We start from the raw sequence: 54,590 nt of genomic DNA, 5'->3' as shown, positions 1-54,590 counted from the left end.
TTCGATATGTCGCCGATAACATTGACTCTCTACCCGTCGTATACGACTGGAGCTTCAACGAGGATACAGTTCCACTCGGAGTCAAGGCTCTAGGTAGGAATTGGTTCGAGAAGAACTTGGCTTTGAAGACAGCGTTGCACGAAGCCTGGCTTAACGGGTCAGATGATGACCGCAAAAGAATCTGCGATTGGTATATCCAGACGTGGGGAGGGATACGTCGAAACACCGAAGATAATCTCCGCCTCTATGGCACTGGCAGCGAAGAGAGCATCCTCGCACGCGGGGTGCAAGGCATGGCGTCTTGGTCCAAGGCACTCACCATTCGCAACCCGAATAGTTTCGCCATCGCCGACGCCAGGACATGCATCTCACTCAACGCGATTCAGCTGCTGGCGGGCGCTACTGCCCCCAGGATATTCCCGTCGCTGCCAAGTCGAAATTCTCGAGTCCCAAGAGCGCAGAGTGTAGTCAAGCTCCGCCAGAGGGAGAGAAATTTGAGAAAGATAGAATCGCAAAACTGCTATCCGTCGTACAACAAGCTTCTTATTGATATCGCCAATGCGGTAGGTCGAGGAGTTACGAATCAGATGGTCGAGATGTTGCTGTTCGCGCAAGCCGATAAACTAAGTGAGGACCTGATTAGTAGCCACCCGTGATGGCTGTTCCAGTCGGGGCCGGGCGTTGCTCGGGCGGGTAGTCAAGCGGAGGCCCGAGGCCTAGAAGCACTCTCAATCGCTCGACCTTCGCTGGCGAGTAGTTTGTACACATGAGGCCTCTCCTCGTACCCAAGGAAGCGATGGCGCATTGTAGGCATTCATCATGGCGGCATCTTTCCGCAGGTGTCTCGTTCTATCTCCCACTCTAGCAACCAGGACTCAGCCGCGAGCTCGCTGCGAAGGGCACTGACGATGATGCCCGTATCGGTGGTGCCCTCACTTGGCGGCATCGCCTGCTCGAGTTGACGCGCACGCATGACGACAACCTGCAGGCACCGGATTTCCCACAAGAGCCGACGTACAACGGGGTCGTGGCCGTACTGCTGCTGAATGTCGTGCAAGCGTTTTCGGGTGAGTGCCGGGAAGCGTTGCCGTAGAGGGAACGTCATTGTGTGACCCCAAACGTGGCCAAATTACCGGCGGCTGCGCGACAGGCGTTTCAGGGCCTGTTCCTCGTCCGTTGACCAAGCAAGGGGCCGCTCCCACAAACAGGGTTCGGCGAACAGCGCGGAATCGAGCGTGTCCAGCCGCGCCAGGAATGGCCTGTCGACGCCGAACATGCGCGCCAGCGTCACCACGCTCTGTGCCTGTCTGGCTATGTCTTGGAGACGATAGATTTCCCACAGCAGCTCATGCACCTCCGGCGTAGGGCTGCGCTGCCAGATTGCTCGCAAGGCCTCACGGGAGAGCTTGTTGCGCTGCGTCGGTGCGGAGGGGAAGTCACGGGCGGTCATGGTCGAATTACTGTATATTTATAAGGGCTATCCACTTAGCTCCAGCCATGCCAGAATCACTGGATGGATATACAGGTAAAGCAGATATTACCCCCAGAACCGGGGAAGGACTACCCCCGTAACTGGAACGAGTTTCTGGACCGGTTCGGGACGGAAGAGGCTTGCCTGTCCTACCTGGAGGGATTGCGGTGGCCGCAGGGGTTCGTTTGCCCTGATTGCGGCGTAGCGGCCGAGCCTTATCGGTCGAGCCGCACGCGCCTGATGTGTCGCAGTTGCGCTCACCAAACGACGGTGACCGCTGGCACGATATTCGACAAGACCCGTACCCCGCTACGTGTGTGGCTGGCTGGTGCGTGGTATCTGACCAATCAAAAGCAAGGCGTCAGCGCCCTTGGTTTGCAACGGGTGCTAGGCCTGGGAAGCTACCAGACCGCTTGGACGATGCTGCACCGGTTTCGCCGCGCTATGGTGCGACCGGACCGCGAACGCCTGAAGGGGTGTGTAGAGGTTGACGAGACCTACCTGGCCATCACGGACCGAGAGGCCCCTATCTCGGCCATCAACCGCAAGAACCGCACGAGCAAAGTGCTGGTCATCCTTGCGGTCGAAATGCTTCAGCCCAAGGGCTTCGGCCGGATACGCTTGCAGCGCATCCAGAACGATGGCGCCGAATGCGTCATCCCGTTCATACAGGCGTCGATTGAGCCTGGCGCCCAAGTCAGAACTGACGGGTCAGCAGCCTACCGGACATTGAGCAAGCTGGGTTACGAACACCAGCGCAATGTGATGCTGGGTGCCGAGGTGCCAGCTCACGTTTCGATGGCTGGCGTTCATCGGGTTGCTTCACTGGTCAAACGCTGGATTCTCGGCACGCATCACGGCTCGGTTCAGCCCGAACATCTGGACGCCTACCTGGATGAGTTCGTGTTCCGCTTCAATCGCCGCACCTCGGGCTCGCGCGGTCTCTTGTTCTATCGGCTGCTTCAGCAAGCGGTCGTTACCGGCCCTGTGACGTATGCGGATGTAGTGAACCGGGTCGAGACGGTGTAGCATACGAATACTGTATATCCATCCAGTTATCCTGTGCTGGTGGAGCTAAGTGGATACCCCACATATTTATACAGTATCTGCAGCCGATGGCACCTGTCAATGAGAGCAGCAATGGTGTGACGACTGCGCCGCTAGCAGCGGAGCGGCAAGCGTTTGCCCGCACTCCATTAGCCGTGCCTATCAGCCATGGTCCAGTCAACTACGTTTACCAGAGAGCGAGTCCGAACAGACTTGCCTTGACCCAGATGATGCAAACAGCACAGGTGGCGCGCATGCCTTCCCGAATCGACATGGACAGCAATTCGAAGGTGCCTGCATCAGCACGCGCCGGCACGCGGGACGAGGCACTGAGACTGCTGGATACGCACGGTATCTCGATTGTCGAGCTGGACTACGAATCAGGCTGGCAAGACGCCGTTGAGCTCGGACGGCAGGGCCAGAAGGTTGGCATCCGTGTCGAGTTCCGTGGCCACGAAAGCATCACAGTCAAGTCACCGGCTGCGCTGGTTGCAGGTCTCGCGCGGCCGAAAGCCACGTTCCGGCAGCGAAACCTTTACTGTCAGTTCGACTTGGGACGTTTGCCTGCAGGCGAGTTGGAAAGACTGGAGGCAAAAGCGGAAAAGCTGGGCGACTATGTTCTCGCTGGTCACCTGCTGCGGGAGGTCGACGTGGTCTGGTCCGAATAGCCCGAAGCTCGCGCGGCTTAGGAGGGACTTTCCGACCAGCTCAGAATTCGCTATGAAACGGGCCACTGGCGCCGGCGGTGCTCCTCAGTTTCGATAGCGTTTTTTTGGCAGCGAGAAGGACCACATACGTCTCCACCGTTGCCCCTGCAGCCAAGGCTCGCAGAGTCTCGCGAAAAACAGGTGCAACGACATCGGGTGGAAGCCCTAGCCTATCGGCGATATCGAGCACGTAAGCATAGTGCTCCTCTCGAAGTTCTGAGTCGCTCACTCGAGTGTAGGCGTCAGCCACAGTTCCGTTGCGTTGGATTGTGAGCGATTTCCCAGTTCATGCAAATGCTCTTCTGAGGCGAAGGCTCCGACGCTCGGGAATACCCGCCGTTGGCCAATTGCAGAAAGTCATTCGCTTATGGCAATGTGATTGGTCGTTTCACATTGGCTGAACCAGCCTTCATCGATTTCTAGGCGCTCCGGTATGGTGCTCTCAACCACCTCAATCGATAAGCTACGTCATCTCGGATTGCAGTTGTCCGATGAGCCGTCTTTCTCGGCCGACCATCTCGCGTACCTCCAGCGGAAAATTGAGGTTCTGCTTGGGGCACAACTCTGCATCTCCTCGGAAGACATGGATATCGACCAACATGTTCTCACCGCTCTTCTCATCAACGTACCGAAAATACTTGTCGCCATGCTTTTCTTCAGCATCTTCGGCGTCGACATGAGCTGAAATTCGAACGTCAAAATGTCGCTCATACTGGACCAATGCATCGCCGAGTGTCTCCGCATCGACCTGCAGCGCCAAGTCCGTATGGGGGCACGCACTGCCAGTGTAGGTATAGCGAGAATTCTTAGGGCCGCACAACAAAGGCATCCAGCCTCCTTTCTCTGCTCAGAATTTTGAGTACGCGGTCGCCAGTTTGGCCGCGCGTTCGATTGTCTGTGTTTCCGACACGAAGTCACCTCGCTGCTGCCGAGCGGAAAGCGGACGGCGGCCTACTCACTTCCACTCATACGATGCTGCGCGGACGAATTGGGCTCGTGCGTGTTCCGTGAGCCAAGGAAAGCGCTCCTGTAGTGCTAGGTCTGAAGCCGCCGCGTTTTGCGCGCTGTCCGCGTGGTGCCAATGACGTACATCACAGGCCTCCATCCAGATTTGCTGAATCGTTGTGCGGTCTGCAGCGGTGAGCGTGGGCCACGCCGTCACGTCGGCTAGGAACCTCCAAGGCAGGTCCCAAGCTTCGAATGCCTCAATGGCGGCGATTATTTCGAGTTGCACAGGTGAACTGGAACCAATCCTTGCTGCCAATTCTAACGGCTGGTTCTGGCCGGAAGCGGGCGACGGCATGCCGGCGCAAAAGGCATCTTTCTGACACGGCGAGCGCTCGACAGTGAAACGGTCACTCGTATGGCGCTGAGTAGTCGACTTCGACCTCACCAAAGTAGTGACGGACCATCCTGGGACGACGCTCGGGAGTTCCCTCATCAGGGTCAATTTGGTCTGGGTAGGCGAGGTCAATCTGGAATTTTCCACCCTGCACCAGATAGCTCAAACAGAACCACGCCTCGTTACCTGGGACCTCTTGCCAGCGCTCCCAAATCTCATACAGGGCGCTCAGTAACTCATCGTTGCAATGCCGGAATGTCACCACTCGGGCATCACCGCGCTCGTAGAACAACGCCGACTCAATCACGCCGGTTTGGACTTCCGCATACACCAGCAACCTACCGTTGAGGTCGGTGGCACTTCGGAGCGCGAGCTTTCCAATGGCTTGATACAGCTCTTCAATTTGCATGGTCTTTCTGGGTCTGGTCGACGGACATGGTCCAACTGTCTAACGGCCGCTTCTGGCCGAGAGCGGACTGCCAACGGCTGCGGGTCAGCACAACGTTGGCACGCCGCTGTATCTGAGCTTTGGCATCTCAGGCAGCTGCTGTAGATATATGCCAACGAGTTGATTGTCCCCCATCACGCCGGACGCAGGTTCGCTGCTAAGCAAGGTGACGTGATAGAAGCCGTCATCAAGCTCAATCGACTGGCCTGGCGGACATGTGGAACGCCAGTCCATCAAATCGTAGAGGTCTCTGATGCAAAGCATCCTGTCGCGCACCTCAATCCCCAACCGGAGTTTGAAGTCGTGCTTTTCGACGACGGCTTCTTCCGGGTAACCCCTGTACACGTTCATCAAGAACCGACCTGGAGTGCCCGTGCTCACACCAACTATTCGGCCTTCGACCGCTTGCGCCGCAACCAAATCGGGGTCAAAAAATTGCCTCTCGAGATAGTCATCACCCTCAGCAATGGAAGCCGTGGCGAACGGTGAGTAGAAGATTATTCCAAGGCCCTCAACATCCAAGCTAAAGCTCTTGATTGGGTTCATGTTCTTCGCAGGGGGATTGCCATTCCTCTATAACGCCAGTATGCCCGGTGAGAGGAACGACAGCATTTGGCCTGAAGGGGTCGCTGGTGGCCTAACTACCGGCCGCTCTTCTGGCTTTGATAGGAAATGAAGCGACTCGCTTGGTTTGCGAGGCTTGGATGAATATCAACGCGCTCGGCAACACCGCGTAGCGCTGAAAAATACTCTTCGCGCTCTTGCTCGGGCAAGTCCGAGTTCAGCATGCGGTTGACCATCAGTAAAGCGTTGAGCGACGGTGCCCGGGCCAGTGACTCGAGAAGAATATCTTTGTAGCTGGGGTAGAAATGCTCCGTTAGATGGACCAAAGTCCCGGGCGCTCCACAGTCCTCCAGCGGATACTTTTCGAAAAATCGAAAGATAGAAGGGATTAGGTCTGCTTGGCACGAGAGTGGGACCGACTCAACTAGCTTGTCCACCCGTAGAACGAAGCTATCTTCCCGAGGGTCTAGCTCCAACAAATGAATCTCAAAATTACTGGCCGTAAGCGCGTCAGCCACTGTTTCACTCCATTTAGAGTCGGGTCGTTGATTGTCGGCCATTCTGCCCCGTTTCGAATGACGCTTCATGGCCGGTAGCGGTAAGCGATGAGGGTTAGTCACCGCGCTCGATTGTGGTTTCCCAGCCGTCGTAGTCTCCACCGAGCTCCCGCACTTTGCGATTGATAGCGATAGTGTGGTGCGTGATGTCCTCGAGCTCCATGGTGCCTTCGCGGGCGAAGCGCACGACTGTCTTGTTGTCATCGGTCGCTGCAATAGCGTTGACCTCGTATGCACTTTCCCTCGCCCAATCTGCGAACTGCTGGGCGCTTTCTCGCTCTGGGAAATACGCCCAGTGCGCGACCTGCCTACTCACCGAGTTGATGTCTCCTTTCTCCTTGAGCACATCCAGCACGCGCAAGTCCCGGATGACCTGCCAATCATCAGCCGTAGGGTAAAGGTACTTCCAATACCCTTCCTTTTCCGCGTCCTGCTGATAGGCGTATGCAAGCTCATATGCCGTCTGGGGACTCACGGCATCCGCGATTTCCTGAGCGCTCTCTTCCCCGAAAGCGACGTAGAAGTAGAAGTGTCGATGGCCTCTCACAGTGAGACGCCCCACCTGAATACCGCCGCCAGCAGCAATTGCTGTGGCCAGCAGGTCCTCAACCTTTTTCAACTCCTGAAATTCATCTTCCCCTGGCATCCCTTCAGGGGTGGGATGCTTGAATTCCACGCGCACTCGAAGCAGAAACGTTCTTGTGTCCTGCTCCGCTACCTCCGCAAAGGTCGAATTGAAGCTGATGAACGCGCGATGTTCACCCATCTGAGCAGGAAACACTTCCCAGATTTCAGCCATGCTTGCGCCTCCGGTTTAGCGAGCGCCTTACTCTCGCGGAGATTTTCGGAAAAGGACATACCTAGTCTAAAAGTTGGCGACCTTCTCCTGAAGCCACGCGAGGAAAAAGGCTCGGCGCGGCCCGACACCTTCTTGAGCTTCGCCATCACCCTCTTGGCAGCGAGCAGTAGGACAAACGTATCTATCGTGATTTCCTGAATCGCTCAGCCTCGGTCGCAGTGCTTTGGTCGAACACGGTCCGCCGCTCTACCGGGAGTAGAACCAATCGAGAAATTCGGGCGCAACATCGGGGCTAAGCTCTAGCGCTGCCTCAGCCACCGCACCATTGCCCTTCGCTGCCGCGATAGCCGCCAGCGCGCACGACAGGAATCCGCCATCCCACTCCTTGTCGGCAGCCGCCGCGACGAGTCGCGGCAGAGCAGCCAGAGCGGCGAAGTAGTTAGCGTGAAGGTCCTCTGGCACCTGTACGCCTTTCCGCTGGCGCCAAGCTTCCACCACTGCAGGAAATTGGAAGTAGGCGAAATCGGCCCTCAACGGCGCAATAGCCAGCGCGCGTACAACGTGGGGGACCGCCGCGAAGGATGCGGGATAGACGTCGCCCTGATGTGCCAGCGAACTCCACAGCGAGTACCAAGGCTCCGCATTGTCGAGAGAGGATGGGAATGCCTCCAGCTGCGCAAGGAGTGCAGGAGTGTCATGCGCTTTCCCGTATGCGTGGTCAAGCTCCGCCCATCGCGGGCTATCGAGCGGCAGGCAAGTTGTGGAAAGCGAGGCGGTCATAGGTAAACCGTGGTGGATTAGTGCATCAGCCATTGCCGAATTCTGTGCTACTCATCACGCCAATCTCGACCACCTTGGCAATGAAGTCCAGGGCTTCGCCTTCCGACATGCCGCCATCCAGCAGGGCACTTATCTCGACAACCTCGTGGGTACCTCGGCCACTGGGAGCCTTCACGAAGATAGATGCCCTCTCACCGTCGCCGCTGAGCGAGACCGCAATCTCATGGTTCTTTGCAACGCGTCGCCTGTTCAGGTCTGCCATAAGCCCTCCATTCGGGTCGAAGAATCCTAGCACGACGAATTGCTCTCAAAGGGCGCGCGATTGGCGACTAGGTGGGGCGGGTTGCACGCGTCGGCGTCGCGCCAGATACTGAAAACTGCTGAACACGTTCGCCGTCAACGCTACGTCGGTTTGCGACTAGCAGCTCGGGAAGTCCATGTCCAAGAAAGCAAGGTCAAACGCCGTTTTCCACACCCCGTTCGAGGGTAAGCCAGTCCCCCCCTCGCGAGTTGGCCTCTTCGCGTTCTCGCCAGATGTGCACCTGAAGCTGTACAGCGTAGGCACCCAGCGGGAAATAACGACTCTGGGTCTCGCGGCCGCCTGGAAGCGCCTGACTCGCTTCCTCCGGAAGGAGCACCAGGATGAGGTGAAAGGCATGCGATTGATGGCAGGCGTGCTCGACGAATTCTCTGCCAAGCTTGGTGGCCAACCGCAGTGGGAGGAATTCAACCGTGCGCTAGCGGGAGACGCTGCTGCCAAAGCCATGGTGGAGGAGCGGAGCCGCTTTGAGTGGCTCTTTCGCGGATTCGATACGGGCCCGGAAGACTGGAAAGAGCACCACTACTACCTCATAGCCCTCGAGCGCGCCGGCATCACAGCGCTGCACATGGGCCTGGGCGGCGACCTTCCCGGCACTGCTGACTACATCGCCGCGCATCCCCTGCTCAAGCATCTCCTGTGGCCGGAGGCGTACGAAGCATTCCTGCAGGCAAGTCAGCTCGATGATTTGCGCGCGTTGGTATTCGCCATGAGCGTGGAGGCTCACCTGGGCTATCTGGCTGCGTGGGACGTGCAGTTGGCTGCCGGCGGCGACTCCGTATTCAGTTGCGTGATGCCATCCAGCACGCGTCCTGGCCGCAATCCGACCAGCCTGCTCTACGACGAGCTGCAGCGTCGGCTGGGCAAGAACAGCATTGGGCAGATATTGTCGAGCTTCGAAGGCAGCCGGACTCGGTTGGACCAGAGCACACTCAATCGTTGGAGTGCCGGCACGCACAGTCCAGATTTGGCAACCCTTCACGTCCTGCTGGACGCCTACGGCCTCAAGCGGTCGGACGAGCTCCTCTACCCGCAGTTCTGGTGTGCCAAGAACCTGAACATGCTTGGCCACTATGCGCAACGCTTGGTCGATGCTGCCCACCTAGTGGCCGGCAGCCCCGAAGTCGCCAAGATATGGCCCTGGCCGGAATACCCGTGTGGCCACAAGAGTTTCGAGGCTTGGGTAGCCGACCGCTACCCATACTGGCTACGCTACCACCGTGAGCACAGCGAAGAAGTGAAGGCCTTGGCGCTACCACAGGTCAATGCCGCCGCCTAGCAGCGACATCGACCGCCTACCGCTTATTTGCCTTTCGGCACATTGTTACTGCGCCCACCGCCGGATGGCCCGCCCGTCTTGCTGGGAAGGTTTTCGGGATACACGGGTCGGTTGGATGCGTTCATTTCAATCTCCTAAGTGAGCCGCCAGGACCATCCCGACGACAAGCTCACTGTCGCGCATCGATTGCGCTGGAGCACTGGCAATGTTTGGACAAATTTGCCTCCCGACGCTCGGAGTCCCGACGCGAGCATCCTGCGTCGGCGTCTCAGTTGGGCGCTATCTGCGCTTCATGGTGGATGATGGAATCATCCACGCTCCAAAGACCGACGGCCGCCAAGAGGCAGCCGTCGTAGGCGAGGTTCTCTATCCGCATCCCTGCAGAATTCCCACTCCAGGTGAGACCTGGTTGCCCAGGCGGCATTACGTTTTTTCACTCGCTGCACGTAGCCTTCAGTTTTCGTCTCTCGTGACACTCAGTCGCGTTTGTTCAGCACTTAGATACACGCGGCACCTCGAAGCCGACGTCGGGCATTTCGTCCCACCCAGGGACCCGTGGCAGACCATCGGGCATTTCTGCCAGAAGGTCAGCCACCGTCCTCTTCTGAAAGTAGCGCTCGGGGTAGCCATACAGCCCTGCATTCACGCCCGCAGCCCGGGGAGATGCCGCATCGTTGGTCCGCTCACTGCGCGCAACCCGACACTCTTCGATAGCAGACGCACGAACGCGCCGGTGCCCATCACTGCCTGTCACGACGTCACCTAATTTGCCAATATCGGCAAGCAACGAAGCAGCCGGGCGACTCACGCCCAGCCTTTCAGCAACTTCTGCGATTGTCAGCAACACATCTGCGCGCACGGTCCCTGTATTGGGGGAATCAGAGTGGCTCATTTGCGAGGGCCCTGTTTCGATTCTTGCCGCTTGCGTAGTTCATCGCGTAGTGCCTTTTTGAACTCGCATCCGATGGCAGTCGACGGCATTGACAGAGCGGCGACAACACAGCGTCGATTCAGTGCATCCAATCGCTTCAACAAGGCCCGCTCAATCGCATCGATGAGAACTTGCTCTGATTTCATGCGCCGCCCCCCTTTGCGATGTCGATACGCGTTCCTGCTGGCGACTCCAGCTCAGCCGCAACGAGACTGGCACCGGGAATGGCGGCGGTCACGTCGGCTGTCGCCGCACGAATTGCTTCGGCGGCCGATGCCGCTTCGCGACAGAATTCGAGGGACACATATCCAGCCGCACCGATGCCAACCAGCGCGTCAGTGCAACCTACTGCCCCCAACAACTCCACAATAGCGTCATGGTCAGCGTCGGACGCGGACAGCTTGAACCTGAGCGTGAACTGGTGTTCCATGAGCGAGCCTCCAGGCACTACGCAGCCTCTACCGCTCGCCAGCTCTGCGGTTCGCATCACTCTGAGCGGTCTGCCATGCTGCCCATTCGCCGGACTGCTTCATCCGTCCATCCACATAGAATGCGACGCCAACCAGAACAAGCAACGGCCCCATGGCCGCAGTGACGAGCCAGACGTTCACCGTAGCGGGGGTGCCACAAACCTGCGCGGGTGCGACGGCAAAGTCCATAAAGACCGCCACACCGCTCATGACCTGTCCGGCTACTGCCATGATGATTCCAACGGTTGTGCGACGCACCCCCCCTCCGCGTTGTTCTTCGTTGCGAGCCAAGCCGTTAGTGTGCGATAACGGCGAATCCGGAAACATCCTCCCTTCGGGGACGGTTCGTGGCATGAGACTCACAGACAAGCTACTCCGCTTCGCTGCGTCGCAAGAAAACATCGACCGAGTCGCGATGCGGCTCGCGACTGGAGTCGCCGTGCTCGGCATGCCTGTCGCCATCGCAACCATCGCGGCCATGATTGCCAGGTAGCCGACCGCTTCTTGCGCGGTACGGCATCAACAGTCAACAGCCCAGCCTTCGTGCCATGTTGAGACCGAAATAACATCCGCGTGCGAGCCCCAACCCCCTGGGGTGTTCCGGGCTCACTTCACTTCGGAAGGCGCGGCCGCGCTTATCGCCTGGCGCAGATTGCCAGGAAGTTGGTACCTACCTTGCCATAGAGCGCGATGCTTGCGGACAGCGGCAATACGAAGTGACCGACATAGGCGGAACTCGACATCACAGCCGCGACGCCGTTGAAACCCAGAGCCGAATAGCCAGTGGTCGCCTGGACCGGTAGCTTGTTGTAATCGAGGACGTACTGCACGCCGCCGGCAGTGACCGCCGTCCCGCTGACCGTCGGCGTCAAGCCATCCGAGCAGACCCACGAACCATCGAATTCGTTACCGGCCAGCGTCGCCAGCTTCACACCGCCGAGGATACCCGTGCGAATCGGAGAACTCGTCGTGTTGAACCAGTCGATGAGCACGACAGGCCCACGGTCACCAGCGGCGACACGTACGACTCCGGCGCGCGTGCCGCTGGACTTCAACTCGAACCCTGGCAAGGTTGCGTTGTACGCCATGGTCAGGTTGCGAGTGGTAAGAACATTGTTGCCCACCGCAGTGCAGCCCGTTCCATTGAACGTACCGTTCTCGCAAACCGTCACGGTCGCGCCATCGCTTGCGATGTTGAACTCGCCGGCGGCGAGGTATGGAGAACTGCCGTCGGTGTTCGTTGTACGCCCGGCATAAGCGTATGTGCCAGCCAGCTTGGTACCGTCCGTCGCGCTGTAACCGGTGCCGGTCACGGTGGATGCTTTGCCACCCACCGTTGCGGTACCGGTGATGGTTTTCGTGCGTGTGTCGACGGTGACGTTGAGCCCCGAGCCCGTGTAGGAGACGAAATCGCCGTTCACTGTCTTGGTGACGGCCGCTGCGCTCGTGCCGCTCAGCCCATACTGCGTCGATTGAACCGTGATGGTGAAGGTCGGCGCATTGGGGTTGCTGGTGTCGACGGTCAGTCGCCAGCTATCACCGATGGCGGCGGTCAGGTCATAGATGTCCTGGGTGGAACCGGTGGACAGCGGGGTCGCGCCCAAGCTCGCTGCCGTCGCGGCGGATTGCGACGCAACGGTGCTCGTGCCGCCAGTGGTACCCGTGCTCGTCGTGCCACCGGTGCTCGATGACGTGCCGTTGTCGCCACCGCCGCATGCAGCCAGCGCGGCGGCCATTGCAATTGCGCATACGGATGCTGCAGTACGACTACCCCTCATGTGCTGTCCTTATTGTGAAATCAATCTAGCGCAAGCATCGCTGCGAGGACGGCAGGATGCTGCGACAACTCGTACCAAGTGCTCGTCTGTCGCGTCCTTACCCATCAATTTTTAGTGGGCAGAACCTTGAACGTGGTTGTATCGATATGTACACCGTCCTCTTTGGGTTTCATGCTGCGGTCGAGCTCAGCGCCCGACGACAGGTCGAAACGCCCTCTCTGATATTGAGCAGCGCAGTCACGGTAATCCGTCACCGAGTCCTTACACAGCACGCGGTCAATCAACACAAGGCCATCGAGATTTGACTTGGCAGCAACAAGGTCTCCCGTCGTTCCCAGCAACATCGACCCTGCCGTGGAGGCAAAGCCAATCGTGTCCAGGTCGGCATTGCGCACCACCACCGGCGCGCGCAGGTTAAAGAGCCCCGGCACGCTAAACGTCTCAATCGACGTCCAACCGCCGACTTCGGCAACGAAGTCTTTTTGAGAGACGATAGCCGGCTGTCCGGGATGCCACTTCTCAGCAATCTGCACATACTCGGCATAGGCCTTGTCACGCTCCTCTTCGTCAAGCTTGCGTAACGGCCCCACTGCACCCACCAGAATCAGCCCTGCCGTGGCTTGAGAATTCAACGCCCCGGCGACAACCTTTTTCGCCGCCGAAGACTCCGCATTCCGCTGAAGCTGGCTTCGAGCGTTATTCATATCGGATGTCGATGGCCCGACTCCCAGGCGGACGCCATCGCGGGTAACGGAGCAGCCTTGCAGCGCAAAGCCAATCACAATAGCAAGCAGAAATTTGTACATGGATGCAGCCCCTGCGTTGAGGGAATCACTCACTCAGCAACCGTCGGGTTTCCACACGAACTTCTGTTCGAGCGGGTCATAGCAGTAGGCGGCTTGAAAGTGGACAACGCAGCCATTCTCAAATCGCCTCGAGCAATCGCCGTTCTCGCAGTACGTTTCGGACCGCAAAACCTTGCCGGTAGGCGGTCGACAATTGCCAGAGGCCGCTGGCGCTGCGGCAACCTTTTTTGCTTGACCTTCGTCGAACCATACGTGGGCGGCCTCGTCTGGACACTCTCCACGTTGGCCACATTGGGCATGCGCTTCGTCGATGGCTTTCTGCCGGTCACGATTCCAAGCCAGCCCAACGGAACCGTTGCTCGCGTGGAACACGGCCCAGTATCTCGGTCCCTCGGTGGCTCCCGCGATGGAGCACGTTCCCTTTGCGCCGCTGCCGCTGCGGCACTCACGCAAAGCCAATTCGCGAGCTTTGGCAACAGTGGGCTGGCCACCAACGAAGTAGTAGGCAATCCCCTCCGGGGTGTCAGCGCCAGCCAGGGCTGCCGCCGCGAATGCGTTCGAGCAGAGGCTCGGCAAGCTCAATAGAAGAAGCCAGCGTTTCTTCATCTCCGTGCCCCGTCAGCGAACCACCTGGATACGCGAGCCCTGGATGGACTGCGGAATGCCGTTGTCGTGGTAAACGCAAGTCACGCGCAGCAGCGTTCCTTCCCACACGGGCGTCTGTGTGACCGGCTTGTTCGTGTCACAGAGGTACGGCACGAAGGCCGAGACGAAATAGGGGTCTGCTGCCGGAATCTGGAGAGTCGCGCCGGGGACGCACGAGTAGAACTGACCTTGGGTGTTGGCTCCGCCGTAGACCAGAATGCCCTCATAGCCCTTTAGTTCACCAACAAAGCACTGATTCTTGTTGGCTCCGACAGCCTTGGGAAGGGGCAGGTAGGCCGGCTTCTGGGGCTGCGCAGCCACCATGGTGGTAGGCCGCTTGGCGCTATTCGGCGCAACACAACCTGTGGCCATGGCTGCAACCACAGCAGCCAGCAGTAGATGCTTCATCTTTGTCTTGACCCCTCATGGTCCTGTTACCGGCCGGGTCGCAACGACGCTCAGGCATTGCTCGGTAGCTTTGCCCGCATCGTTTGGACTCCCCTACTGAGCGGGCATCGCGGCCCACTCAACATACACATAATGTTGTTTTGCCATATTCTATGTCGTTAACTTGTTTGCGCGCCAGCCAGACACTCCATGTCGTTACACGACAACAGATGTGGCAATGGCGACAGCGACTCGGATACAGGCAGTTGCGAACCGGCTGGGCAAAGCCATCGCGCGGGAGCGGATGGCCCGTGAGCTGACGCAGGAACAACTGGCAGAAATGCTCGGCGTCGAGCAGGAAACAATCAGCCGCTTCGAGCGCGGCTCAACTCTGCCGCCGCTGCCGCGCCTGATTCAACTGGCAGACGTATTCGAGGTTCCGTTGGAATCACTGCTGCGGACAACGACTGGCCGGCCCGCAGATGAGGCCGTCGACATCGCTAAGATGCTGGCAAAGCTGGACGGTGACGGGCGCGATTTTGTTCGGCGCTGGGTCACAGAGATGTGCGAGAAGCTCGGCCGGAAGAAGTAAAGGGCCCCGAAATCAGGACCCTGTAGGCTGGATATTGGCAGGCGGAACACCCCCTTAGCACCAGGTGGTCGGGGACTAGCGCACCACTTGGGCTTTTGCGCTACCACTGCCTCAGAATCCCGGGCGATTCCGCGCCCAACTGAGTGAGCCGAGCAATCCGGTGAGGCTCCCCAAAGATTCTTGCATCCGGCGAGGCGAGCATCGCGCCGCCGAGCTGTCGGGTCAAGCAACCTGCTCGCATGCCCCTCCCCATCGGCAAGACGCCGCTGCCTATTGCGCAGCGGCGCTGCCTATTGCACAGCGCCGCTTGTGGCGCCCCACTGGCATGAATCGCCGACACCCTCCGCACGGGGGGGCGTCCCAGCTCAACAGGTAATTCCATCAGCCACGTCCGATGCGGCGAAGAAGCCTGCAGCCGTTCGATGGCGTCATTACCAGCGTTCACCGGAGCGCTGTCATTCGAACGCCTCGATACAGTCAAGTGCCCGAGAATGGACCGCCTCAAGGTAGTCCGCGTAGGCCGTCAGGTTCTCCTTGACCTGTTTGATGACCTCGCTTGGCGGCGGCTCGCAGTATTCAGACGGTTCCAGAATATAGAAGCGCTTGCCCGTGTACTCCGAATACTCCGCAAGCGTGTCGAACATGGTGTGGCAGTCGACGAGTTGATAGAGTATCCATCGCACCATCTTCAGCGTCAGCGCGCTATCGGTGCGAAACACGAAGCCAGCGTCCGGAAGTGTCAAGGAGTCCTCGTCATCATCCTCTGGCAGCCACGGACGAACGTTCTCATAGGCGCTGGCGATACCTCGCAGCGCCCACTTGGCCAAGTCTACGTCAGCCGCGCTCTCCGCACGGCAGCGCCATTGTGTTGTCTTCATGGTCGTGGTCTTCATTCTTTTCTCTCGATGTAGATTCGGTTATGCCGCCCTGCCGGGTGACCGTAGAGGGCGGAGCGTCTTGGTTGTTGGTGTCTGTTCTGGGCTTATTGCCGGACTAGTGTTCGTAGCGGGTCGGAAATTTATCGCCACCCGAATAATAAATCAAGATATTTTCACGACTCACCGCAATAATAAAAACCACTATTTTCCAGAACATCCGCATTACTGGAAAAAAGTATTTCTCATTAGCTCCTCGCTCGGTTGGTCGCGCCTTGGGCACTCCGGAGTCACGGCCCTAGAGGACACGGCTTCGCTCATAGGACACCCCCCATAAGCGATTGATTTCTATGGAATATGGCGAGATACACATAAACCGTGAGGTAGCCCTGCGGCAGCGTGACCGCCTGCCAGAATGGAGTTAGCTCCCGGTTTGCGCACCCAACAAGCCTGGACGCGACCCAAAAAAGAAGCACTCCTATTTAGTCACCCGCCCCGGGTAATAAAAAGCACTGCTTCTACTTAGTGAAATAAATACGCGAAACCCGTTGAATTAATCAGCAAGCAGCAATAAATTGGCGCTCAACAAACCATTCCCCTTCCCCGCAGACGCGCAAGACCGACAACCCGCCCCTCGTACATAAGGTAGAAGCCAGGCCTCCCGGCGGCTTGCGCCTAGACCGAGGAAGGACAACACACGGCGCCGCCGCTACGGCGCTGACAAAACCAACAAAACGAGATACAGACACATGAACATCGCCAGCAACATCATCAACCTTGCCGACCATCGTAAATTTGTGATGCCCGTTGAGGACGAGGAAGTCTCCATCAAGGAACTGTTTCCTGAGCACCTCCAGGCGGGCATCGCTGCCATCGAACTTGAAATGGAGCAAGCCAAGCAGGACCACCAGCGGTTTCTCCGGATGGCCAGGACCTTCAAGCCCAGCGAAATCCCGGTGTTCATCAACCCGCTGCTTGCGCCGCTGTGGAATTTGCGGTTCGACAACGCCAAGCTGAAGGACTTGTTTGTCCCGCTCCGAAGCAAGGTGACCGCCTACCAGTACAACAAGCTGTACAAGCGGTTCGGCCTCTACTTTGAGGTGGGCTCCATGTTTGGGGACGAGCCCTATTTCAACCTCTGGGTGTGCTTCGGTGCGGATGCGCCGAGCGTGCAGCGCATCCGGGCGGCCTATCAGAAGAAGGGACTGGACTGGATAGAGTGCATCATGGGTTCGGCTGTCGACCTCCGTGTCGACAAAAAGCCTCCCCAGTTCACGTCGCGGTTCAAGGGCGAAGCGTTGCTGCAAATTCCTCGGCTGGTGGAGGGTTTCCAGTAAGGCCCACGACAGCGTGACACCTTGAAGCCGCGCTGGCAGGCCCGCAGCAAGAAAAGCGGTGACCCACCCCAAAGGGATAGGTCACCGCCAAATCAACAGATGTCTTGTCTGCCTGTCCTAGTGTCGCGTCGTACCTGGCATCTGACTCTCCCGCGCCGCCCTGTCCCGTAGGGCACGCAGGTACACCACCGTGAACACCGGCACCTGCTGCGGCAAGACATCAACGGGTGCCAGATGCAGGCTGACACCGGGCGCGACGCCCAGAAGGCAGCTCATCGCATCGAGGAGGGCCTGTGCTTCCGCCAGACTCTCTCCCTCTACAACTGCCAGCGGCCCGCCCGCTACCGCCTCGGAGACGAGGTAGTAGCTACAACCGGGGCCGTTGGCCAGTGGCTCCACCGAGATGTTGGTCATTTCCAAAACCCCTCCGGAGCGCCCTGCTTGCGAATCGCATCTAGACAGTACTCATACGGCAGCACCGTCGAAACACTCACGTCCGTAACTCGCACTCCGCGCAACAAGCTTGGAACGGTGTCCACTCGACTTGCCGCAGCCGTTGCCATATGCACTTCGCTATAGGTCTCGTCAGCAGTCGCGTCGCGGTCCGTCTGGCACATTGTCAGAAGCGGAATGATGTCTGGCCATTCCACACCATTGCGGACTACGGCAGCCTGGTTTTCGCCCTGCCGGCCGAGCATCACCTGAATGACCGGCTTGCGCTGGAGCGAACCCAGATACTCGATGACCGGCGGCTCATAGAGCGGCAGCAAGAATCGATGCTGTGCCGCGCCCATCTGATGTGTAATCGTGACATAGTTGCCGCCGTTCGGAGCGCAGAATCCGGTCAATCGGACGGGAACAGGTCCTCCCGCAGCAACCAGTGCATCAACCATGGCTGCAGATGCGTCGCCGCACAGAAACCAGCCGTCCAGCGACCGCCCCGGCCCGAGATAGTTCTCTGTGGCCGCGCGCACCTCGTGCGGTCGCATCAGACGCGACGAGCCCACCAGCAACGCAAGCACGCTGTTTTCAATATCGATATCGTTCATTTTGTCCTCATGAGACGCGCCGACATTGGCGCAACTTGTATAGCGACAGGCGGGTTGCGTCGCGGAGGACATGGCCGATGGAAGATAGGTGGAGACTAGCGGGCGTTGCGGACCCGGCATCATTAAAATCGAGAGTTCGCAGCGCGAGGAATTTTCTGCGCAGAAATTTCCGCTAATTTTTACGGAGACGTACCGCGTTCCACCATCAGACGCTCAGCGTGCGCTGACGAGGGGCTACACGCTGCTTGCGAAGCGTGTGTCGATAGCGCCGCGCCGCCGACACGTGCAGAAATTTCTGCGCGGAAATTTCTGCTAGTTCTTACGAACACGCGCCTTGTTGGGCATCGGCACAAGACAGACAAGACCAGGGAACCAGGGTCTTGCATGCCCCGCAGACCTCTCGACCGGTCCGCAGGCGCTGCACAGGGTCGAGACAATTTTCTGCGCAGAAATTTTCCCTTATCCTTACTGAATCGGGCCAGCGTCGCTCCAGCGCGACACGCGGGAGCCCGGGGGAACCGCTCTGGCCTGCCGCCGCCAGCTGGTTGCTTGTACGATGCGCTTGACGTGTTCGCCCAGTATCGAGTGCGGCGGCCAGCGTGAAGCCGGACAAATTGCACCGGGGGACGTCAATTTGGCGCCCATCCGATAATCACTAAATAGAAGCGATTTTATTCAGTCGATTTACATTTGTCGGCATTTGAATTCATTTGAGGCATCAAAAAGGTATTGCAATTAGCATTTCTCCTCGCTACACTGCAAACACGTTAGCAATGACCACTCGAAATCGATTAATCGGCATCGAGGATTATCTAACGGATTATCCGCCGAATAGGCGGTTGCGGCACCTTCCCTGCGTCAGCAGGGATAGCTCGAAGAGCAAGCTTGGCTGTTGTACAGGCCTCGTTATCCACCGAATGGGTGGATGCTGTACCTCCCCTGCGTCAGCAGGGATAGCTCGAAGAGCAGGCTTGGCTGTTGTGCAGGCCTCGTTATCCACCGAATGGGTGGATGCTGTACCTCCCCTGCGTCAGCAGGGATAGCTCGAAGAGCAGGCTTGGCTGTTGTGCAAGCGCTCGTTATCCACCGAATGGGTGGATGCTGTACCTCCCCTGCGTCAGCAGGGATAGCTCGAAGAGCAAGCTTGGCTGTTGTAGATACCTGGTTAGCCGCCGAATAGGCGGTTGCAGTACCTCCCCTGCGTCAGCGGGGATTGCTCAAGCACCCGCGTCAGCGGGTACCTCGATACCGACGAAAAGGCCGAAAGGCCAGCCCTTCGCAGGAGCAAGCGAAAACGGCAGTAGTCGGTATCGCCCTCTCCTCTTCCATTTCCTGCGCTCAGTTCACTTCGCTTGGCCGGAACCCTACAGGCAGCGCAAGCACTGGCGAACAGCCCATTACGACTTGGCTTCGACACCTGCAACCTTGGTGAAGATTTCGGCAAACCTATCCGTCGTAGGCTCCGTCGCCGTCCAGTAAGTCGTCCACCGTATTCTCTTCAGGTTCCGAATCAACGCAGCAATGACTGCCGACTCCGCATTGAGCATGTAGAGTTTGCGCAGCGTTTCCTCGCGTGGCCGCTTGCCTTCCGGCAATGGCCGTGCAGCAAGGAGATAGACCTTGCTGGCATCGTCGAGGTACGTTTTGCAGTGAGCCTCAATCGCCTGTTTCTCGTCCTTGATTATGGCAATTTTGGCTTCGAGCGGGATGGACGCCGGAATAATTCCGTTCAGCTTGTTCAGGAAGTCGTGAAGGACAAAGGCTGGCCCGCCCGCAGCATGGCTGAGACCGAGTTCAGCGCGAATGGCCTGCTCGTCGTCTTCGGTCAAGCGGACCTTGAAATCGCCGGCGATTTTGTGGTTCCCCAGCAGCTTGAACCTCAGCATCTTCTGGGTGCCGGCGAGGAGTATGAACAGCTCAAGCGCACCCCACACGATGCGCCCCACCGAGTCTGTCGTCATGAACAGCAGGAAGACAAACTTGCCTCTGCCTTCCGTAAGTCCAAAGGCAATGGACGGCTCGTGCCGGTTGACCGCCTCAAGAAAGGCAGGGTGTAGGCCCTTGAAATTGAATTCCATCGTGATGCCCTTTCGCGGATAAAAGCCCGCATTGCGGATTGGCTCCCCCGACCAAAGCCTCAGGGGGTACGCAATGCTAGTGCGCGGCGTTGGCAAGTCGCCGGTGTTCGTCCAACAGAAAGGCTACCGTTCCTTTGGGATGCTGAAGGGCACCGGCAGCGCACTCCCTGGACTGCTCAATCTTTTGGGCACCGGTGGCGCGCAGGACAGCATCCCCATCAGCCTGCAGAAGAGCATCCAGCATAGGTTTGGTGAGGTCGTCCGAACAATTGCTCACCTGCAGTGCTACGCGCATTTCATGCCATACCAGCCCCATCGCGCTTGTCGGCAGCCCTATAAGAAGCCCTATCCCCATGACAGTCAGCTTGAACTTGGTCAGTGCCGACAGCTCACACCATCGCTCATACAACGCGCACAGCAGCCTCATTGTCGCCCTCTCGAACTTGTGGGCATCAAGCAGTCCTACGGCAAGCTTGACGGTTTCTTTACCCCGACAACCCAAGGACCGCTTGCCTCGCGTTTTCCTTCCTGGACTCCGGTACGCCAGCTATTTGCATCGACGATGATTGTGTTCTTTGCCGCGAGTCTGGGCGCGCATTCGAGGCACTCTGGTAACCTCCACGGGTAGCCGGTCCGCTCTGGTTGCGTGTGCCAAACAGGTGTGCCAAAATCGCCCCATGCAGTCGCACTAAGCTGTTGAATTTACAGCGATTTAGCCGCCATGCGGGAGACTCTCACCGCTTCCGCCAGTCTCTTTTCTCCCTCCCCCGTCAAGCCAACGCCCCGAGCAGCACATCCGTGCCTTTTCGCGACGCGTCGATCGCACGGGCAGTCGTCTCCCGCAGCACTCCTTCGTAACCGGCAATCGCCGCATCGAGCCCCACGCGCCCCTGCCGCACCTCGCCCAGCCATGCCGCCAGATTGGCCGCGTCGGTCAGCGCGGTGTTGGCGCCCAGGCCACCCGCGGGGCTCATCGCGTGGATCGCATCGCCAAGCAGGGTCACCCGGCTGCTTGCCCATGGCGCCAACGACTGCGTGGCGCGTACCGGCAGCATGACGGTCGAGGCCGCGTCCCCATAGGCAAACAGCGCACGCAGTCCGCGCGCCCAGCCGAGGGAGAGCCCCGCGACGCTCGCATCGGCGTTGCCACTCGCACCCAGCCGGTGATTCTGTGCGATCACGGCCCAGTACAGATACGGCTCCACTTCGCTCAGCCCAGACTGGAGTTGCGCGGGCGACATCGCAAAACGCATCGCATCGATGATGACGGCCAGCCCATCGCCAAAGACGATCGTCGTATTTCCCGGCAACTGATCGTCGATACGTGCCAGCGCGGCAGGCGTCAGATACGTCTTGCCGTAAACAACGGAGGCATCCGTCAATGCGGGTTCGGTCCCCGGCAGCCGCTGTGCCCGCACGCCGGAGTGCACGCCATCGGCGCCGACCAGCACGTCAGTCATGCGCGGCGAACCATCGTCGAATGTCACTTCGATGCGCCCGTCTTCGCACGACCGGTGACGGACATGCCCGCGCCCAAAGTGCACCCACTTGCCGATTCCGTCGAACAACACCTCGCGCAGCGTCTGGCGATGAGCGTTCAGGTCTGCGGGCTCATCGGCATCGTCGTCGCGCCACGAATCGACCCAACGGCCATCCACCGGACGCAGATGCGGATCGAACAGGTTCACGCGGCGCGCCGGCACCGCGCAGGTCTTGCGGAACAGCGTGTAGCGCGACGGTGGCAGACAGTCCTGCAGCGCCCGTTGCCCGGCGGCATCGATACGGATGCGATAGCCCTGCGGACGGCTACCCAGGGCGGCATCGCGCTCGAACACGTCGAAGGCGATACCGCGACGGCGCAGCCCTTGCGCGAGACACAATCCACCCAGTCCCGCGCCGATGATGGTCACATGCAATGGTTCAGACATCGGCCCACTCCGCAATTGGCGTCGATTGATCGGCGTCATTGCCCAGCGCACGCCGGGCGGCGTCCAGTGCCGCATCAAAACTCTCGACGATTTCCATCGGCACCTTGAATGCCTGCACAGCAATGGCAGCCTGCGCACGCACAGCCAGCCGCTGCACAGGATCAGGCTCGACATGCACCAGTATCCGGCACTGCGCAGCCAGCGCCGCCTTGTTCTCCTTCAGCCAAACCGCACGCAGCCGGCGATCTTCATGCGCCTCGTCCACCTGCTGAACGCCGTGGATCACCACAAACGGCTGGTTGCGCGCCAACAGCGCCTCCATCTCACGCGCCCACTGCGGCGCATACCCTGGCGCCTGGGCGCCACTGCGCAACATCACAATCGGCCAGGCCGAGATGTCGTAGATGCGGAATCTGTCCAATGCTTCTGCCATGTTTCCCCCTGCTCGGATTGCGGTCCATGAGCGGCCCCTGTGGGCCGTGGGGTCACTATCGCGCACCGCAGCAAAGACGTGATAACGTGGTTTGGACAGAAACTATTGGAAACCCGCCAACCGCACATGCGCGCGCAACCTCGCACCTGCGATGCCATGCCAGCCCGCCCCACGGCCGAGCTGGCCACCCTCAAGGCCTACAGCGAACGCACAGACGGCCCCGAGATCGTCGCCGTGGTGGGCACGGCCGAGAGCAACGACCGGCTCCAGTTCGGCACGCGTGAAGTCGACTGGCACAGCCATCTACGGGGCCAGATCTTCTGCGTGGACAGTGGGCTGATGCATGTGCGCACACGGCATGGCTCGTGGATCCTGCCACCGCACCGCGCTGGCTGGATTCCGCCAGGCGAGATGCATAGCGCCACCATCAGCGGCGTGATGAGCGGCTGGTTCGTGCTGGTTGCGCCCGCGTGCTGCGCCGATCTACCTGACCGGCCATGCGTGGTTGGCATCAGCGACGTCATGCGCGCGCTCGTGCGGCGCGCCGTCACCTGGCCGGTTGACGAATTCCTCTCGCCGGAAAGCCGGCGCATTGCCGCGGTGCTGCTTGACGAGCTGCGCCACGCACCGCGCGAGCCGCTGCACCTGCCGCTGCCCACCGATCGGCGCCTGGCACGCATCGCGCAAAGTCTGGTCGATGCACCGGGCGACACGCGCACGCTGGAAGCCTGGGCCGAGTGGGCCGGTGTGTCGCCGCGCACGGTCAACCGGCTGTTCCTGGCGGAAACCGGAATCGGCTTTGCGCAATGGCGCCGCCAGGCCCGGCTGGTGCATGCGCTCGAACGCCTCGCAGCCGGTGAGCCGGTTGCCAACGTGGCCGACGCGCTGGGCTATGCCACGCCCAGCAATTTCATCGCCATGTTCCGGCAGTACTTTGGACAATCCCCGGCGCGCTACTTCGGGCGACGCGAAACGTCGGCAGCCACCTCCGCTGACGATGCGTGACCAATCCCGCCAGAATCCGCAGGCAAAGCTGATATAGTCGCGTCGGCTCCGATTTCTGATTCTTGCGATGTCTCTCGTCTTCCGCCGAACCGTTCTCACGTTTGCTGCCGCAGCTTCCGTTGCGGGCACCGGATTGGCTCACGCCCAAACTGCGACGCCGCAAGCGCCGGCTGCAGCCACGGCCGCCTCTGCCGGCACCGTGGCCGAACTGCAGCAGTTGCTGGCACAAAAGCGCCTGACCGAGCTACGCACCACCTACAACGGCGACTACGGCACGAGCCTGCTGCTGGTGAATGAAGACACCACCGCTTACGTCGCGCTGTCGTATCGCAAAGAACTGTGGCGCGTGTACAAGTTCGCGTCGGTAGCGCCGGCTGAAGGCGCGTACGACACGCTGGCCCGACAGACCCGCGTCTGGGCTGAGGACGACCTGCGCCGCGCCGTCACCGCCGGCCAGAAAGCGCAACTCGAGCGCGAAGCGCAGGCCGCCGAACAGCGTGCTGCCTCGCTCAGTCAGGAAGTCCGCATCATGCAGGCGCAACGCCAGAAGATGCTGGAAGAGCAGCAGACCGTGCGCCAGCAAACCCAGGCGCTGGACGTCGAACGCCGCGCCTACAAGGCCCAGGTTGATTCGCTGCAACAGCAGATCCGTCTGCTGGAAAAGCAGCTCAACGATCCGAACTGGACACCTGCTCCGTAAGGCACCCCACGCTATTCCCTGGCCTGCGGTACGCACCGCAGGCTGGCGGCCGCCCTGTCTCCGACACATCCCTCAACAGTTTTAGGATAAGTCTGATCGACCGCCTCCCGACGGGCTCTTAGCATGTCAGCTGTTCCCGCAAACGGCCCCTGCGCCTTCTGCGGCCATCAGCGGAGACGGACGTGGACTCTCTCAACTTCACCATTGACGGCGACCTGGGCTTACCGGGCTTCGTGCGCGTGCCGCCACCCTTTGGCACGCCGCGTCGCGCCGTACGGGCGATCCACGCCACCCTGGCGCGCGTAGAAGACGACGCGCGGCTGGCTGCGGCCGCAACCGCGCATCAGGTGTCGCGAGCGCAATGGCACCGGCGTTTGACGGTCTTGGCTATCGGGGTGGCATGCACGGTGGCTGCAGCGCTGGTCGGCTCGCATACCGGCAAGCGCCGGCAACCGATTCCCCACATTGACCCGGCGCAGTACGCGGCAATCGCGCAGGCGCCCGTGCCGAGTGTGCCGCAAGACGCGTTTGCCGCAGACACCGCACCGAGCGTCGCTGCCAATACGGCCGCTGACAAGGATGAAGCCGCGCCGGCCAAGACTGAAGCCGTACCGAGCGTCGAAGCGCCACCCGATATCAGTGTGGCAGCCAAGCCGAAGGCGGAAGCGGTGCCCGCACCCCTACCCTCGAAACAGGCAGACACCGCCACCAAGCCACGCACGCTTGCGCGTGCGACCGGCCGCACGGCGGCACCTGCGGCTCCGGCTCGCCCGGCTGCCTCCACCTACGATGAACCGGTGGCAATCGAAAGCTACCGCGCGTTGGATGACACGGCGCCCGTCACCTCGGGCTATGTCGCTCCAGGGACTTCAGTACGCATCGAGCTGCAGCGCCACACGCGCCTGACCGACTGATCCGGCGCGCGCTCCACCACCCCAAACGGGCGGCGGCTGCCTAGTGCAGTTGGCCGCCCGTTTCGCGTACGTCATGTAGCGTGCGCAGCGTCGTCTCGATGGCAATGCGCAAACCGGCGACGATGGTGTCGTGCGCCATGCTCGGCTGCCCCGGATGCTTGGCCGACTGCGACGGCAGATACGGGATGTGGATGAAGCCGCCGCGCGTGGGCAGCTTGTGACGGGCGATGGCGTGCATCAACCCATAGAAGACGTGATTGCAGACGAACGTCCCCGCCGTCTGCGAGACCGACGCGGGAACCCCGCCCGCGCGCAGTTCGCGCACGATGGCCTTGATCGGCAGGGTTGAAAAATACGCCGCTGGCCCATCACTTGCGATGGCGATGTCGATGGGCTGCTTGCCGGCGTTGTCGGCAATGCGCGCATCGTCCACATTGATGGCGATGCGCTCGATAGCCATCTCGGCGCGGCCGCCGGCCTGCCCCACTGCGATCACCACATCCGGGTGCAACGTCTGCAGCAGCTTGCCGAGCACCTTGTTGGATTCACCAAAGATGGTCGGCAACTGGCGCGCGATGATCTCGGCGCCGGCGATCCCCTGACCGTCGAGCGTGCGCACGGCTTCCCACGACGGATTGATGGGTTCGTTCTCGAACGGATCAAAACCGGTGACGAGGACGGTAGGCATGACGTTCTCCTGCAACTACGTAAGACAAAAACGATGATAAACGTCCGTCGAACGTCATGCCCAAGTGCGCGTTGGCCTTACTTCGCCTTGCTGCGCTTGTTCTCGAAGTTCAACAGGATGTCGACTTCTTCCGTGCCCGCCGTGTGCAGCCATTCGCGCGTCAGGCGCTCGCCCAGGCGGCGCATGTCACCCTGCAGGTTCACATCGGGGTTGAGCACGCGCACGCCGCTTTTTGCGAGCTCGGCTTCATCATGCTCGTAGGTCTGGCGGCTCGAGTCCCAACCGCGGGCCTCATAGTCCTTGGCCAGTTTCAGCACGGTCTGCTGGGTGGCGGGCGGCAGCTTGGCAAAACGCGCTTCGTTGACGAACACGGCGTTTTTCGGGATCCAGGCGTTGACCTTGTAGTAATAGGTCAGGCGCTGTCCAGCCTTGGTTTCCAGGCCGGTCGACGGCGAGGTGACCATCGTGTCGATACGCCCGGCGGCGATGGCGGCGCTCAGGTCAGCGGCCTCCACCTGCACGGCCTGCGCGCCGTACAGCTCGGCAATGCGCTTTTGTGCGGCGTTATACGTGCGCAAACGATGTCCCTTCAGGTCGGACAAACGGGCGATCGGTGTTTCGGAATACAGGTTCTGTGGCGGCCAGGGCACGGCGTAGAGCAGGCGCAGGCCATTGGCCTTCATCAGCGCTTCAATGCGGCTGCGCGAGGCGTCCCATAGCAGGCGTGCGTCGTTGTAGCCCGAAACCACAAAGGGAATCGAATCCACACCGAACAGCGGATCGCGCTGGGCCAGCGTCGAAAGCATCACTTCGCCCGCCTCAGCTTTGCCATCTTTGACGCCGTCAAAGATCGCGGCCGCCTTGAGCAGCGTGCCGTTCGGCGACACCTCGAACTTGAGGTCGCCATTGGTGGCCGTACTCACGGCGCTGGCGAAAGCCTGCAGGTTTTGCGTATGAAAATTGACGGCCGGGTACGGCGTGGCCACACGGAACGTTTCGGCGTGCGCTTGTGCGGCCGAAATCAGCGACAGCGCGCTGGTTGCAAGAACACAAAAAAAGCGGCGTCCCGACACGGAACGGCCGCTCGTCATCTGGCTGCTCATGAATCCCCCCGGAGAAGAGCGCGATGCGAGGTCGACGACCGCACACCCCGGCACCCCCTTGGGCGGCGATCACGATTGGTGGCGCACGCCGGCAATCGACTCGCCGACGTGACGCGCACCGCACGCGATGCATTAAACACGATTAGTGCAGCATCAGGAAGTACAGGAGCACGATATTGGCTGCAAGCAACAGTAGTGCGGTAGGGACTTGCGCTTTGATCACAGCGTTCTTATCGGACAACTCCAGCAGCGCGGCAGGCACGATGGAGACGGTCAACGGGCTCGCTATGTCAATGAACTGGCTCCAATGCCAGCATGGCGAAGGTTGCCAGCCAGTGCTCACCAGCATATTCCCCGCTGATCACATGCGGCAGCCCCGCCTCGATATGGAGCGTCGCAGCTGTATCCAGCACGGCCTTGGCTGGCGCGCTCTCCGGAAGGCGCGCAGCAATCCGCTTCATGCACCAGGCTCGGCTCAGGTTCAAACCGTTCAGGTGGGCGATCTTGGGGTCGCTATGGTCGCTGACATGCGCAGGTGCCAGGAGGCGGTCGACATGGCCCGGCACTGGCAGATACTCGGCAAACCAGCCAGCAAACGCGGCCGCCGGCAGCACGTCCGACATCAGCAAGGCTTCGGTCAATGCTGCAGACAGGAACTCGTCGCCGCCCGGCTCATAGTGCGCCGGATAGTTGGTGTCTTCCCCGTAGTAGCGGCGGGAGGCGGAGACCACCAGTTCCTCCAACTCCGTGTCGCGGCGATGGCGCGCGAAATCCAGGATCAGCTTCAACGCGAAGGCGCTGTTGTAATGCGTGCCGACCCGGATCGGATAGCTGAGCTTGGTGAAATAGCTGAAGATGCGGCTGCGGATTTCTGCCGTCAGCGGCTCCATGGCTGCCAGCCACGTCTTCGCCTTGGGATGCTGCCAAACATCCAACTCTTGCGCCAACGCCATGACCCAGGCGAAGCCGTATGGACGCTCAAACGATGTGCGCCCCGGCGCCTGAAAATACGCGCACTCCTTCTGCATGTTCTCCACAGTGAAGTGCTCGTCAAACAGCTTCGCAATGGCATCCTGCTGCGGCAGAGACGGATACAGCCTTGCACAGCGCGCCAGCAGCCAATAGCCATGCACCGCCGAATGCCAGTCGTAGCAGCCATAGAACACCGGATGCATGTCGCGCGGCGAGCGCACATCCTCTGCCCCATTCAGCAGATGCATGATGTGGTTCGGATACTCGTGATACAGCGAGCGCAGCGGCAGTGCAGCCAGATCTGAAGCCTGCTTGACGGTGAGTTCGACGGTGAATGGCATGGCGTCTCTCTAGCGGAAAACCAGGAAATACATGAGCAGAATGTTGGCGCACAGCAGCACCAGTGCGGTCGGGATCTGCGTCTTGATGACGAGATACTTGTCCTTCAACTCCAACAGCGCGGCCGGCACGATGTTGTAGTTGGCGCCCATCGGGGTCATCAATGTCCCGCAATAGCCGGCCAACATGCCGATGGTCACCAGAGGAGCGGGATCGGCGTGCTGGCCAACCACCAGCAGCGGCAGCGCAATACCCGCCGTCAGCACCGGGAATGCCGCAAACGCATTGCCCATGATCATGGTGAACAGCGCCATGCCCACGCAGTAGATCACCACCAGCAGGAAGCGGTTATTCGGATCGGCAAACAGGCTCACGATGTCCTTCACCGATTTACCTGTCTGTGCCGCAACAAACACGCCACCCAGCATCGCCAGCATTTGCGGGAGCACCGCGGCCCAGCCGATCGAATCCAGCAGGCGACGCGACTCACGCACCGCGTGCAGTGGCGACCCGCCGGTCAGCGCCCAACCAACCAGAATGGCACAGACACAGCTCACGCAGAGCGCGGCCAACGTCAACTGCTTCTGATCCAGGATGTAGACGCCGCCCACGGAGACCCCTTTGAACGCCAGCGTGCAGAGCACCGTGATGACCGGGATCAGCAGCGCCGGCACAAACAGCTTGTTGCGCAGCTTGTTGGCCGAGGCATGGCGTTGTTCCGGGGTGCTCTGCTTGTACGTGCCGATCGACAGCAAGCCCGCCCCAGCGATCAATGCGATCAGCAGAACGATGACACCGACGATGCGATACGCCATCGGCTTGCCAAGCGTCGCCACCATCAAATCGCTGAACAGGAAGACGGAGCCGAACAGGAACCAGAACAACGCCGTGGTCAGGCGCTTGGGGTTGCCCTTGTCTCGCAGCGTCATACCGACCAGCAGCATGACGATAAAGCCGATCAGATAGAAAACGCTGTTAATAGTCAGCAGGGTGCTCATGCTGTCACCTCATTCGTCTTGGACGGATTGGATTGTTTCCATGCATCGACATCGCGCTGGATGCTGGCATCGAGCCGCACCAGGCGGAACATGTGGATGACGAGCGCGGCAATGGCGGTGGGAATTGCCCACAGGCCCAGCTGCAAAGGCTCAATACCAGTGATGCCGTTTTCCTTGAGGAACGCATCCATCAGCAGCACCGCACCGAAGGCCAGGAAGATGTCTTCACCGAAGAAGATGGCGATGTTGTCGCAGGCGGCGGAGTGCGCGCGCAGCTTGTCACGGATGTGCTGCGGCAGATCACCGTGGCGGGCGGCTGCGGCACCTTCCACCATGGGCGCCAGCAATGGCCGCACGGTTTGCGCATGACCGCCGATGTAGGTCAGGCCAAGTGCGCCCAGCCCTTGGCGCACCACGAAATACAGCATCAGGATACGGGCGGAGGTGGCGCTTGCCAGGCTGGAGATCCAGTCTTGCGCGCGCTCTTTCAGACCGTAGCTTTCCAGCAGACCGATGATCGGCAGAATCAGCACATAGACCGCCAGCGACCGGCTGTTGATGAACTTCTCGCCGAAGGTTTCCAACAGCGTGCCAAGGTCCATGCCGACTGACAGCCCCGTCGCCAGCCCGGCCACGGTCACCACCAGCAGTGGATTGAATCGCAGGATGAACCCTACGATGATGATGGCCACCCCGATCAGTGGCCACAGATTGACTGCCGTACTCATGTGGTGCTCCCCCCAATTTATGAAAAAGCCCCGCTGGAAGGACGGGGCCGTCGTGGCTCAGGCGCCGGCACGGACAGTGATCCCTTCACTGCCCAGCCGTTCCCGGATGCGTCGCGCGAACGCCAGCGCATGTGCGCCGTCGCCGTGCAAACAAACAGTTTGCGCGTGGATCGGAACCCACGTGCCATCAATCGCCTTCACGCGCTGTTCGCGCACCATGGTTAGCGTCTGGTCGAGTGCGGCGGCTTCGTCGTCGATCAGCGCGCCGGGCGTGCCGCGTTTGACGAGCGAGCCATCCGCGTTATACCCGCGATCGGCAAACACCTCTTCCTTGGCCTGCAAGCCAAGCTCGCGCGCGGCCTTGACCAGTTCACCGCCGGCCAGCCCGAACACCACCAGCGACGGATCGAAATCACGCACCGCGCGCACGATGGCCGCAGCCAACGGGCGATCACGCGAGGCTTGGTTGTACAGCGCGCCGTGCGGCTTCACGTGGGCCAGCTTGCCGCCTTGGGCGCGCACAATAGCCGATAGACCGCCGATCTGGAAGAGCACGCCCGCGTAAATCTCTTCCGGAGGCAGGTGCAGCTCGGTGCGGCCGAAGTTCTCGCGGTCCGGAAAGCTCGGATGCGCGCCAATCGACACGCCTTCGCGCAGCGCCCACGCCGTGGTCTGGCGCATCGTGTTGACATCGCCCGCGTGCCAGCCGCAGGCGATATTGGCGGAGCTCACCAGTGCAAGCAGCGCCTCGTCGTTGTCGCAGCCCTCGCCGAGGTCGGCGTTCAGATCAATCGTGGTCATGGTGTCGTGTCCGGTGCTTCAGGCGTTCAGTCGTGTTTTGGCGGTACGCCGCGCAGTCGACAGAATGCCCTGGCGCTGCCAATCCAGCGCGGTTTCGATTTGCTGCAGATAGCGTGTCACCTCGGCGCGCGCGGCTTCGGCTTCTTCCAGCGTCACACGCTCAAAGCGGATGCGCGTGCCCAGCGGGATCTGCGCCAGGCGCCATTGATCGGCCAGGATGACGGTGCCGATCTTGGGATAGCCGCCAGTCGTTTGCGCATCGGCCATCAGCACAATCGGCTGGCCCGACGGCGGCACCTGGATCACGCCAGGCACCACGCCATGCGAAAGCAGATCGCCGCTCTGTTGCTTCTTGCGAGCAAGCTGTGGCCCTTGCAGGCGGAAGCCCATGCGGTTGCTGTTGGGGGTCAGCGTCCAGTCCGATTCCCAGAATGCGGCTTGTGCATCAGCGAGAAAGTCATCGTATTCCGGGCCAGGCAGCACGCGCATCACCGGCGTGCCATCTTGCGCGCGGTCGAACGTCCAGCGCGCGGCCTTCACGGCGACGGCGTCCTTGCTGATGTCGGGTGCGTGCGATGTATCCGCGGGCAGCACGGGCAGCTTGTCGCCGTCCTTGAGCGGGCGCCCTTCAAAGCCGCCAAAGCCAGCCTTGAGGTCGGTGCTGCGCGAACCCATCATCTCCGGCACATCGATGCCGCCGGCCACGCACAGATAGGCACGCACGCCGCCCTGCGCCACACGCAAGGTCAACGTCTGGCCGCGCTGCACGGGGGTAGCGCGCCAGGCGTGCACCGGCGTGCCATCGAGCGTGGCGCGGCAATCGGCGCCGGTAAGCGCGATCAGGCCATTGGCCTGGAAGCGCAGCGTGGCGTTGCCGAGCGTGAACTCGATGCCAGCCGCATCGCTGCGGTTGCCGACCAAGCGGTTGCCCACATACAGCGACAGCGGATCGAGCGCACCCGATGTGCACACGCCAAAGCGGCGGTAACCAGTGCGGCCCAGATCCTGCACAGACGCGAGCACACCCGCCCGCACGATCTCGATCATGGGTTGGAGTTTGGAGCTCATGCGCGCACCTTCGAGGCAACGAAGCGGATGCGGTCTCCGGGGGCCAGCAGCGTGGGGGGATCACGCTGCGGCAGGAAGAGCGCGGCATCCGTGCGGCCGAGCAATTGCCAGCCGCCGGGGGACGCGGCCGGGTAGATGCCCGTCTGCTCGCCGCCAATGCCAACCGAGCCGGCAGGCACGGCCATGCGTGGCTCCGCGCGGCGCGGCGTGGCGAGCGATTTGTCCAAGCCACCCATATAGGCAAAGCCCGGCTGGAAACCGAGGAAGTAGACGATGTATTCGGGCGCGGTATGGCGACGCACGACTTCGGCCGGGGTCAGGCCGGTGTGCTTGGCGACGTCACGCAGGTCGGGGCCATCGTCACCGCCATAGGCGACTTCAATGTCGACCAGCTTGCCGTCGGCCACCAGTGCCTCGCTGTCTTCCCATGCTTCGCGCAGCAGGGTTTCGAGCACGCGCGCGTCGGCCAGCGGACCAAACACGAGCGTGAGGTTGTTCATACCGGGGACCACGTCTACCACGCCAGCCCAGTTGGACGCGCGCGAGGCCATGGCCCAGATGCGCTGCTGGCAATTCAAGGTCGCCGGCGGCGGCACTTCGCACAACAGCGCCAGTTCGCCCAGCCGGTGAATCGTGCACTGCAACTTAGCCCCCGGTCTCGAAAGCACGCGCATGGCGGCGTGCGGATGAAAACTAAAGCGATACGTTAATAAAACGTTGATAAATTCTATATAAGAAGTAACCCTTAGTCGCGCAGGGTTCGGTCGCGTCTGATCGTGGTCCGGCTGCCCTCATCATAGGCGTCGGACACGACCAGCGTGACTGGCATGTTATGCCAAAGTCATATGAAAGGATGAAGACGCCTCTAGAGCAAGAGGCGTCGAGAAATAGCGGGAATCAGGCGCCGGGTTCTTCGCGCGTGGCGCGCAAGCCCAGGATGAGCGCCACGACAGCGCAGACAGCCATCATGCCCAGCAGCGGCAGCGCGCTCTGACCGATGGCCGCGACCACCGTACCCGTCACCATGCCCAGGCCGAACTGCATGGCGCCCATCAGTGCTGAACCGGTGCCCGCGCGCGCGCCCTGCCCCGCCATTGCCAACGCGCCCGTGTTGGGCGAGATGCAGCCGATCGAGGCGATGTAGCAAAACAACGCCACCAGCACGAGGGGCAGTGGCGTGAACCCGGCCGCGGCAGCCGCCGTCGCCAGCACGCTGGTCACCACCGGAATCCACAGCGCGCGGCGCAACACGCGTGCCGGCGAGTACTTGCGCACCAGCCGCACGTTCAAACGCGAGGCCGCGATCATCCCCGCCGCGTTGCTGCCGAACACCCAGGCGTAGTGCGACGGCGACAGGCCATACCCGTCGATCAGCACGAACGACGACACGGTGATGTACGCAAACATGCCCGACAGGAACACGGCACCGCACCACATATAGGCAGCGTAGTGGTGGTCGCGCAGCAGCTCCCAGTAGTCGCGCAGCACGTGGCTGACCGCCAGCTTGCGCGCCTTTTCCGGCGCCAGCGTCTCGCGCATCAGGTAGTGCACGGCCGCCAGCGCCAGCACGCCGAAGACCGTCAGCAGCGCAAAGATGATCCGCCACGAACCGACCTGCAGCACCGCCCCGCCGATCATCGGCGCGAGGATGGGCGCCACGCCCATCACCAGCATCAGCGTGGAATACGCTTGCGCGGCGCCGGCCGGGTCCATGCGATCACGCACCGCCGCGCGCGCGATCACCATGCCCGCGCAGCCGCCAAAGCCCTGCACGCCGCGCAGCACGGCCAGCATGGTGGCGTCCTTGGCAAACGCGCAGCCAATGGAAGCCGCCACGTACATCGCCAAACCGATATAGAGCGGCGGTTTGCGGCCAAAGCGGTCACTGGCCGGGCCGTAGATCAACTGGCCAATCGCCAGGCTGATCAGGAAGACGGTCAGCGTGATGCCCGCCGCCGCCGACGAGGTATTCAAGTCGCGCGCAATGGTCGGCAGGCTCGGCAGATACATATCGACCGACAGCGGGCCGACGGCGGTGAGCATGCCAAGCAGCAAGAGCCAGCCAGGAATGGGACCAGGCAGGCGGGATCGTGCGGGAGCGGGAGCAGTCATGGGAGGGAAACACAGCGCGGCAGCGGACGTGACATCCCTGCCGGGGCAAACCGCGAACTGTAGCGCAAAGTGACAGATCGCGCCCAGGCACCGGGCAGGTGCATGCCGCGAGCAGCCTCGTTCATGCGCCCCACACAGGGGACATCCTCGCAACCTGCATACCCCCGCATAACAAGCTACCCCACGTAAATCGGCCAATTCAGGCCGGCACGGGATTTGCACTCCAGCACCCCTCGTGAGAGGCGGGTGCATGCCCGCCACCCATGCGCTATCCGCGCCATCTGGCGCTGCGCCGGAAGATATAATTCACATTTGATGAAAAGCATCACCCATTCATGATGATTGCTGCGATGCGTCGGCGCGAATCTGCGTCAGCATCGCCTGTTGTGAAGTGTCGTCAACGTTCATAAGAGATCGCCTCTGCGACAGCCTTGCGCTCGCGGTGAGCGGCACGGAAACCACGAGCCAACTGTTGTGACACCACTCCCACCGCGCCTGTCGCTGACAGGCATGACTAAACGCTACCCGAGCGTGGTCGCCAACGACGGCGTCAGCCTCACCGTCGCGCCGGGCGAGATCCATGCCGTGCTGGGCGAAAACGGCGCCGGCAAATCGACGCTGATGAAGATCATCTTCGGCGCCGTGCAGCCTGACGCCGGTGAGATGCTGCTCGACGGCCAGCCCGTCACCATCGCCAACCCGCACCAGGCGCGCGCGCTGGGCATTGCGATGGTGTTCCAGCACTTCTCGCTGTTTGACACGTTGACGGTGGCCGAGAACATCCTGCTCGGGCTGCCCGCAGGCACCGACCTGCGCGACGTGGCCGAACAGGTGCGCACCACCGGCGACAAGTACGGCCTGCCGCTGGAGCCGCATCGCCATGTGCATACGCTGTCCGTGGGCGAGCGCCAGCGCGTGGAGATCGTGCGCGCGCTGCTCACCAAGCCGCGTCTGTTGATCCTCGACGAGCCGACCTCGGTGCTAACGCCGCAGGCCGTCGAGAAGCTCTTCGTGACGCTGCGCCAGCTGGCGGCCGAAGGCACCAGCATCCTCTACATCAGCCACAAGCTCGACGAGATCCAGGCGCTGTGCCACACCGCCACGGTAATGCGCATGGGCAAGGTCACGGGCGTGTGCGACCCACGCCAGGAAACGGCGGCATCGCTGTCACGCATGATGATCGGCGGCGAGCCTCCGCGCGAACTGCGCCCGCAGACCACGCCGGGCGAGGTCCGCCTGGAAGTCGCCGGCCTGTCGCTGCCCAAGGCACATGCCTTTGCGACCGAGTTGCACGACATCGCCCTGCAACTGCGCAGCGGCGAAATCGTCGGCATCGCGGGCGTGTCAGGCAATGGGCAGCAGGAACTGCTGGCTGCGCTCTCTGGCGAAGACACGCGCGCAGCAGCGCAAACCATCACTATCGGCAACCAGCCCGTCGCCAAGCTGGACCCACGTGCGCGCCGTAAGCGCGGACTGTCGTTCGTGCCGGAAGAACGCCTGGGGCGCGGCGCGGTGCCGTCGCTGTCGCTTGCTGCCAATACGTTGCTGACGCACCAGCGTGCGCCGCAGGTGCGTGGCGGGCTGATCGACAAGAAGGCTGCTGCCAAGCTGGCCACCAGCATCATCCAACGCTTCGGCGTGAAAGCCGGCGGGCCGGACGCGCTGGCCAAGAGCCTGTCGGGCGGCAACCTGCAGAAATTCATCGTCGGCCGCGAAATCGAATGCGCGCCGCGCGTGCTCATCGTCGCGCAACCCACCTGGGGCGTGGACGTGGGCGCGGCGGCACAGATCCACAACGAAATCCTCGCGCTCAAGGCCGGGGGCTGCGCCATCCTGATCGTGTCGGAAGAACTCGACGAACTCTTTGCGCTGTGCGATCGCCTGCACGTGATCGCCAACGGGCGCCTCTCGCCCTCCACTCCCACGCACGCCACCGACCGCGAACAGATCGGCCTGTGGATGAGCGGCATGTGGGATAAGACCGGCGCGGCCTCGGCTTCGGCAGCAGCAATCTCGGAGGTGGCTCATGGCTGAGGTCATGCATGGCAGCCGCCTGGCGCTGCCCATCTCGCTGGAGTTGCGCGCGATTCCGTCGCGCACCATGGCCTATGCCTCGCCGCTGATCGCGCTGGTGCTGACAATGGTGTTCGGTCTGCTGCTGTTCGCACTGCTGGGCAAGGACCCAGTGGCCGGCCTGCGCGTGTTCCTGATCGAACCGCTGGCCAGCAAGCGAGCGATCGGCGAGGTGCTGCTCAAGACCGTGCCGCTGGTGTTGTGTGCGCTGGGGTTGTCGGTGTGCTACCGCGCCAACGTGTGGAACATCGGTGCAGAGGGCCAGCTCATCGTCGGCGGCATTTTTGCGGCTGCCACGATCATCGCTTTCGATACGCCAACACCGTCCATCCCGGGCAGCTTCGCGCTGGTGCTCGCCATCGTCGCTGGCCTGATCGGTGGTGCGCTGTGGGCAGCGATCACCGCCCTGCTGCGCGATCGCTTTCATGCCAACGAGATTCTCGTCTCGCTGATGCTCACGTACATCGCGCAGCTGTTATTGCTGTACATGGTCAACGGGCCGCTCAAGGACCCGAACGGCATGAACTTCCCGCAATCGATCGTGTTCGACAGCGCCTTCGTGTTGCCTACGCTGATGGCCGGCACGCGCCTGCACGTGGGCTTCCTGTTCATGCTGGTGATGACGGCGGCGATGACGCTGTTCGTGTTCCGCAGCTTCGCGGGCTATCGCCTGCAGGTCGGCGGGCTCGCACCCCAGGCGGCCCGCTATGCAGGCTTCTCGTCGCGTAAAGCGCTGTGGACCGCGCTGTTGATCTCGGGCGGGCTGGCCGGCATTGCCGGTGCCTTCGAGGTGACGGGCCCGATCGGGCAGTTGCTGCCGTCCATCTCCCCCGGCTATGGCTTTGCGGCCATCGTGGTGGCCTTTGTCGGGCGCCTGAATCCAGTGGGCACCGTGCTCGGTGCGATCGTCATGTCGCTGTTCTACATCGGTGGCGAGCTCGCGCAATCGCGCCTGGGCCTGCCGTCGGCCATTACCGGGGTGTTCCAGGGCATGCTGCTGTTCTTCCTGCTGGCCTGCGACACGCTCATCGAATACCGCCTGCGTTGGCGCGCGCACCACTGATCGGGCTGAGAGAAACAGAAACATGGAAAGTCTTGCTCCCCTGATCGCCGCGTCGATCAACGCTGGCACCCCGCTGCTGCTGGCCGCCCTCGGGCTCTTGATGAACGAACGCTCCGGCGTGCTAAACCTGGGCGCCGAGGGCATGATGCTGGTGGCCGCCGTGGCTGGCTTCATGGTCGGCTACCAGACGCAGATTCCGCTGCTGGGTTTTGCGGCCGGCGCGATTGCCGGCATGGTGATGGCTGCGCTGTTTGCCTGGTTGGCGCTGGTGCTGGTCACCAATCAAGTCGCCACGGGCCTCGCCTTGTCGATCTTCGGCACCGGGCTGTCGGCCTTCATGGGCCAGCGCTTTGTCGGCATGTCGCTGCCGGCGCAGGCGCACGGCATCCCTGGGCTGGAGTCGATTCCGTTCGTCGGCCCGGCCCTGTTCGCGCACCACTGGATGGTCTATTTCAGCCTGCTGCTGTGCGGCGCCATCGCGTGGTTCCTGTTCAAGACACGCGCGGGCCTGACGCTGCGCGCGATTGGTGAATCGCCAGAGTCTGCGCATGCGCTGGGCTATCCGGTGCGCACCATCCGCTTTGGCGCGCTGCTGTTCGGCGGCGCCTGCTGCGGGCTGGCGGGTGCGTATCTGTCGCTGGTCTACACGCCGATGTGGGTGGAGAACATGGTCGCCGGCCGCGGCTGGATCGCGCTGGCGCTGACCACCTTTGCCACCTGGCGTCCACTGCGCATCCTCTTTGGCGCGCTGCTGTTTGGCGGCGTGACGATCCTGCAGTTTTACCTGCAAGGGATGGGCGTGTCGGTGCCCTCGCAGATTCTGTCGATGGCGCCGTTTGCCGCGACGATCGTCGTGCTGGCCATCATCTCGCGTAACCCGGACTGGATTCGTTTGAACATGCCCGCGTCGCTCGGCAAGCCGTTCCGCCCGGGGGCTGCCTAAACTGCGGCCTAAGCTTTCTGCATTCCGTTTTTTGCTTCAACACAGTCAACGAGCCACACAACAGGAGAAATTGATGAACGTTACCCGCAGGATCACGCTGGCCGCGCTGGCCGCCGGCGCCGCCCTCACCCTCTGGGGTTGCGGCAAGTCCAACGACAACGCAGGCGGCAGCACTGCTGCGCCGGCCGCATCCTCGGCCCCCGCCGCTGCCGCACCGGCGCCGGCCAACGAGCCGTTGAAGGTTGCGTTCGTCTACGTTGGCCCAGTGGGCGACGCCGGCTGGACGTACGCCCACGACGCCGCTCGCAAGGAAGTCGAGGCCAAGTTCGGCGACAAGGTGAAGACCAGCTTCGTGGAAAACGTGCCCGAAAGCGCTGCCGATGCCGAACGCGTCTTCCGCGATCTGGCAACGCAAGGCAACAAGGTCATCTTCGGCACGAGCTTCGGTTTCATGGAATCGATGCTCAAAGTCGCCAAGGAATTCCCGGACGTGAAGTTCGAGCACGCCACGGGCTTCAAGACCGCCGACAACCTCGGCCAGTACGACGTGCGCACGTATGAAGGCGCGTACCTGGCGGGCGTGGTGGCCGGCAAGATGAGCAAGTCGGGCAAGCTGGGCGTGGTGGGTTCGGTGCCCATCCCCGAGGTGATCCGCAACATCGACTCGTTCACGCTGGGTGCGCGCAGCGTCAACCCGAAGGCCACCACCCGCGTGGTGTGGGTCAACAAGTGGTTCGATCCGGGCAAGGAGCGTGAAGCTGCCACCACGCTGATCGGCCAGGGCGTCGACGTGCTGATGCAGAACACCGACTCCGCCGCCGTGGTCCAGACCGCGCAGGAGAAAGGCGTGTACGCGCTGGGCTGGGACAGCGACATGACCAAGTTTGGCGAGAAGGCTCACCTGGCCGCCTCGACCAACAAGTGGGGCGTGTACTACAACAAGGTCGTTGAAGACGTGCTCAACAACAAGTGGAAGCCCGAGACCGTGTGGTGGGGCCTGAAGGAAGGCGCGATCGATCTGGGCGCGTACAACGCGGTGGTGCCGGAAGACGTGAAGGCACTGGTCGAGACCCGCAAGAAGGGCATCATCGACGGCTCGGCCCCGATCTGGAAGGGCCCGCTCAAGGACAACACCGGCAAGGAAGTCCTGCCCGCCGACAAGGTTGCCGACGATGGCTTCCTGCACGGCATCAAGTTCTACGTCGAAGGCGTGGAAGGCAAGATTCCGGGCTAAGTCCAGTCCGCTGCGGCAAGAAGCCGGCACCTCGCGAGAGGGCCGGCTTTTTTCATGGGCGATAGGTGTTCAAATCTTGAAAACCGGGCCGATTCCCCAAGCTGCTACGATGGCCCGCCGGCCAAACCCTTCCATGTGACGCCGGCTTTTCATCAAGGAGCCCACGATGTTCGGACGACTCTTCCGCCTGTGGAGCGTAGTGCGCAATGACGTGCGCTTGCTATGGTTTGCGCTGCGCCATCCGGGCGCGCCGTGGTGGCTGGCGCCGGCTGCACTGCTGCTGGTCGGCTACGTAGTCTCGCCGATCGATCTGATTCCGGACTTCATCCCGGTGATCGGCTGGGTGGATGACATCGTGCTCGTCCCCCTGGCCTTGCACTTTCTGCTACGCGCCCTGCCCGAACGCGTGCGCGAAGATGCACGCTTTGCCGCCGCTCGGCGCATGAAACCGAGCGGGCGGTAACTTCCCTGCTTATGGCAAGAGGATCGTCGAACCGGTCGTCTTGCGCTCTTCCAGATCGCGGTGCGCCTGCGCCGCGTCCAGCAGTTCGTAGCGCTGGTGAATCTCGATCTTCACCTTGCCGCTGCTGACCACGTCAAACAGGTCCGCTGCCATCGGCTCCAGCAGATCGCGCCGTGCGGTGTATGTCATCAGCGTCGGGCGTGTGAGCTTGAGCGAGCCCTTGGCACTCAGCACGCTGATATCGAACGGCGGCACCGGGCCTGATGCGTTGCCATAGCTGACCATCATGCCGCGCGGAGCGAGGCAATCCAGCGATCCGTTGAACGTGTCCTTGCCGATGCCGTCGTAGACCACCGGCACGCCCTTGCCACCGGTGATCTCGCGCACGCGTTCGGTGAAGTTCTCGCGCGTGTAGACGATGGTGTGATCGCAGCCGTGCGCGCGAGCCAGTTCTGCCTTCGCGTCGCTGCCGACGGTGCCGATCACCGTGGCGCCGAGTGCCTTGAGCCACTGGCATGCGATCAGGCCAACTCCGCCGGCCGCTGCGTGAAACAGCACGGTATCGCCCGGCTGCACGCGGTAGCTGTCGCGGATCAGGTACTGCGCAGTCATGCCCTGCAGCATCATCGCCGCGCCAGTTTCGAAATCGATGGTGTCCGGCAGGCGCACCAGGATGTCGGCCGGCATCGTGCGCATGGCGGCGTAGGCGCCGGTCGGGCGGCCTGCATAGGCAACGCGGTCGCCCGGTTTGACGTGCGTCACGCCCTCACCCACCGCCTCCACCACACCAGACGCTTCCATGCCGATACCGCCCGGCAGCGGTTGCGGATACAGCCCCGTGCGGAAGTACACGTCGATGTAGTTCAGGCCGATGGCGTGCTGGTTGATGGTGGCCTCGCCGGGGCCGGGCCGGGGCACGTCAACATCGACGTACTGCATCACTTCCGGGCCGCCGGTTTCGAAAATGCGGATGGCTTTCGCTTGGGTCATGCGTGAATCTCCTTCGGGTCAGGCTGCACCCGTTGCAGGGCGGACATCACCAGATCGGCGGTCGCCAGGTTGGTGGCGCAGGGAATGTTGTGGACGTCGCAGGCGCGGACTAGCGCGTTGATATCGGGTTCGTGCGGCTGCGGCGTCATCGGATCACGCAGGAAGATGACGGCGTCGACGCGGCCTTCGGCAAGCTGCGCGCCAATCTGCAGGTCACCGCCCCACGGCCCGGACAGCATGCGCTGCACGGACAGGCCGACTTCCGCCTCCAGCCGGCCGCCGGTGGTGCCGGTCGCCAGCAGATCGCATTGCGCCAGGTAGGCCTGATGCGTCTGTGCGAAGGCGATCATGTCGTCTTTCTTGTGGTCGTGCGCGATCAGGGCGATGCGGCGCTTTTTCACTGCGCCTTCGGGCGTGATGGTGGTCATAGGTCTGGGCTTAGAAAGTGCCTGGGAAGGCGCCGCCATCCAGCAGGATGTTCTGCGCGTTCAGGTAACCCGCGTGCTGGCTGCAGAGGAAAGCGCATACGGCGCCGAATTCGGCCGGCTGGCCGAACCGCCGCGCCGGATTGCCCTGGCGCTTGCGGTCAAAGTTGTCTTCTGTGCTGATGCCGGCAGCCTTGGCGCCAGCCTCCAGCGTCTTGGTCAGACGGTCGGTCTCGAACTGACCAGGCAGCAAGTTGTTAACCGTCACGCCATGCTTGGCCACTTCGCGCGCGAGGCCGGCCACGAAGCCGGTCAGGCCCGAGCGTGCGCCGTTGGACAATCCCAGCACATCGATCGGCCCCTTCACCGCACCGCTGGTGATGTTGATGATGCGGCCCCAGCGGCGCTCGATCATCTGGTCGACAGTTGCCTTGATCAGGTCGATGGGGGTGAGCATGTTGGCGTTGAGCGCGGCATTCCACGCATCGCGATCCCAGTCGCGGAAGTTGCCCGGCGGTGGGCCGCCCGCATTGTTGACGAGAATGTCAGGCGAGCCGCCCAGGCGCTCGCAGGCCAGCAGTGCTTCAGCCCGGCCTTCCGGGGTGGTGATGTCTGTGGCGACCGCTTCAACGCGGACACCATGTGCGCTGCGGATACGCTCGGCTGCTGCCAGCAGTGCTTCAGCGCCACGGGCGACGATCACCACATCCACACCCTCTGCCGCCAGCGCATCGGCGCAGGCGAAACCCAATCCCTTGCTTGCGCCGCACACCAGTGCGCGCTTGCCCTTCAGCCCCAGGTCCATCCTGTCTGACTCCTTGTGATCGTTATTTGGATCGGCTAGCACCACGCGACAGCAGCGCCATGCCGGCCAGCACCAGCGCGCTGCCGGCGATCTGCCACACCGTAATCGGCTCGCCCAGCAGCCACCAGCCCAGCAGCAGCGTCGACACCGGCCCGATCATGCCCGCCTGCGACGCAACCGGCGCCCCCACACGCGCCACCGCCATCATCGTAAGCGTGACCGGCGCCACCGTGCAGAACACCGAGTTGATGGCCGACAGCCCGTACACCTGCCAAGGCAACACCAGCGCAGACACGGGCCGCAGCGCCAGAAATTGAATGATGCAGGCCACGGTTGACACGCACATGGCATACGCCACCAGCCGCATCGACCCCACGCGCTTGACGAGCTCGCCGCTGGCCAGCAGATAGATACCGTAGCTGATGGCGCCGGCGAGCACCAACCCGCCGCCCAGCCACACGTTGTTGCCGCCCAGGTTGAGATCGTGCGCGAACACCAGCACGATGCCCGCGTACGCCAACGCCAGAGACACCCATTGCAAGCCGGTGATGCGCCGCTTGAACACCGTCGACGTAATCAACAGCACGAACGACGGCGTGAGGAACAGAATCAGCCGCTCCAGCCCCGCCGTGATGTATTGCAGGCCCAGGAAGTCGAGAAAGCTGGAGAGGTAGTAGCCGATGATGCCCAGGCCGACAATGCGCCAGCGGTCGGCCGGAGCCAGCGGTGCCGCGCGTCGCGACTGCCACCAGCCCATCGCCATGAACAGGGGCGCGGCCAGCAGCATGCGCAGGGTGATGACCATGACGGCATCCACCTGATAGCGGTACATCAGCTTGGCGACGATGGCCTTGGCAGAGAACAGCACGGCGCCCACGGAGGCGAGCAGCAGGCCGCCGGTGTCGGTGGTTCGTGCGGAGTTGGAAGACGCAGAAGACGCGGTGGTCACAACGGAGCGCGAGAGAAGCGCAGGACGTGTTGGAGGGCGCCGTCGATTGTATTGGAATTCAACAAAACGTTCCGACGCGGGGTGCGCTGCACGTGGCACGGCTTTCGCTTGGGCGCACCCCCGACCGCCGTACAATCGCGCCTGCATTCCGAATATCTAAAACGACAACGGATCCCACATCCCATGAGCCAAACCACCTCCCCCGCCTTCTACGCGGGCGCCGATACAGTCGCGGCACCCGACCCGACTCTCTGGAACGAAGACCTCAACCCCACCCCGCAAGCTGCCCGCACCTGGACGGCTACCAACTACGCTGCGCTGTGGGTGTCGATGGTGGTGTCGGTGCCGGCGTACATGCTGGCCTCGGGGCTGATGAGCGAGGGCATGAACTGGTGGCAGGCCGTGCTGACGGTGTTCCTGGGCAACCTGATCGTGCTCGTGCCGATGGTGCTGGTGGGCCACGCGGGTACCAAATACGGCATCCCCTTCCCGGTGCTGGTGCGAGCGTCGTTCGGGGTGCGCGGTGCGCAGTTGCCGGCCATCCTGCGGGCCATCGTGGCGTGCGGCTGGTTCGGCATTCAGACGTGGCTCGGCAGCCAGGCCATCTACACGATCCTGAACGTGGTCACCGACAACATGCTGGTGGGCAGCAACATTCCGGGCCTGGGCATCAACCCGGGCCAGGGATTCTGCTTCCTGCTGTTCTGGGGCCTGCACATCTGGCTGATCACCAAGGGGCTGGAGTCAATCAAGCGCTTCCAGGCCCTGGCCACGCCGCTGCTGATCCTGGCGGCGCTGGGTCTGGTCTGGTGGGCGTACGTCAATGCGGGTGGCTTTGGCCCGATGCTGTCGGCGCCGTCGGCGTTTGCGGCGGGCGGCAAGCGCGCCGGCGAGTTCTGGGGCTTCTTCTGGCCGTCGCTGACCGCCATGGTCGGTTACTGGGCCACGCTAGCGCTGAACATTCCGGACTTCACCCGCTTTGCACGCAGCCAGCGCGACCAGCTCGTCGGCCAGGCGATTGGCCTGCCGCTGCCGATGGGGCTGCTGGCGCTGGTGGCGGTGCTCGTCACCTCGTCCACCGTGGTCATCTACGGCCAGGCCATCTGGGACCCGGTCACGCTGGCCGGCAAGATGACGGGGCCGTCGGTCATCGTCGCGCTTCTGGCACTGATTACCGCCACGCTGATGACGAACATCGCCGCCAACGTGGTGTCGCCAGCGTATGACTTCTCGAACCTGGCGCCGCATCGCATCTCGTTCCGCATCGGCGGCTACATCACGGCGGGCATCGGCCTGGCGATGATGCCGTGGAAGATTCTGGAGACCACCAAGGGCTACATCTTCACGTGGCTCGTGGGTTACGGCGCATTGCTGGGCCCGGTGGCCGGCATCATGATGGTCGACTACTTCCTGGTGCGCCGCACCGTACTCAAGACCGGCGAGCTGTTCCGCGTGGATGGCCCCTACGGCTACGGCAACGGCTGGAATGGCCGCGCCATCGCTGCGCTCATCATCGGCGTGCTGCCCAACCTGCCGGGCTTCTTCAAGCAGGCCGGTTTCGTGACCAGCGTGCCGGGCGTGTTCGAGGCGCTGTACACGTATGCGTGGTTCGTGGGGCTGGCGATTTCGGCCGTGGTGTACATCATTCTGATGCGCGGCCGCCGATAAGCCGCTCGATCATCCACATGGGGCGCGCCGTACAATGCGCCCCACTACTGCATTCTTCTCGCCATGAAACAAGATCCGCGCTTCCCCAATCTGTTCATCCTCAATCACCCGCTGATCCAGCACAAGCTCACGCACATGCGCGACAAGGACACGTCCACGCGTACCTTCCGCGAGCTGCTGCGCGAGATCACGCTGCTGATGGGCTATGAAATCACGCGCAACCTGCCGCTGACCAGCCGCCACATCGACACGCCGATGGGCCCGATGGAAGCGCCCGTCATCGCTGGCCGCAAGCTGGCCGTGGTGCCGGTGCTGCGCGCGGGCGTAGGCATGAGCGATGGGCTGGTCGAGCTGATTCCGTCGGCGCGCATCGGCCATATCGGCGTGTACCGCGACGAGCACCACCGCCCGGTGGAATACCTCGTGCGCCTGCCGGATCTGGAAGACCGCACCTTTATCCTGTGCGATCCGATGGTCGCCACCGGTTACTCGGCCGTGCACGCCATCGACGTGATGAAGAAGCGCGGCGTGCCGGACGAGAACATCCTCTTCCTGGCGTTGGTGGCCGCACCGGAAGGCGTGGAGGTGTTCCAGAAGGCGCATCCGGGCGTGAAGCTGTTCGTCGCCTCGCTCGATTCGCACCTGGATGACAACGCCTACATCATCCCCGGCCTGGGCGATGCGGGCGACCGCCTGTTCGGCACGAAGAACTGATCGCACTGCGTTCCACGCAAACAAAAACAGCCGGCATTGCCGGCTGTTTGCTTTGGTGCATGCGGTGGCAACGAAGTGGCGGGGAAACCGGTAGGGAAGCTGCTCAGGCTTGGCGCTGCCTGGTGGCGCGTTCTTCTTCGCGCATCTTGCGAACGAAAAGGCGCCAGAAGAACGCGCCCATGCCGATGAGAAAGCCGATGACGGCGAGGCTCGCCAGGCCGGTATCGGTCGTGAACAAGATTTTGAGTGCGGTCATATGCCAGATCTCCCGGATTGAGGGCCGCGGCACCGGATGATGCCTCGGCCCGATGCAGTCTAGGGAGACTGGCAGGCCAGGTATTGCGTGCGGTCAAGCGCAGAGGCGGTCTCATCCCGCCCGCCGCGGGTTACCTGATGAAAGTCAGAAACCCACTCAGCTCAGCGTTTCTTCGACCCGCCCAGGATGCTGCCCAGCACCCCACGTACGATCTCGCGCCCGATGGTCGAGCCGATCGTACGTGTCGCTGATTTGGCCAGTGTTTCGACGATCGAATCACCTCGGCCGGTACGCCCCGTGCCCTTGGTCAGGATCGAGCCGACCTCACCCAGCCAGCCGCCGCCCTGCTGTGCAGGCGCAGACGTCGATGCGGGAGCCGGTGCGGAACCTGCCGACGCACCAAAGTCGGTGCTGATAGAGCTCGGTGCCGACGCAGATGCGGCCCCACCTGATCCCACACGACCGGTCAGGATTTCATACGCCGATTCACGATCGATGGCCGTGTCGTAACGCCCCGCAACCAGCGAGTTGGTAATCAGCGCACGGCGCTCCTCATCCGAGATCGGCCCGATGCGCGACGCCGGCGGCACGACAAACGCGCGCTCGGTGATTTCGGGGCGGCCGCCCTCATCAAGCATGGAGATCAGCGCCTCGCCCACGGCCAGTTCGCCAATGGCCTGTTCGATGCTGAACTCGGGGTTCGCACGCATCGTCGTAGCCGCCGCCTTCACGGCCTTCTGATCGCGCGGCGTGAAGGCGCGCAGCGCGTGCTGCACGCGGTTGCCGAGCTGCCCGAGCACCGTGTCAGGCACATCGGACGGGTTCTGCGTCACGAAGTACACGCCCACGCCCTTCGAGCGGATCAACCGCACCACCTGCTCCACCTTCTGCAGCAGCGACGGCGGCGCGTCGTTGAACAGCAGGTGCGCCTCGTCGAAGAAGAATGCCAGCTTGGGCTTGTCCAGATCGCCCACTTCCGGCAGATGCTCGAACAGCTCGGAGAGCATCCACAGCAGGAACGTCGCGTACAGCTTAGGCGCATTCAGCAGCTTGTCGGCCGCCAGGATGTTGATCACGCCTTGGCCACGCACGGTCTGCATCAGGTCGTTGATGTCGAGCATCGGTTCGCCGAAGAACTTGTCGGCGCCCTGCTCTTCCAGTGCGATCAGGTTGCGTTGGATGGCCCCGACGCTGGCCGACGAGATGTTGCCGTACTTGTTCGTGTACTCCGACGAATGCTCGCCCACGTGCTGCAGCATCGCGCGCAAATCCTTCATGTCGAGCAGCGCGAGGCCGGAATCGTCCGCAATCCGGAAGACCAGGTTGAGCACGCCGGTCTGGATGTCGTTCAGCTCCAGCATGCGCGAAAGCATCAGCGGGCCCATGTCCGACACGGTGGCACGCACGGGGTGGCCCTTCTCGCCGTACACATCCCACAGCGTGACGGGGCAACCAGCCCATTGCGGCTCTTCGAGGCCACGCTCCTGCAGACGGGCCTTGAGCTTGTCGTTCGACTGGCCGGGCTGCGAAATGCCGGTCAGGTCACCTTTCACGTCGGCCAGGAAGACCGGCACGCCGATCTTCGACAGGCCCTGCGCGATCGTCTGCAGGGTGACGGTCTTGCCGGTGCCGGTGGCGCCGGTAATCAGGCCATGCCGGTTGGCGAGCTGGGGCAGCAGCACCAACTCAGTTTTCGTGTTCTTGGCAACGAGGATGGGATCGGTCATGGCATTTAGACGGGGATCAATCTTTGGGGGCGGGCGCCTATTGCTCGACCGGATGGACGGGTCGGCGGGCGTGTGCAGCATGCTAAAATCTGCGACCGATTATAGAGCGTGCAGGTGGCGTCAAACCGCCATCTGGGCGCCAGATTCCACAGCATTTCCACCGTATTCCGCTCGGAGAGTTTCATGGCCGGTCATTCCAAATGGGCCAATATCAAGCATAAGAAAGCCGCTGCCGACGCCAAGCGCGGCAAGATTTGGACGCGCCTGATCAAGGAAATCACCGTGGCGGCCCGTCTGGGCGGCGGTGATGCGGATTCGAACCCCCGCCTGCGCCTGGCCATGGACAAGGCGACCGACGCCAACATGCCCAAGGACAACATCCAGCGCGCCATCCAGCGCGGTGTGGGTGGCCTGGAAGGCGCGAACTACGAAGAAATCCGCTACGAAGGCTACGGCATCAATGGCGCCGCCATCATCGTCGACTGCCTGACCGACAACCGCACGCGCACCGTGGCTGAAGTCCGCCATGGCTTTGACAAGTACGGCGGCAACATGGGCGTCGCCGGCTCGGTGGCGTTCCTGTTCGACCACGTCGGGCAGTTCATCTTTGCCCCCGGCACGCCGGAAGACAAGCTGATGGACGCCGCGCTCGAAGCCGGCGCCGACGACGTCGTCACCCATGAAGACGGCGCGCTCGAAGTCATCTGCCCACCCCACGATTTCTCCAAGGTCAAGACCGCACTGGAAGCCGCTGGCTTCAAGGCCGAACTGGCCGAAGTCATCATGAAGCCGCAGAACGAAGTCGAGTTCACCGGCGAAGATGCGGTCAAGATGCAGAAGCTGCTCGACGTCCTGGAAAACCTGGACGACGTGCAGGAAGTCTTCACCAACGCGGTCATCGGGGAATAAGCCCGAGACACGCGCACAACGGCGATCGACCTGACCGATCGCCGTTTTTGTTTTCCAGTTTTCGATTTTTTGAGTAGGTACAGCATGAAAGTGATGGTGGTCGGTTCGGGCGGTCGAGAGCACGCCCTGGCATGGAAGCTGGCACGCTCGCCCAAGGTGCAGGTGGTGTACGTGGCACCGGGCAACGGCGGCACGGCGCTCGACAAGCGTCTGCAGAATCTGCCGATCACGGACCCGGAAGTGCTGGCCGCGTTTGCCGAGCGCGAAGGCATCCACTTCACGGTGGTGGGCCCGGAAGCGCCGCTGGCTGCCGGCATCGTCGACCTGTTCCGCAGCAAGGGCTTGCGCATCTTCGGGCCGACGAAGGCCGCGGCGCAGCTGGAATCGTCGAAGGATTTCGCCAAAGCGTTCATGCATCGCCACGGCATTCCGACCGCCAAGTACCAGACCTTCAGCGATGCAGCGCAAGCACATGCCTACATTGACCAGGAAGGCGCCCCGATCGTCATCAAGGCCGACGGCCTGGCTGCCGGCAAGGGCGTGGTCGTGGCGATGACGGCCGAAGAAGCGCACAGCGCCATCGACATGATGCTGGCCGACAACCGCCTGGGCGATGCCGGTGCGCGCGTCGTGATCGAAGAATTCCTGGCCGGCGAAGAAGCCAGCTTCATCGTCGTGTGCGACGGCAAGAACGTGGTGGCGCTGGCCACCAGCCAGGACCACAAGCGCCTGCTCGACGGCGACGCCGGTCCCAACACGGGCGGCATGGGCGCCTACTCGCCGGCGCCGGTGGTCACGCCCACGCTGCACGCCCGCGCACTCCGCGAGATCATCATGCCGACCATCCGCGGCATGGAAAAAGACGGCATCCCGTACACCGGCTTCCTGTACGCCGGCCTGATGATCGACGCCGACGGCAACCCCAAGACGCTCGAATTCAACTGCCGCATGGGCGACCCGGAAACGCAGCCCATCATGGCGCGCATGAAGACCGACCTGTACGACGTGCTCGACCGCGCCATCGACGGCAAGCTCGACGGCATGGAACTGGAATGGGACCGCCGTACCGCGCTGGGCGTGGTGATGGCCGCCCACAACTATCCGGACACGCCGCGCAAGGGTGACGTCATCACCGGTATCCCGAAGGAAACGGAAGACAGCGTCACCTTCCACGCCGGCACCACGCTCAAGGACGGCGTGTTGACCACCAACGGCGGCCGTGTGCTGTGCGTCGTCGGCCTGGCCGACACCGTCAAGGCGGCCCAGCGCGCCGCGTATAACGCCATCGAACAAATCAAGTTCGACGGCGCCCAGTACCGGACCGATATCGGTCACCGCGCCATCCGCCATTGAGCGATCCCTGCCGCGCTGATGCCCCACCATGGGGCAAGCGCGGCTTCCGTCACCCCGGGTGATTCCCAACAAGCCCTAAGCGGCCCGCCCGCTACAATGGTGACAACCGTATGACCCGGCCGCCCCAACGGCCCCTCCCGAATCTGATGGATACCCAAGCCGTCCGCGCCTACCTGCTGGACCTGCAGGACCGCATCACCACTGCCGCGAGCGCGCTCGACGGCGGCAACTTCGCCACCGACGCGTGGGAAAAACCGCCCACCGAGCGCCTGCGCGGCAGCGGCCGCACCCGCATCCTGGAAGGCGGCGCGTTGCTGGAGCGTGGCGGCGTCGGCTTCTCGCACGTGATGGGCGACACCCTGCCCCCGTCGGCCACCGCCAACCGGCCGGAACTGGCAGGCCGCGGTTTCGAGGCGATGGGCGTGTCGCTGGTCTTCCACCCGCGCAACCCGTACGTGCCGACCGTGCACATGAACGTGCGCTGCTTCGTCGCCGTGCGGCCCGATGCCGAGCCCGTCTGGTGGTTCGGCGGCGGCATGGACCTAACGCCCTACTACGGCTTCACCGAAGACGCGACGCACTTCCACCGCACCTGCCAGGGCGCCCTGGCCCCCTACGGCGACGAGCTGTACCCGCGCTTCAAGCAGTGGTGCGATGACTATTTCTATCTAAAGCACCGCAAGGAAGCGCGCGGCATCGGCGGCATCTTCTTCGACGACTTTGCTGAGCTCGGCTTCGACCGCAGCTTCGAGATGATGCGCTCGGTGGGCGACGCGTTCCTGCCCGCCTGGCTGCCCATCGCCGAGCGACGCCACGCCACCCCGTATGGCGACACCGAACGCGACTTCCAGGCCTACCGCCGGGGCCGCTATGTCGAGTTCAACCTCGTATTCGATCGCGGCACGCTGTTCGGCCTGCAAAGCGGCGGCCGCGCGGAATCGATCCTGATGTCGATGCCGCCCGTGGCCAATTGGCGCTACGACTGGCAGCCCGAACCGGGCTCGCCGGAAGCGGCGCTGTACACCGATTTCCTGCCGGCGCGCGATTGGGTATGACGCTTCCCACGTTCGTGCGCCCCGATCTCGACCGCCCCTACCGCCTCGGCTTGCTGGGCGGCACCTTCGATCCGCCGCACGTCGGCCACATCGCCCTGGCCGAGCTGTGCATCGCCCGGCTCGATCTGGACGAACTGCTGTGGATTCCGACCGGTGTGTCGTGGCAGAAAGCCGCTGACATCACGCCTGCGCCGCTGCGTTTTGCCATGACTGAATTGGCCGCCAAAGCGGTCCGTGGTGGCCACGCCAAAGTCCATGTGACCAGCATGGAAGTCGACCGTCACGGCCCCAGCTACACCATCGATACCGTACGTGAGTTGCGCGACGTCTACGGTCCGGACACCTCCATGGCGTGGCTGATGGGCGCCGACCAGCTCGTCGGCCTGGATACCTGGCACGGCTGGCAAGACCTGTTCGAATACGTGCACCTGTGTGTCGCCACGCGCCCCGGTTTTGACCTGAACGCGTTGCATGTGCCAGTGCAGCATGAGCTTGATGTGCGCCGCGGCGACACGGCATTGATACAATGCGCACCCGCCGGCCATATGTGGATCGACCAGACGCTGTCCGTCGACCTGTCGTCCACCCGCCTGCGCCAGCAGCTTGCCGCCGGCGAACGCTGCGACGCCGACCTGCCCGCCGGCGTGGCCGACCTGACCCAATCGCATTCGCTGTACCGCCGTGCCAATGGCACGGTGAGTGTTTGACCGCGTGATTGACTTCACTCGCGCGCTTTTTGACCTTTCTTTCGCCCTTTAAACGTTCTTCTCACTCAGTATGGATATTCGCAAACTACAACGCGTGATCGTCGACGCGCTCGAAGACGTCAAGGCGCAAGACATCAAGGTCTTCAATACGACGCACCTGACCGAACTGTTCGACCGCACGGTCATCGCCAGCGGTACGTCCAACCGCCAGACCAAGGCCCTCGCCGCGTCCGTCCGTGACGCCGTCAAGGAAGCCGGCGGCCACGTCATCGCCGTGGAAGGCGAAGACGTGGGCGAATGGGTGCTGGTCGACTGCGGCGACGCCGTGGTCCACATCTTCCAGCCGCAACTGCGCCAGTACTACAACCTGGAAGAAATCTGGGGCGACAAGCCGGTGCGCGTCGAACTCGGCGGGACCGGCAAGCGCGGTCTGCCCAAGGCCAGCGAAGGCTACGACGACGAGGAAGACGAGGCCGAAGAGGTCACGCCGGCCAAGCGCCGTACCACCAAGCCGGCACTGGCTGGTGAGCGCCCGACCAAGGCTGCAGCGCCGGCCAAGAAGGCGCCCGCCAAGACCGCTGCCAAGAAGCCTGCCACCAAGCGCGCAACCGGCACCGGCAAGCCCGCCACGAAGACTGCCGCAAAAACGGCGACCAAGACGGCAGCCAAGCGCGCTCCGGCCAAGAAGCGGGCAGCGTAATTTCGCGCCGGTAGTCTCGCCATGCAGTTGCTGATCGTCGCCGTCGGGCACAAGATGCCGTCCTGGATCGAGGACGGCTTCTCTGAATACGCCAAGCGCATGCCGCCCGAACTGCGCATCGAACTGCGCGAGATCAAGCCCGAGCAGCGCTCGGGCAGCCGCACCGCCGCCACCGTCATGCAGTTGGAAGCCGCACGCATTGAAGCCGCGCTGCCCAAAGGCTGCCGCATGATCGCCCTGGATGAGCGCGGCAAGGACCTGACCACCGTGGCACTTGCCGAATCCCTCACCGGATGGCAACAGGAAGGCGGCGACATCGCTTTCGTGATTGGCGGCGCGGACGGGCTTGACCCGGCGCTCAAGGCGAAAGCCCGCACGTTGATCCGCCTGTCGAGCCTGACCCTGCCGCACGGCATGGTGCGCGTGCTGCTGGCCGAACAGCTCTACCGCGCGTGGAGCATCACCCAGAACCACCCGTACCACCGCGTATGACCATGGATCTGACGGGCCAAAGCGGCGCGCCGCATCTCTATCTCGCATCCCAAAGCCCGCGCCGGCAGGACTTGCTGCGCCAGATCGGCGCGCGCTTCGAGCTGCTGCTGGCCGATGGTGATGAGGATGCCGAAGCGCTGGAAGCCGTGCTTCCCGGCGAAACGCCCGATGACTACGTCCAACGCGTCTGCGCATTGAAAGCGCAAGCCGCCGCGCGCCGCCGCGTCGCGCGCAACCTGCCCGCCCTGCCGATCCTCACGTCCGACACCACGGTGTGCCTGGGCGGCGAGATTCTCGGCAAGCCGACCGACGCCGCCGACGCCCACCGCATGCTGCGCGGCATGTCCGGCCGCGAGCACCGAGTGCTAACCGCCGTCACCGTTGTCAAAGCCGACGGTACGCCGATGCATGCACTGTCCATTTCCGACGTGCGCTTTGCCGTGCTGACGGACAACGACATCGCCCGCTACATCGCCAGCGGCGAGCCCTTCGGCAAGGCCGGCGCGTACGGCATCCAGGGCCGCGCAGCCGCCTTTGTCGCCCATATTTCGGGAAGCTATTCGGGTATCATGGGTCTACCCTTGTTCGAGACGGCAGCACTGCTCGCACAGGCGGGCATCACGCTGTAACTCGCCCTCTGACCGGCCGCTGAAGCACGCACCGGACAGCGTGCGGGGGCCGGTTTCAAGACACGCTTCGGGCGCAGGACAAGCCTGGAGGCGGGTGCTGAAACCCGCTCTCTTGGTATCCCCATGTCCGAAGACATCCTCGTCAATATCACGCCGCAAGAAACGCGCGTGGCCATCGTCCAGCAAGCCGCCGTTCAGGAGCTCCACATCGAGCGCACACTCACGCGCGGGCTGGTCGGCAACATCTACCTCGGTAAGGTTGTGCGCGTGCTTCCGGGCATGCAATCCGCGTTCATCGACATCGGCCTGGAGCGCGCGGCGTTCCTGCACGTGGCCGACATCTGGCACCCGCGCGATGCCAAGGACGCCCCGCCCACGCCGCAGGTCGCCATTGAGAAGACGCTGTTCGAAGGCCAGGCCCTGATGGTGCAAGTCATCAAGGACCCGATCGGCACCAAGGGCGCGCGGCTCTCCACGCAGGTCAGCATTGCCGGCCGCACGCTCGTGTATCTGCCGCAGGATCCGCACATCGGTATCTCGCAGAAGATCGGCAACGAGGCTGAGCGTGAAGCGCTGCGTGCGCGTGTGACGGCGATGGTGCCGACCGAGGAGCGTGGCGGCTTCATCGTGCGCACGATCGCCGAAGAATCGACCGACGAAGAGCTCGCCAACGACGTCGCCTACCTGCGCAAGATCTGGGCGACCATCCGCCACAACGCCACCACCCTGCCCGCGCCGTCGATCCTGTACCAGGACCTGAACCTCGCCCAGCGCGTGCTGCGCGATTTCGTGACGGATGAAACGCGCAGCATCCAAGTCGATTCGCGCGAGAACCATCAGAAGCTGATCGAATTTGCGCAGGAATACACACCTGCCGTGGTCGAGCGCCTGACGCACTACACCGGCGAGCGGCCGATCTTCGATCTGTACAACATCGAGGCGGAAGTCGAGCGCGCGCTGTCGCGCCGCGTCGATCTGAAATCGGGCGGCTACCTGATGATCGACCAGACCGAGGCGATGACGACCATCGACGTCAACACCGGCGGCTACGTGGGCGCGCGCAACTTCGACGACACGATCTTCAAGACCAACCTGGAAGCTGCGCACACCATCGCACGGCAACTGCGGCTGCGCAATCTGGGCGGCATCATCATCATCGACTTCATCGACATGGAGTCCGCCGACCATCGCGATGCGGTGCTGGCCGAGTTGCGCAAGGCGCTGTCGCGCGACCGCACGCGCATCACGGTCAACAGCTTCTCGCAGCTGGGGCTTGTGGAGATGACGCGCAAACGCACGCGGGAATCGCTTGCGCACGTGCTGTGTGAACAGTGCCCGGTGTGCCAGGGCAAGGGCCAGGTGAAGACGCCGCGTACGGTGTGCTA

The 54,590-nt window shown here is 62.4% G+C and carries 60 protein-coding genes and 1 pseudogene (1 of these 61 running past the window's edge); 24 read left to right on the top strand and 37 right to left on the bottom strand.

Annotated elements, in window-relative coordinates:
- Window positions 1–116: 116 nt before the first annotated feature.
- A complete protein-coding gene (locus V6657_RS04965) occupies window positions 117–656 on the top strand; it encodes a hypothetical protein (protein WP_137884828.1) in 540 nt (179 codons plus the stop codon).
- A gap of 161 nt (window positions 657–817) precedes the next feature.
- Here the strand turns inward: V6657_RS04965 and V6657_RS04960 are convergent, their stop codons facing one another.
- Window positions 818–1,057, bottom strand: coding sequence for a hypothetical protein (locus tag V6657_RS04960; RefSeq protein ID WP_182585147.1), 240 nt, complete (start codon window positions 1,055–1,057; stop codon window positions 818–820).
- Between the two features lie 72 nt (window positions 1,058–1,129).
- On the bottom strand, window positions 1,130–1,450 hold the full coding sequence (locus tag V6657_RS04955; RefSeq protein WP_048931980.1) for a hypothetical protein: 321 nt from the start codon (window positions 1,448–1,450) through the stop codon (window positions 1,130–1,132).
- A gap of 63 nt (window positions 1,451–1,513) precedes the next feature.
- Between V6657_RS04955 and V6657_RS04950 the strand changes: the two genes are divergently transcribed.
- Both V6657_RS04950 and V6657_RS04945 read left to right on the top strand, forming a co-directional pair.
- Window positions 1,514–2,500 carry an IS1595-like element ISRama1 family transposase gene (locus tag V6657_RS04950; protein WP_024542051.1) on the top strand — a complete coding sequence of 329 codons (987 nt, stop codon included), beginning with the start codon at window positions 1,514–1,516 and terminating at the stop codon, window positions 2,498–2,500.
- A gap of 290 nt (window positions 2,501–2,790) precedes the next feature.
- Window positions 2,791–3,186, top strand: a complete 396-nt coding sequence (locus V6657_RS04945) for a hypothetical protein (protein ID WP_048932003.1) — start codon at window positions 2,791–2,793, stop codon at window positions 3,184–3,186.
- Window positions 3,187–3,688: 502 nt separating this feature from the next.
- Here V6657_RS04945 and V6657_RS04940 read toward each other — a convergent pair.
- From V6657_RS04940 to V6657_RS04910, 7 genes are all read right to left on the bottom strand, one after another.
- Window positions 3,689–3,985, bottom strand: a complete 297-nt coding sequence (locus V6657_RS04940) for a hypothetical protein (protein ID WP_137884827.1) — start codon at window positions 3,983–3,985, stop codon at window positions 3,689–3,691.
- Window positions 3,986–4,580: 595 nt separating this feature from the next.
- A complete protein-coding gene (locus V6657_RS04935) occupies window positions 4,581–4,976 on the bottom strand; it encodes a hypothetical protein (protein ID WP_048931977.1) in 396 nt (131 codons plus the stop codon).
- Window positions 4,977–5,060: 84 nt separating this feature from the next.
- On the bottom strand, window positions 5,061–5,561 hold the full coding sequence (locus tag V6657_RS04930; RefSeq protein WP_048931976.1) for a hypothetical protein: 501 nt from the start codon (window positions 5,559–5,561) through the stop codon (window positions 5,061–5,063).
- A 95-nt stretch (window positions 5,562–5,656) separates the two neighbouring features.
- Complete coding sequence (locus tag V6657_RS04925; RefSeq protein WP_137884826.1) at window positions 5,657–6,139, bottom strand: hypothetical protein; 483 nt, start codon at window positions 6,137–6,139, stop codon at window positions 5,657–5,659.
- A 52-nt stretch (window positions 6,140–6,191) separates the two neighbouring features.
- A complete protein-coding gene (locus tag V6657_RS04920; protein WP_048931974.1) occupies window positions 6,192–6,935 on the bottom strand; it encodes a DUF695 domain-containing protein in 744 nt (247 codons plus the stop codon).
- Window positions 6,936–7,181: 246 nt separating this feature from the next.
- On the bottom strand, window positions 7,182–7,715 hold the full coding sequence (locus V6657_RS04915; protein WP_053166288.1) for a hypothetical protein: 534 nt from the start codon (window positions 7,713–7,715) through the stop codon (window positions 7,182–7,184).
- A gap of 25 nt (window positions 7,716–7,740) precedes the next feature.
- On the bottom strand, window positions 7,741–7,977 hold the full coding sequence (locus V6657_RS04910) for a hypothetical protein (RefSeq protein WP_048931972.1): 237 nt from the start codon (window positions 7,975–7,977) through the stop codon (window positions 7,741–7,743).
- 394 nt (window positions 7,978–8,371) lie between these two features.
- Between V6657_RS04910 and V6657_RS04905 the strand changes: the two genes are divergently transcribed.
- On the top strand, window positions 8,372–9,313 hold the full coding sequence (locus V6657_RS04905; RefSeq protein WP_137884825.1) for a hypothetical protein: 942 nt from the start codon (window positions 8,372–8,374) through the stop codon (window positions 9,311–9,313).
- 1,073 nt (window positions 9,314–10,386) lie between these two features.
- Here the strand turns inward: V6657_RS04905 and V6657_RS04900 are convergent.
- From V6657_RS04900 to V6657_RS04880, 5 genes are all read right to left on the bottom strand, one after another.
- Complete coding sequence (locus V6657_RS04900; protein WP_053166286.1) at window positions 10,387–10,674, bottom strand: hypothetical protein; 288 nt, start codon at window positions 10,672–10,674, stop codon at window positions 10,387–10,389.
- Window positions 10,675–10,702: 28 nt separating this feature from the next.
- A complete protein-coding gene (locus V6657_RS04895; RefSeq protein ID WP_048931970.1) occupies window positions 10,703–10,945 on the bottom strand; it encodes a hypothetical protein in 243 nt (80 codons plus the stop codon).
- 404 nt (window positions 10,946–11,349) lie between these two features.
- Window positions 11,350–12,492, bottom strand: a complete 1,143-nt coding sequence (locus V6657_RS04890) for a hypothetical protein (RefSeq protein WP_182585148.1) — start codon at window positions 12,490–12,492, stop codon at window positions 11,350–11,352.
- Window positions 12,493–12,596: 104 nt separating this feature from the next.
- A complete protein-coding gene (locus V6657_RS04885) occupies window positions 12,597–13,298 on the bottom strand; it encodes a hypothetical protein (RefSeq protein WP_048931968.1) in 702 nt (233 codons plus the stop codon).
- Between the two features lie 618 nt (window positions 13,299–13,916).
- Window positions 13,917–14,351: a hypothetical protein gene (locus tag V6657_RS04880; protein WP_048931967.1), complete on the bottom strand. Its 435-nt coding sequence runs from the start codon at window positions 14,349–14,351 to the stop codon at window positions 13,917–13,919.
- Between the two features lie 217 nt (window positions 14,352–14,568).
- On the opposite strand from V6657_RS04880, the gene V6657_RS04875 reads away from it, so the two are divergent.
- Complete coding sequence (locus V6657_RS04875; RefSeq protein WP_048931966.1) at window positions 14,569–14,922, top strand: helix-turn-helix transcriptional regulator; 354 nt, start codon at window positions 14,569–14,571, stop codon at window positions 14,920–14,922.
- 455 nt (window positions 14,923–15,377) lie between these two features.
- Here the strand turns inward: V6657_RS04875 and V6657_RS04870 are convergent, their stop codons facing one another.
- Entirely contained in the window at window positions 15,378–15,815 is a 438-nt protein-coding gene (locus tag V6657_RS04870) for a hypothetical protein (protein ID WP_048931965.1), read from the bottom strand.
- A gap of 731 nt (window positions 15,816–16,546) precedes the next feature.
- On the opposite strand from V6657_RS04870, the gene V6657_RS04865 reads away from it, so the two are divergent.
- Window positions 16,547–17,134 (top strand): hypothetical protein, encoded by a 588-nt coding sequence (locus V6657_RS04865; RefSeq protein ID WP_048931964.1) that lies wholly within the window; start codon window positions 16,547–16,549, stop codon window positions 17,132–17,134.
- A gap of 117 nt (window positions 17,135–17,251) precedes the next feature.
- Here the strand turns inward: V6657_RS04865 and V6657_RS04860 are convergent, their stop codons facing one another.
- The 6 genes from V6657_RS04860 to V6657_RS04835 form a co-directional block, all read right to left on the bottom strand.
- Window positions 17,252–17,548, bottom strand: a complete 297-nt coding sequence (locus tag V6657_RS04860) for a hypothetical protein (protein ID WP_048931963.1) — start codon at window positions 17,546–17,548, stop codon at window positions 17,252–17,254.
- Window positions 17,545–18,183 carry a hypothetical protein gene (locus V6657_RS04855; protein WP_048931962.1) on the bottom strand — a complete coding sequence of 213 codons (639 nt, stop codon included), beginning with the start codon at window positions 18,181–18,183 and terminating at the stop codon, window positions 17,545–17,547. Before V6657_RS04855 ends, V6657_RS04860 begins: the two co-directional genes overlap by 4 nt.
- Before the next feature lie 1,397 nt (window positions 18,184–19,580).
- Entirely contained in the window at window positions 19,581–20,261 is a 681-nt protein-coding gene (locus tag V6657_RS04850; RefSeq protein WP_137884823.1) for a hypothetical protein, read from the bottom strand.
- A gap of 76 nt (window positions 20,262–20,337) precedes the next feature.
- Window positions 20,338–20,688 carry a hypothetical protein gene (locus V6657_RS04845; RefSeq protein ID WP_137884822.1) on the bottom strand — a complete coding sequence of 117 codons (351 nt, stop codon included), beginning with the start codon at window positions 20,686–20,688 and terminating at the stop codon, window positions 20,338–20,340.
- A 343-nt stretch (window positions 20,689–21,031) separates the two neighbouring features.
- On the bottom strand, window positions 21,032–22,189 hold the full coding sequence (locus tag V6657_RS04840) for an NAD(P)/FAD-dependent oxidoreductase (protein WP_048931959.1): 1,158 nt from the start codon (window positions 22,187–22,189) through the stop codon (window positions 21,032–21,034).
- Window positions 22,182–22,622 carry a hypothetical protein gene (locus V6657_RS04835; RefSeq protein WP_053166284.1) on the bottom strand — a complete coding sequence of 147 codons (441 nt, stop codon included), beginning with the start codon at window positions 22,620–22,622 and terminating at the stop codon, window positions 22,182–22,184. The genes V6657_RS04840 and V6657_RS04835 overlap by 8 nt, the downstream gene beginning before the upstream one ends.
- A 156-nt stretch (window positions 22,623–22,778) precedes the next feature.
- On the opposite strand from V6657_RS04835, the gene V6657_RS04830 reads away from it, so the two are divergent.
- The 3 genes from V6657_RS04830 to V6657_RS04820 all read left to right on the top strand — a co-directional run bounded on the left by V6657_RS04830 (window position 22,779) and on the right by V6657_RS04820 (window position 25,241).
- Window positions 22,779–23,627 carry a helix-turn-helix transcriptional regulator gene (locus tag V6657_RS04830; RefSeq protein WP_048932000.1) on the top strand — a complete coding sequence of 283 codons (849 nt, stop codon included), beginning with the start codon at window positions 22,779–22,781 and terminating at the stop codon, window positions 23,625–23,627.
- A 67-nt stretch (window positions 23,628–23,694) separates the two neighbouring features.
- Entirely contained in the window at window positions 23,695–24,327 is a 633-nt protein-coding gene (locus V6657_RS04825; protein WP_048931958.1) for a DUF2968 domain-containing protein, read from the top strand.
- A gap of 182 nt (window positions 24,328–24,509) precedes the next feature.
- Window positions 24,510–25,241, top strand: coding sequence for a hypothetical protein (locus V6657_RS04820; protein WP_048931957.1), 732 nt, complete (start codon window positions 24,510–24,512; stop codon window positions 25,239–25,241).
- A gap of 40 nt (window positions 25,242–25,281) precedes the next feature.
- Here the strand turns inward: V6657_RS04820 and pcp are convergent, their stop codons facing one another.
- From pcp to V6657_RS04770, 10 genes and pseudogenes are all read right to left on the bottom strand, one after another.
- Window positions 25,282–25,929 carry a pyroglutamyl-peptidase I gene (gene pcp / locus V6657_RS04815; RefSeq protein ID WP_048931956.1) on the bottom strand — a complete coding sequence of 216 codons (648 nt, stop codon included), beginning with the start codon at window positions 25,927–25,929 and terminating at the stop codon, window positions 25,282–25,284.
- 77 nt (window positions 25,930–26,006) lie between these two features.
- Entirely contained in the window at window positions 26,007–27,032 is a 1,026-nt protein-coding gene (locus V6657_RS04810; RefSeq protein WP_048931955.1) for a TRAP transporter substrate-binding protein, read from the bottom strand.
- 142 nt (window positions 27,033–27,174) lie between these two features.
- Window positions 27,175–27,300 (bottom strand): annotated as a pseudogene (locus V6657_RS04805) (DUF979 family protein); the annotation flags it as partial.
- Between the two features lie 22 nt (window positions 27,301–27,322).
- Complete coding sequence (locus V6657_RS04800; protein ID WP_048931954.1) at window positions 27,323–28,345, bottom strand: DUF2891 domain-containing protein; 1,023 nt, start codon at window positions 28,343–28,345, stop codon at window positions 27,323–27,325.
- 9 nt (window positions 28,346–28,354) lie between these two features.
- The gene (locus V6657_RS04795; RefSeq protein WP_048931953.1) at window positions 28,355–29,341 is read right to left on the bottom strand and encodes a DUF979 domain-containing protein; all 987 of its coding nucleotides are present in this window, start codon (window positions 29,339–29,341) and stop codon (window positions 28,355–28,357) included.
- On the bottom strand, window positions 29,338–30,069 hold the full coding sequence (locus tag V6657_RS04790; protein WP_048931952.1) for a DUF969 domain-containing protein: 732 nt from the start codon (window positions 30,067–30,069) through the stop codon (window positions 29,338–29,340). Before V6657_RS04790 ends, V6657_RS04795 begins: the two co-directional genes overlap by 4 nt.
- A 57-nt stretch (window positions 30,070–30,126) precedes the next feature.
- Window positions 30,127–30,870 carry a 5-oxoprolinase subunit PxpA gene (pxpA, locus tag V6657_RS04785; RefSeq protein WP_048931951.1) on the bottom strand — a complete coding sequence of 248 codons (744 nt, stop codon included), beginning with the start codon at window positions 30,868–30,870 and terminating at the stop codon, window positions 30,127–30,129.
- A gap of 18 nt (window positions 30,871–30,888) precedes the next feature.
- Window positions 30,889–31,938, bottom strand: a complete 1,050-nt coding sequence (locus V6657_RS04780; RefSeq protein WP_082170096.1) for a biotin-dependent carboxyltransferase family protein — start codon at window positions 31,936–31,938, stop codon at window positions 30,889–30,891.
- The gene (pxpB, locus tag V6657_RS04775) at window positions 31,935–32,582 is read right to left on the bottom strand and encodes a 5-oxoprolinase subunit PxpB (protein WP_048931949.1); all 648 of its coding nucleotides are present in this window, start codon (window positions 32,580–32,582) and stop codon (window positions 31,935–31,937) included. Before pxpB ends, V6657_RS04780 begins: the two co-directional genes overlap by 4 nt.
- Before the next feature lie 253 nt (window positions 32,583–32,835).
- Complete coding sequence (locus tag V6657_RS04770) at window positions 32,836–34,050, bottom strand: multidrug effflux MFS transporter (protein ID WP_048931948.1); 1,215 nt, start codon at window positions 34,048–34,050, stop codon at window positions 32,836–32,838.
- A 510-nt stretch (window positions 34,051–34,560) separates the two neighbouring features.
- On the opposite strand from V6657_RS04770, the gene V6657_RS04765 reads away from it, so the two are divergent.
- The 5 genes from V6657_RS04765 to V6657_RS04745 all read left to right on the top strand — a co-directional run bounded on the left by V6657_RS04765 (window position 34,561) and on the right by V6657_RS04745 (window position 39,826).
- Window positions 34,561–36,084: an ABC transporter ATP-binding protein gene (locus tag V6657_RS04765; protein ID WP_048931999.1), complete on the top strand. Its 1,524-nt coding sequence runs from the start codon at window positions 34,561–34,563 to the stop codon at window positions 36,082–36,084.
- Window positions 36,077–37,186: an ABC transporter permease gene (locus V6657_RS04760; protein WP_048931947.1), complete on the top strand. Its 1,110-nt coding sequence runs from the start codon at window positions 36,077–36,079 to the stop codon at window positions 37,184–37,186. Before V6657_RS04765 ends, V6657_RS04760 begins: the two co-directional genes overlap by 8 nt.
- Before the next feature lie 22 nt (window positions 37,187–37,208).
- The gene (locus V6657_RS04755) at window positions 37,209–38,129 is read left to right on the top strand and encodes an ABC transporter permease (protein ID WP_048931946.1); all 921 of its coding nucleotides are present in this window, start codon (window positions 37,209–37,211) and stop codon (window positions 38,127–38,129) included.
- Between the two features lie 73 nt (window positions 38,130–38,202).
- Window positions 38,203–39,363 carry a BMP family ABC transporter substrate-binding protein gene (locus V6657_RS04750; RefSeq protein ID WP_048931945.1) on the top strand — a complete coding sequence of 387 codons (1,161 nt, stop codon included), beginning with the start codon at window positions 38,203–38,205 and terminating at the stop codon, window positions 39,361–39,363.
- Window positions 39,364–39,529: 166 nt separating this feature from the next.
- Window positions 39,530–39,826 (top strand): YkvA family protein, encoded by a 297-nt coding sequence (locus V6657_RS04745; protein ID WP_048931944.1) that lies wholly within the window; start codon window positions 39,530–39,532, stop codon window positions 39,824–39,826.
- Window positions 39,827–39,835: 9 nt separating this feature from the next.
- Here the strand turns inward: V6657_RS04745 and V6657_RS04740 are convergent, their stop codons facing one another.
- From V6657_RS04740 to V6657_RS04725, 4 genes are read right to left on the bottom strand one after another with little or no spacing between them, the layout of a single operon-like run.
- On the bottom strand, window positions 39,836–40,816 hold the full coding sequence (locus V6657_RS04740; RefSeq protein WP_048931943.1) for a quinone oxidoreductase: 981 nt from the start codon (window positions 40,814–40,816) through the stop codon (window positions 39,836–39,838).
- Entirely contained in the window at window positions 40,813–41,244 is a 432-nt protein-coding gene (locus V6657_RS04735) for a methylglyoxal synthase (protein ID WP_048931942.1), read from the bottom strand. Before V6657_RS04735 ends, V6657_RS04740 begins: the two co-directional genes overlap by 4 nt.
- 10 nt (window positions 41,245–41,254) lie before the next feature.
- Window positions 41,255–42,046, bottom strand: a complete 792-nt coding sequence (locus tag V6657_RS04730) for an SDR family oxidoreductase (protein ID WP_048931941.1) — start codon at window positions 42,044–42,046, stop codon at window positions 41,255–41,257.
- 22 nt (window positions 42,047–42,068) lie between these two features.
- Window positions 42,069–42,995, bottom strand: coding sequence for a DMT family transporter (locus tag V6657_RS04725; RefSeq protein ID WP_048931940.1), 927 nt, complete (start codon window positions 42,993–42,995; stop codon window positions 42,069–42,071).
- A gap of 183 nt (window positions 42,996–43,178) precedes the next feature.
- Between V6657_RS04725 and V6657_RS04720 the strand changes: the two genes are divergently transcribed.
- Both V6657_RS04720 and upp read left to right on the top strand, forming a co-directional pair.
- Window positions 43,179–44,663 (top strand): NCS1 family nucleobase:cation symporter-1, encoded by a 1,485-nt coding sequence (locus V6657_RS04720; protein ID WP_048931939.1) that lies wholly within the window; start codon window positions 43,179–43,181, stop codon window positions 44,661–44,663.
- A gap of 63 nt (window positions 44,664–44,726) precedes the next feature.
- On the top strand, window positions 44,727–45,377 hold the full coding sequence (gene upp, locus V6657_RS04715) for a uracil phosphoribosyltransferase (protein WP_048931938.1): 651 nt from the start codon (window positions 44,727–44,729) through the stop codon (window positions 45,375–45,377).
- Between the two features lie 103 nt (window positions 45,378–45,480).
- Here upp and V6657_RS04710 read toward each other — a convergent pair whose 3' ends face one another.
- Window positions 45,481–45,633, bottom strand: coding sequence for a DUF3149 domain-containing protein (locus V6657_RS04710; RefSeq protein ID WP_082170095.1), 153 nt, complete (start codon window positions 45,631–45,633; stop codon window positions 45,481–45,483).
- A gap of 161 nt (window positions 45,634–45,794) precedes the next feature.
- Window positions 45,795–47,360: a helicase HerA-like C-terminal domain-containing protein gene (locus V6657_RS04705; RefSeq protein WP_048931937.1), complete on the bottom strand. Its 1,566-nt coding sequence runs from the start codon at window positions 47,358–47,360 to the stop codon at window positions 45,795–45,797.
- A gap of 183 nt (window positions 47,361–47,543) precedes the next feature.
- Here V6657_RS04705 and V6657_RS04700 point away from each other — a divergent pair, with 183 nt between their 5' ends.
- From V6657_RS04700 to rng, 8 genes are all read left to right on the top strand, one after another.
- On the top strand, window positions 47,544–48,269 hold the full coding sequence (locus V6657_RS04700) for a YebC/PmpR family DNA-binding transcriptional regulator (protein ID WP_021195086.1): 726 nt from the start codon (window positions 47,544–47,546) through the stop codon (window positions 48,267–48,269).
- Between the two features lie 84 nt (window positions 48,270–48,353).
- Window positions 48,354–49,622 carry a phosphoribosylamine--glycine ligase gene (gene purD, locus V6657_RS04695; RefSeq protein ID WP_048931936.1) on the top strand — a complete coding sequence of 423 codons (1,269 nt, stop codon included), beginning with the start codon at window positions 48,354–48,356 and terminating at the stop codon, window positions 49,620–49,622.
- Between the two features lie 146 nt (window positions 49,623–49,768).
- The gene (gene hemF, locus V6657_RS04690) at window positions 49,769–50,677 is read left to right on the top strand and encodes an oxygen-dependent coproporphyrinogen oxidase (protein WP_048931935.1); all 909 of its coding nucleotides are present in this window, start codon (window positions 49,769–49,771) and stop codon (window positions 50,675–50,677) included.
- On the top strand, window positions 50,674–51,384 hold the full coding sequence (locus tag V6657_RS04685) for a nicotinate-nucleotide adenylyltransferase (protein WP_048931934.1): 711 nt from the start codon (window positions 50,674–50,676) through the stop codon (window positions 51,382–51,384). Before hemF ends, V6657_RS04685 begins: the two co-directional genes overlap by 4 nt.
- A gap of 70 nt (window positions 51,385–51,454) precedes the next feature.
- Window positions 51,455–52,084 (top strand): ribosome silencing factor, encoded by a 630-nt coding sequence (rsfS, locus tag V6657_RS04680; RefSeq protein WP_048931933.1) that lies wholly within the window; start codon window positions 51,455–51,457, stop codon window positions 52,082–52,084.
- Between the two features lie 21 nt (window positions 52,085–52,105).
- A complete protein-coding gene (gene rlmH, locus V6657_RS04675; RefSeq protein ID WP_027680941.1) occupies window positions 52,106–52,576 on the top strand; it encodes a 23S rRNA (pseudouridine(1915)-N(3))-methyltransferase RlmH in 471 nt (156 codons plus the stop codon).
- The gene (locus V6657_RS04670) at window positions 52,573–53,205 is read left to right on the top strand and encodes a Maf family protein (RefSeq protein WP_048931932.1); all 633 of its coding nucleotides are present in this window, start codon (window positions 52,573–52,575) and stop codon (window positions 53,203–53,205) included. Before rlmH ends, V6657_RS04670 begins: the two co-directional genes overlap by 4 nt.
- A 123-nt stretch (window positions 53,206–53,328) precedes the next feature.
- Window positions 53,329–54,590, top strand: the 5' portion of a protein-coding gene (gene rng / locus V6657_RS04665; protein ID WP_048931931.1) for a ribonuclease G. The gene runs 208 nt beyond the window's last position; the window shows 1,262 of its 1,470 coding nt (coding positions 1–1,262); the start codon lies at window positions 53,329–53,331; its stop codon lies off the right edge, out of view.

This window comes from Ralstonia sp. RRA, assembly GCF_037023145.1.
Lineage (GTDB): Bacteria > Pseudomonadota > Gammaproteobacteria > Burkholderiales > Burkholderiaceae > Ralstonia.
This window is presented reverse-complemented; position numbering and strand designations above follow the sequence as displayed.

Excerpts from the sequence above, each read along its gene's own strand:
- V6657_RS04955 (WP_048931980.1), bottom strand. The coding sequence starts at position 1,450 with ATGACCGCCCGTGACTTCCCCTCCGCACCGACGCAGCGCAACAAGCTC.
- V6657_RS04950 (WP_024542051.1), top strand. The coding sequence starts at position 1,514 with ATGGATATACAGGTAAAGCAGATATTACCCCCAGAACCGGGGAAGGAC.
- V6657_RS04945 (WP_048932003.1), top strand. The coding sequence starts at position 2,791 with ATGGACAGCAATTCGAAGGTGCCTGCATCAGCACGCGCCGGCACGCGG.
- V6657_RS04935 (WP_048931977.1), bottom strand. The coding sequence starts at position 4,976 with ATGCAAATTGAAGAGCTGTATCAAGCCATTGGAAAGCTCGCGCTCCGA.
- V6657_RS04930 (WP_048931976.1), bottom strand. The coding sequence starts at position 5,561 with ATGAACCCAATCAAGAGCTTTAGCTTGGATGTTGAGGGCCTTGGAATA.
- V6657_RS04925 (WP_137884826.1), bottom strand. The coding sequence starts at position 6,139 with ATGGCCGACAATCAACGACCCGACTCTAAATGGAGTGAAACAGTGGCT.
- V6657_RS04920 (WP_048931974.1), bottom strand. The coding sequence starts at position 6,935 with ATGGCTGAAATCTGGGAAGTGTTTCCTGCTCAGATGGGTGAACATCGC.
- V6657_RS04915 (WP_053166288.1), bottom strand. The coding sequence starts at position 7,715 with ATGACCGCCTCGCTTTCCACAACTTGCCTGCCGCTCGATAGCCCGCGA.
- V6657_RS04910 (WP_048931972.1), bottom strand. The coding sequence starts at position 7,977 with ATGGCAGACCTGAACAGGCGACGCGTTGCAAAGAACCATGAGATTGCG.
- V6657_RS04905 (WP_137884825.1), top strand. The coding sequence starts at position 8,372 with ATGCGATTGATGGCAGGCGTGCTCGACGAATTCTCTGCCAAGCTTGGT.
- V6657_RS04900 (WP_053166286.1), bottom strand. The coding sequence starts at position 10,674 with ATGGAACACCAGTTCACGCTCAGGTTCAAGCTGTCCGCGTCCGACGCT.
- V6657_RS04895 (WP_048931970.1), bottom strand. The coding sequence starts at position 10,945 with ATGGCAGTAGCCGGACAGGTCATGAGCGGTGTGGCGGTCTTTATGGAC.
- V6657_RS04890 (WP_182585148.1), bottom strand. The coding sequence starts at position 12,492 with ATGAGGGGTAGTCGTACTGCAGCATCCGTATGCGCAATTGCAATGGCC.
- V6657_RS04885 (WP_048931968.1), bottom strand. The coding sequence starts at position 13,298 with ATGTACAAATTTCTGCTTGCTATTGTGATTGGCTTTGCGCTGCAAGGC.
- V6657_RS04880 (WP_048931967.1), bottom strand. The coding sequence starts at position 14,351 with ATGAAGCATCTACTGCTGGCTGCTGTGGTTGCAGCCATGGCCACAGGT.
- V6657_RS04875 (WP_048931966.1), top strand. The coding sequence starts at position 14,569 with ATGGCGACAGCGACTCGGATACAGGCAGTTGCGAACCGGCTGGGCAAA.
- V6657_RS04870 (WP_048931965.1), bottom strand. The coding sequence starts at position 15,815 with ATGAAGACCACGACCATGAAGACAACACAATGGCGCTGCCGTGCGGAG.
- V6657_RS04865 (WP_048931964.1), top strand. The coding sequence starts at position 16,547 with ATGAACATCGCCAGCAACATCATCAACCTTGCCGACCATCGTAAATTT.
- V6657_RS04860 (WP_048931963.1), bottom strand. The coding sequence starts at position 17,548 with ATGACCAACATCTCGGTGGAGCCACTGGCCAACGGCCCCGGTTGTAGC.
- V6657_RS04855 (WP_048931962.1), bottom strand. The coding sequence starts at position 18,183 with ATGAACGATATCGATATTGAAAACAGCGTGCTTGCGTTGCTGGTGGGC.
- V6657_RS04850 (WP_137884823.1), bottom strand. The coding sequence starts at position 20,261 with ATGGAATTCAATTTCAAGGGCCTACACCCTGCCTTTCTTGAGGCGGTC.
- V6657_RS04845 (WP_137884822.1), bottom strand. The coding sequence starts at position 20,688 with ATGAGGCTGCTGTGCGCGTTGTATGAGCGATGGTGTGAGCTGTCGGCA.
- V6657_RS04840 (WP_048931959.1), bottom strand. The coding sequence starts at position 22,189 with ATGTCTGAACCATTGCATGTGACCATCATCGGCGCGGGACTGGGTGGA.
- V6657_RS04835 (WP_053166284.1), bottom strand. The coding sequence starts at position 22,622 with ATGGCAGAAGCATTGGACAGATTCCGCATCTACGACATCTCGGCCTGG.
- V6657_RS04830 (WP_048932000.1), top strand. The coding sequence starts at position 22,779 with ATGCCAGCCCGCCCCACGGCCGAGCTGGCCACCCTCAAGGCCTACAGC.
- V6657_RS04825 (WP_048931958.1), top strand. The coding sequence starts at position 23,695 with ATGTCTCTCGTCTTCCGCCGAACCGTTCTCACGTTTGCTGCCGCAGCT.
- pcp (WP_048931956.1), bottom strand. The coding sequence starts at position 25,929 with ATGCCTACCGTCCTCGTCACCGGTTTTGATCCGTTCGAGAACGAACCC.
- V6657_RS04810 (WP_048931955.1), bottom strand. The coding sequence starts at position 27,032 with ATGAGCAGCCAGATGACGAGCGGCCGTTCCGTGTCGGGACGCCGCTTT.
- V6657_RS04800 (WP_048931954.1), bottom strand. The coding sequence starts at position 28,345 with ATGCCATTCACCGTCGAACTCACCGTCAAGCAGGCTTCAGATCTGGCT.
- V6657_RS04795 (WP_048931953.1), bottom strand. The coding sequence starts at position 29,341 with ATGAGCACCCTGCTGACTATTAACAGCGTTTTCTATCTGATCGGCTTT.
- V6657_RS04790 (WP_048931952.1), bottom strand. The coding sequence starts at position 30,069 with ATGAGTACGGCAGTCAATCTGTGGCCACTGATCGGGGTGGCCATCATC.
- pxpA (WP_048931951.1), bottom strand. The coding sequence starts at position 30,870 with ATGACCACGATTGATCTGAACGCCGACCTCGGCGAGGGCTGCGACAAC.
- V6657_RS04780 (WP_082170096.1), bottom strand. The coding sequence starts at position 31,938 with ATGAGCTCCAAACTCCAACCCATGATCGAGATCGTGCGGGCGGGTGTG.
- V6657_RS04770 (WP_048931948.1), bottom strand. The coding sequence starts at position 34,050 with ATGACTGCTCCCGCTCCCGCACGATCCCGCCTGCCTGGTCCCATTCCT.
- V6657_RS04765 (WP_048931999.1), top strand. The coding sequence starts at position 34,561 with ATGACTAAACGCTACCCGAGCGTGGTCGCCAACGACGGCGTCAGCCTC.
- V6657_RS04760 (WP_048931947.1), top strand. The coding sequence starts at position 36,077 with ATGGCTGAGGTCATGCATGGCAGCCGCCTGGCGCTGCCCATCTCGCTG.
- V6657_RS04755 (WP_048931946.1), top strand. The coding sequence starts at position 37,209 with ATGGAAAGTCTTGCTCCCCTGATCGCCGCGTCGATCAACGCTGGCACC.
- V6657_RS04750 (WP_048931945.1), top strand. The coding sequence starts at position 38,203 with ATGAACGTTACCCGCAGGATCACGCTGGCCGCGCTGGCCGCCGGCGCC.
- V6657_RS04745 (WP_048931944.1), top strand. The coding sequence starts at position 39,530 with ATGTTCGGACGACTCTTCCGCCTGTGGAGCGTAGTGCGCAATGACGTG.
- V6657_RS04740 (WP_048931943.1), bottom strand. The coding sequence starts at position 40,816 with ATGACCCAAGCGAAAGCCATCCGCATTTTCGAAACCGGCGGCCCGGAA.
- V6657_RS04735 (WP_048931942.1), bottom strand. The coding sequence starts at position 41,244 with ATGACCACCATCACGCCCGAAGGCGCAGTGAAAAAGCGCCGCATCGCC.
- V6657_RS04730 (WP_048931941.1), bottom strand. The coding sequence starts at position 42,046 with ATGGACCTGGGGCTGAAGGGCAAGCGCGCACTGGTGTGCGGCGCAAGC.
- V6657_RS04720 (WP_048931939.1), top strand. The coding sequence starts at position 43,179 with ATGAGCCAAACCACCTCCCCCGCCTTCTACGCGGGCGCCGATACAGTC.
- upp (WP_048931938.1), top strand. The coding sequence starts at position 44,727 with ATGAAACAAGATCCGCGCTTCCCCAATCTGTTCATCCTCAATCACCCG.
- V6657_RS04710 (WP_082170095.1), bottom strand. The coding sequence starts at position 45,633 with ATGACCGCACTCAAAATCTTGTTCACGACCGATACCGGCCTGGCGAGC.
- V6657_RS04705 (WP_048931937.1), bottom strand. The coding sequence starts at position 47,360 with ATGACCGATCCCATCCTCGTTGCCAAGAACACGAAAACTGAGTTGGTG.
- V6657_RS04700 (WP_021195086.1), top strand. The coding sequence starts at position 47,544 with ATGGCCGGTCATTCCAAATGGGCCAATATCAAGCATAAGAAAGCCGCT.
- purD (WP_048931936.1), top strand. The coding sequence starts at position 48,354 with ATGAAAGTGATGGTGGTCGGTTCGGGCGGTCGAGAGCACGCCCTGGCA.
- hemF (WP_048931935.1), top strand. The coding sequence starts at position 49,769 with ATGGATACCCAAGCCGTCCGCGCCTACCTGCTGGACCTGCAGGACCGC.
- V6657_RS04685 (WP_048931934.1), top strand. The coding sequence starts at position 50,674 with ATGACGCTTCCCACGTTCGTGCGCCCCGATCTCGACCGCCCCTACCGC.
- rsfS (WP_048931933.1), top strand. The coding sequence starts at position 51,455 with ATGGATATTCGCAAACTACAACGCGTGATCGTCGACGCGCTCGAAGAC.
- rlmH (WP_027680941.1), top strand. The coding sequence starts at position 52,106 with ATGCAGTTGCTGATCGTCGCCGTCGGGCACAAGATGCCGTCCTGGATC.
- V6657_RS04670 (WP_048931932.1), top strand. The coding sequence starts at position 52,573 with ATGACCATGGATCTGACGGGCCAAAGCGGCGCGCCGCATCTCTATCTC.